The following is a 57,632-nucleotide window of genomic DNA, read 5'->3' as shown; positions in this document are numbered from 1 at the left end:
TTTTTTGAAGATGTGCTGCAACTATTTTTTCTCGAAGATCGACAGAGTATGACTTCATTTAGAGGTATTTATATTTTAATTTATTGTACCTCATAACAGACGCAAGTGCTGTACCTTGGAAGTCCTCAGCAAGCCTCAGAGATGCTTCTAAGATGTTTCAATCCCTAATAGGGATTAGTTGAAATTGCAATGTCTTGTTTAAATTGCTTGTATGGAAGTTTTAGTCTGTTTCAATCCCTAATAGGGATTAGTTGAAATTGCAATTGCTTGAGCGATCGCACCAATTAACTCCGCTTCTGTTTCAATCCCTAATAGGGATTAGTTGAAATTGCAATTTACCATGAGTTGGTTTACCTATTGTGAAAATTTGTTTCAATCCCTAATAGGGATTAGTTGAAATTGCAATTTCTGATGCCGATGGTGATGGCAGCCCCGATTATTCCGTTTCAATCCCTAATAGGGATTAGTTGAAATTGCAATCCACATCTTGTAGAGAGCCTGCCGAAATCTCAGCCCACGCAGTTTCAATCCCTAATAGGGATTAGTTGAAATTGCAATCAACCAATCAATTCTTCATTCAAGCCTCTCTGTAGGTTTCAATCCCTAATAGGGATTAGTTGAAATTGCAATCCGATATTGGTAAAATGGGGGAACGTCTTAAATTGTTTCAATCCCTAATAGGGATTAGTTGAAATTGCAATAGCGGGAGCCAGAAAGCGTTGTCCTATAAAGTTTTCAAGGTTCAGTTGCGCGGATGGAAAAATTATAACACAGCATAATGCAAATTGATTGACACAAAAACGCTGGAATCTATACATAGCAAGGTGCGCGGATGATTTTAATTTATTTTTTTGGCAAAAGCTTGTGCTGAAAGGAATACAGCCATTTTCCCGAACCGCTATTTTTGAACACCTACCCATCCGCGCGATCGCCAAAACTACCAAGATTAATTTAACACCAAATTTGCAACACCCGACCTTGTAATTCTCGCCCCATCCAAGGTGTATTACTCGAAAGTGTCTGTAAATTTTTCCTTTCCACTTTCCAGGTTTGCGAAGGGTCAAACAAAGTTAACTCGGCTTTTTGATTAGCAGTTAATGTACTTAATTCCTGTCCCAAACATTTTGCGGGATTACTACTTAAAGCTTGCCATAATTCTAAGGCTGTAAATTCTCCCGTTACCACCAGATTTTGCCACAACAAAGGTAAGGCTAGTTCTAAACCAACTGCTCCTGCTGGAGCTTCGGCAAAAGCTTGGACTTTTTCTTCATAAGTATAAGCCGCGTGGTCGATCGCGATCGCATCGATTACACCTGTGCGGACTCCTTCACGCAAAGCTTTTAAATCGCTGGGATTTCCCAAAGGCGGATCTAAATGCAAACTGGTGTCATAACTTTTAACATCTCGGCTACCCTCGATGTTAACCCTTCGGCTTCGCTCAGGGTTAATAGATGTGGTATCCAATAACAAGTGCATCCAAGTAGTGCTGGCGGTGATGGGTAAACCAGCAGCCTTAGCAGCCGCAATTAATTCCACACTCCGCGCCGTAGAGACGCGCATAATATGAACTTGCAAATTACCAGTCGCCGCCACTAATTCTAACAAAGAGGCGATCGCAGTTGTTTCGGCACTGGCGGGAACTGGTGGTAAACCAAAACGCAACGCATCTACCCCTTCACGCATCACACCATTCGAGGTAAGCTGGCGATCGCAAGGCCAAAAAGCCACAGGTTTAGCCAAAGGCTGTACATATTCCAGCACTCGCCGCACCAACCCCAAATTATCCAACGGATGACTATCAGTAAAACCCACCACTCCCGCAGCCGCTAAATCAGCCAACTCTGTCATCTGCTTTCCCGCCACATCCAAAGTAACTGCACCCCAGATGTTGAGTAACGGTGTCGGGGTGTCGGGGTGTGGGGGAGATAAGGGAGAGGGGGTAGATAAGGGAGAGAGGGGAGACAAGGGAGAGGGGGGAGACAAGGGAGAGGGGGTAGACAAGGGAGAAGAAACATAGTTTCTTCCTTGTCCACCTTGTCCACCTTGTCCACCTTGTCCCCCTTGTCCACCTTGTCCCCCTTGTCCACCTTGTCCCCCACGTCCCCCTTCCCCTCTCATCTTCTGCAACTGCGCCACCAGCGCCGGATGATCAATGGCTGGAGATGTATCAGGTAAAATACCAATTCTGGTAAAGCCACCAGATGCAGCCGCTTGCAACAAAGACGATAAAGTTTCTCTCTCTTCAAACCCTGGTTCGCCAGAGTGACTATATAAATCTACTAACCCAGTTCCTAGAATTAATCCCCGACAGTCTCTAACTTGAGTCTCATTACTAATTGCCGAAATTTGTGCAGCTACAGCTTGAATACGACCATCAACTATCAGGACATCGGCTATTTGATCAGTGCCAGAAATTGGATCAATTACTCGGACTTGTTGTAAAAGTTCATTCATAAAAATCATACGTTAGGAGTGACAAGTCAGCTAATCATGAGAACATCTCACAACTAAACATGAAGAGGGACTCTTGACTAGGTACTAGATTGTTACTCAGCACTCAGCGAGAAGTTGCGTGCGCGGGTTCCCCGCGTTGAGCAAACTTCGGTGACTCAGCACTTTCAAGCTAGGAGTTAAGAGTTATGAGTATTTAGGTTTAACTATTCACACCTAATTTATTACCTCATTTCTGACTCTTCACTCCTCCCTGTTTTATAATGCTCCAGCTGCGGTTTTATCCAGAACACCACCACCCAAATGAGCCGTGATATTCATTGCTTGTAATACCGGAAAACCATCAAGTCCGTTGGGATAGTCAATCACACTAACTGCGCCATTACCTTGGCGGAAATTCCAAAAGTTTTCTGCTGTTAAACCGAGAATATGACACAGCAGGGTTTTATTAGTTGCATCGTGAGCCACTACTAATCCTGTTGTGAGTTGATTATCTAATGCGGTTTGCACAATAGATTGCCACGCCGCAACGCTACGTTCCCACACTTGTTGTAAATTCTCACCTTCTGGCATTTGTACCTCAGCTGGTACAGTCCGCCAACGGTGTAATTCTCCCGGAAATTCTTGTTCAATTTCCTTCTCTAATTTCCCTTCCCAAAGGCCATGACTAATTTCTCGCAAACCATCTTGCAAATCTAACTGAATGCTGGGATGTTGACGCAATATAATCTCGGCTGTTTCTTTTGGACGTTGCATAGAACTACTCACAGCAAAGTCAATGGCTACATCCTTGAGAAATTCGCCTGCTTTTTGCGCTTGATTTCTGCCATTGTCATTTAAAGGAACATCAATTTGTCCTTGAAATCTGGTTTGACGGTTCCACTCAGTTTCACCATGACGCACTAACAACAACCGCACGCCTTGATGACCGGGACGCAATGAAGGTAATGCTTCCCCCATGTGCTGCGTTTGGTTCATCGATTCTAGTTGGACTGGTTCACCCAAACCGCCAGCAAAATTCAATACAGTCACACCACAGTTAGATTGCTGGATGGAGTGATAACGGCTGGGAGGAATACCCAGTGCTGTGCTAATCAAGGCGCGGTTAATTCCGTTATGCCCAACTATTAAAATAGTTTGACCTTGATGCTGTGGCAAAATATCTTGCCAAAACTGCCGTGCTTGTTCGTACAAAGCCAGAACTGGAAAATGCTCTCTTGTCCCCTCAGCATCTTGAATTTGCATTACCAATTGGTCAGGATTTTCATGCCAAATGCGATAGTCTTCAGCAAACTTCTGCTCAACATCCGCAGTTAGCATTGTCTCCCACAAAGGCAAATCAATTTCCAATAACTTATCAGAAGTTTGGACAGCAGCAGACTCTTGAGTATTGGCTAACTCGCTTTGAATAATCTCGGCGGTGAGTTTAGCTCGTTGCAGAGGACTGCAATAAATTGCCTGAAATGAAATATTGCTGAGGGCTTTGCCTACTTTACTGGCATCATTACGACCTTTTTCTGTTAGTGTTGACGCATCCGTGCGCCCTTGAATACGCCGTTCGGCATTGTAGCTACTCTGCCCATGACGCACAATGATGACACGAGTCATCGGCTTTGCCCTCCTCTATCTAAAGGATTAATTTTACTCTAAAGTGTTGGCAGAATAACCTATTTAGATAGATTAGATACTGATTCAGAATTACGCACAAAGATTATCTGTAAAGACCGGGTGTGGGGTGTAAGGGTTTTGAATCAGCATTAGCTTAAGTACACCCTTCCTAAAACCCTTGATTTTTCATCTCACTGCGTAAATCCTAATGAAGATAGCCAAAAGTTTCTGCCTGTAGGTGGGGGTATTCCATTATCAAGCCAAAATATGCTTGAAGTTGGGGGAGATTCCTAAGAAATGCCAACAGATGGAAATTAAATATGCAAACAGAAACAGACGCGAGAACTATAACAGCATCGCTTCACACAGTTGGTAACACTATTCGCTTGACAGGCTGGATTACTTTTTGGGTACAGCTAGGACTGGCTGTGGTGTCTGGGATAGCTGTATTGTTTGCTTCAACTGGGCGTGGCTTTGCTGACAAACCAAATGCAGGTCTAGGAGTCGGGATATTTTGGGCTATCTGCGGGATTGTGGCTTTATTATTTAGTGTGTATTGGGATTTTCGTTATACACGTCTGGGTAAAAGGTTAGAAAATCCGAATCATGCTTTACACCCTAGCAAAGCCGACACGATCGCCACTATCAGATTAGGCATAATGATTAGTTTAGTGGGAATACTATTAACTCTTTTAGGTGCTGGCTCAACTTTAGGCGTTTTAGTCGCTAAATCTATCTCCCAACCACCAGGGGTAGCAATTACAGACCCCAATAAAATTATTCGAGCGTTGGATGTGTTTGTCGCCGTAGCTAATATTAACGGGATTACTGCTCACTTTATCGGTGCGATCGCTTCTTTGTGGTTGTTAGAACGGGTGCATAAGCACTAGAGTAGTAAGGTAATGTTACCTGTTGTGGTGCTGCTCGAAATACAACAGTGGCTATATCTGGTTGGAGTGCGGAACGATAAACTATACCTTCATATCCACACTTAAACTGACGATGAATATCAATATCATAAATTTTGGCGGCATGATAAAAACTAATTTCACCATTTTCGATTTGATAGTATAGCTCTTGTGCCAATGTTTCTGAGTCAAGCAGTATTTGATAAAAAATCACTTGCTCAAATTCGGCGCGATTTTGCTGAAAAAAATGCTCTACTTCATCGGCAAATAATACCTGTGCGAGTTTGTGAGATAATAGGCGATCGCAAATTCCTCTTTCCCAATCTTCAGGCGTAATTAATTGATCAGCTAACCATTCCAGTGTATCTGCGGCTCTTTCTAAATGTCTTTCCCGGCGCTGCTTTTCTGCTTCTGCTTCAATTTCTGACGGTGTAATAGTAATATCTCTATAGGAATACGGTTTGATTCCTGAATCTAGTTGTGTAGACAGGGAGTAGGGAATGGGGAGTAGGGAGTAGGAAAGAAGCCTGATCTGGGTGTACTGATTTTTTTCAGAAATCAAATATGAGTCCTATAGTACAGCACGGCGGCTTGACGGATGATTTTGTGAAATAAAATCTGTTGATATACTTCCTTCAATCTCATTTCTTTTTTGAGGAATTGCATCACTTCTTCTGATTCCAGCAAAATTTTTGACAAATTACTCATTAGTATTCATACAAGTTAAAAACATACCAGCTTACATAAAAAACTGGAAGCTATTTGGGCTTTTAGCTTCCAGCCAATACTGTATCCATTATGTGTTATTACAGCAGAGATGATCCTGTTTGGTAGAACTAGGATTTAGAGCATTAAAACAAAAGTGTAGTAGTTATATGCTCTATCAGTAACAACAACTGTTAACTGTTATGTTGTCTATTTCTCTGACTATAAAAGTATGGAAGGCTCTACTAAGTTTTCCCCACCATAGAGAAACTGACTAGAGGGCATTGAAAGTAAAAGTTGCGGAAAACCAACTTTTTAACTTGTTGATGCTCAGGCTTCCTGAGAAACAAAACAACCAATAGCAACAGTTTGATTGTCTGTCTTGGTTTCAGAGTTATGTACTCTTTGGGATACTGACTGCTTCAGCAAAAACAATCAGTTAAATGTATTTCATAGTCAGATATTCAATGATTTTATCATTGTTGATGAGCTTATTGACTCATCTGCTCTATGTATAATTTAAATGATATTGATAGTTTAAATTTGCCATTTTGGCACATTTTGGTAAAAATTTTTATCCCTAATTGTTCTCTTGATACCAAGACTAAATCAGACTTTTCATACTCTAGAAGCTTGAATCTATGACAACAAAACCCACCTGGAGAAATTATCTCAAAGATGGGTTAGTTAATTGGAAACAGTATAATTAACGTGATATTTTTACATAAATTTCAATAATTAATGACATCATGTTATTTGCTGTTTGTCAAAGCTCGACATTCAGGACTGACAGCAACTGATTGAGAAAAGTAATGAGTAATGAGTAATGAGTTAGAAATTTACTTATTACTCATTACTCAATTTTAAGGAAAAATCTTGAGTGCGATCGCTTGATGTTCTGGCATTTCTTGGGCTAACGATTGCTCCATATTACCGCCACGAATTTCAGTTTTTTGCTTTACCTACTACCTCAAGGTAAGTTAAGTCTTTAATTTTGCCCAAGCAATGAGTTGCGACAGATTTATCCGCAGATGATACTTCTTGTTGTTGCGTTCTACTTGGGGAAGAATTTTCTTTGAGCAATCTGTTATAAGTGCGATAAGGAATGTAATGTAATGGATTGTAACCAGCAACACGTAGCATTAACACACATGCCCAAGAATACTTACCAGCTAGAATTGCTTCTACTATTTGGTCAAATTGTTGAGGATTGATACCTTTATTAAAGTTACTGACGCTAGTTATGTTGTGATTCATAGTGTTAATTGCACTGGGGAATTAGGTGTTACAGGTAGTCAATAATTAATCAATAGTTGTTGCAGTTGGATGTTGTAACAACTACCCTCTAAATTTATGTTTAGTTTTAGCTATAAGCCTGTGGAGAATGACTAAATATAGCCGTGAAGGCTGCTTCATTCTTGGTACTGAGGTGAGAACTGCATGTGTTCTGATGATGATGTCCATGAGCTTGACCTTGGAGGAGAAAGTTAACTGTATTTCATTTAGTAGTTAGTTACTTTTCAATCTTTGGTAATGTCATTTTAATGACTATAACAATCTGGCTTGGCTCTTGGTAGACGCAGTTTTATCCTCTGTTTGTCTTCTCAATACTTAGTTTAATCTACTGCCCTGATAATTTTACCGTATAATCTTTCGCTTCAGTTTTTCTAGCAAAGTTTGGTGAGAAGGTGATAGTTTTCCCTGAGAACATCAACGGTATTTAGCAAAAAAATTAATAGCTACTTTAGTATTTATACTACGTTTTTTTCTAAATGTCATCTTCTCAATTAAAACTTTACCAGTAAAAAATACGGATTTTTTTTGATGTCTCCATTTGTATGTTCTAAGTTTTAGTATTGTCACGGATTCGCTGTTTACTGAGGGGTTTGACCCCTCATTTATTGTTCATAAGAAACTTTTCTTTGGTTCAAATTCATATAGAAATTTACCATTAACTTGTCTAATAAACAATCACTAAATATCGTAATTCCTATAGCAATATCAAAAACAAAGTAATTTTATGTATTTGGCGTTGTTAAAAATATTTTTAACAAAATATAAATTTCATCCGGGAATCATGAATAGGAATTATCTGTGGGGACTGGGTGAAGGGGTATAGGGCTGGCAGTACAATTAGTCTGGGGCTATACAAACAAAGCTTGCCTAGCCTATCGCTTTCAAGCCATTCCCGCCTCGAACTAAAGTTCCAGGCTCATAGCCAAAGTCCACTTAAGTGGACTGGAATACATTTTTAGTTGAGTCATCTGAAGATGACTTGCGCTATGAGACTCGGAATGAATGCAGTCCTAAATCATTCGTGAACCAAAAGATCCCCGACTTCTTCAAGAAGTCGGGGATCTGAGCCTCTCGATTTTCACAAATCAAATACGATCGCTGTCGAAACGCTTTCTTAACTGAACTGTGTTAATTAATCAAGACCAATGGTTGCCATCAACTTTTGATGGGTGCTTTGTTCAACCAAAATACCTTGGTTGAGAACTAGGATATGGTCGGTGTGGCGCAGACTAGAAAGGCGATGGGAGATGATAAAAGTAGTGTGGTGCTGATTCAAATGAGCTAATTTTTGGTACAAACAAAGCTCAGATTCAGAGTCGAGACTGCTAGTAGCTTCGTCTAGAATTAAAATTTTGGGGTTACTAATTAAAGCACGAGCGATCGCAATTTTTTGTTTTTGTCCACCAGACAGCCGCAAACCTCTTTCCCCGACGGGGGTGTTGTAGCCTAAAGGTAGTTCGCGGATAAAACTGTGAGCTTCGGCTAATTTGGCGGCGGCGATCGCTTGTTCAGGATGCAAATCTGGATTATACAGAGTAATATTTTCTAAAATCGTGCCGGAAAACAAAAAGTTATCCTGGGGGACAAAACCGATTTGACTGCGTAACGATGGCAGCGATACCGTACTAATATCAATGCCATCAATTAAAATCCGCCCATTTTCGGGACGATATAAACCCGCCAGCAAATTGACTAAGGTGCTTTTACCGCAACCACTCTGACCAATTATCCCGACAGTTTGCCCTGATTTGACGTGAAAAGAGACATTTTGCAAAGTCTGACGCTGGTCATCAGGATGATAGCGGAAAAATACATTCTCAAACTGCACTTCACCGCGAATTGTCGGCATTACCTGTAAAGGTTTTTGGGAATTTTCTTCTGGCTGAGAATCTAAGACATCGTTAACTCGCTCTAGGGCTGTGAATACTGCGGGTAATTCATCCCATAACTCTACCAATGCCAACACAGGATGAATCACATTACTCATCAACATATTGAACGCCACCAATTTACCCAGTGACATATCCCCAGTGATGACTAGTTGCAACCCACACCATAAAACAACTGTTGTCGCAATGTGACTAACTAAATTCCGCAGCATTTGTAAGACATTGGCTAACTTCTGTCCCCGTAACCGCGCCTTGAGCATTTTCAGCAACTGCTTTTGCCAATATGTCTGCACTGAAGCTTCGGCGGCGGCGGTTTTGACTGTGACAATTCCCGTGATGATTTCCCCTGTGGCAGAATTTTGGCTGGCGGATGTTTGCAAAACTTCCCGCGATATCTGCTGGAGGAATGAACTTGCACCCACAATCAACATCACAACGGGGATAATTCCACTCACAACTAATAAAGTGAGTCGCAAATTGAGGTTAGCCATCACCCCAAAATAGACAAGAATCATCACCGCATCAATTGGACTAGTAATAGCGCGACGGGTAAAGAACTGTTGAATTTTGAGATTTTCGGGAATGCGGCTGAGAATGTCTTCGACTTGACGGGTGGTAAAAAACTGTAATGGTAGCTGTAAGGTATGTTTGACGAAACCACCAATTAAATTAACATCGATGCGACTGGCAAAATAATCGAGCAGATATTGTCGCTGTGCATTTAAAACAATACCCCAGACACCCAAGCATAAAAAGCCGAGTACAAAAGCATTTAATGTGGAAAAATTTTTCAGTAATAGTATTTGGTCGAGAATCACTTGGGTAAGTAAGGGAGTCGCTAACCCAAAGACTTGCATGACCAGAGAAACCAGAATAATGTATTGAATAAGTTGGCGATCGCGCTGTAATATCTGCCAATAACGACGTAAGGCAAGTTTCTCGCTGTTGCGGCTATGAAAGTTGGCGGTTGGATTTAATAAAAGTGCGTATCCTGTCCAATTGGCTTCAAAGTCTTGGCGTGATAGCCATTTTTTCCCCTTCGCTGGGTCAGCAATTAAAATGCGATCGCCTTGAATCTGCCAAACCACTATATAATGATTGCCTTGCCAGTGAGCAATCCAAGGATTAGTTTGCGACTCTAGCTTGGTTAAACTCGCCCTCACTTGTAATGTTGTGTAACCCAAGGTTTGGGCGGCTGTGGCTAAACCTGCTAAAGATGCGCCTGTACTGTCTATAGCTGCTAAGTTGCGTAAAGTATTGAGGCGGAAGCGTTTACCCCAATATTGGCTAATCATTGCTAAACAAGCCGCACCACAATCTGATGAACTTTGTTGCAAAATCAAGGGATATTTCCGCCGTGGTTTAGCTTTTGGCTGTTGGGGAAAATCAATTTCTGCGACTGGGGTAATTTCTGATTGGGAAGATTCCGGTTTGGGAAGGGGAATTTGGGTGATTGCGGAATGATCAATAACTGATACTTTTGGTTGTGGATTTTGACTAGTAAATACTTGGGCTAATTCCCACTGTTCAATCGGTAGTTGGTAAACTAACAAGTCTGTCTCCGCAATTGCATCGGGAGATGTCACATCAGGATATCCCCAACTATCACCAATTAAGAGTGAGGTTGTTCCCCCGGCTAACCAAAAACGTCCCGCATTGGCTGGTGTGGCTGTATTTAAAGATGCGCCAACGGGAATTTTGCTAGTAATTATATAAGGTAAGAATTGCCGTAAACTTGCACTGTTGAGCGATCGCAATTCTGTATAACTTTTAAAGAAAATCAGTGCTTGACGCTCGACTGCTAACTTTTGCCAGTGCTTTTGGAGATTTGGTAAGCGTTGTAACCACAGTTGTAAATCGGCAATTGTAATTTGGGCTACAAAACCCGGACTTGCACCGATGGCACGGTATGATAAAGGGCGATCGCAAAACAAATGATCTGCGCCAAATGTCTGTTCTGCTAATAACAACTGTGGAGAAACTTCCCTGCCCAAAGTCTCATCAAAACTCAACAAGCGCACTTTACCTTGACATACCAAGTAAAAAAAATCGCTGTTATCTGCTGTAGCTGTATTCTCAGTGTATCTATTTAAATTATCACCTAGTTGAAACTCTTGAATTGTCCACAACTGAATAAACTCTGCGGCTAAATCTGTATCCCCGGCAACTAAGTTCAAAAGTTTAATAATGATTGCTGCTAAAATATTAGATTGCTTTTGTTTACTAATTTTTAGTTCTCCCTGAACTCTGAACGAAGAAGCGGGGTTCATGATTGATTTGCTGGTCTTGGTGGATATTTTTTGATGTTTGACGACGTGATTTGATGATAAAAGTTATGTAAATAAATGATGATTTTTTAGGCTAGATATAGCAACACCTCAATCATTAGTGTAGTAATATTTTGCCTTTAAATACTTTTTAGTCTATTTTTAACATAGGCTATTTACTATTAGTAATTGAGCAGATACAAGTGAGAATATTTGTGATTTATTCTCGAAATATGTCAGCGATTATTCAATTTTTCCTGAGTGTTACTTACATTTTCTGTTAATTTGTGCAACACCCGGAAAATAAAATGACATTTTGTACAGGTCAGATTTGGGCAGGAAACATAATACTGTGCAAGACAGGAATATTAACAGGACTTACACACCAAAATTGTCTGTGAAGATTGGGTGTAAGGGTGTAAGGGTGTGTGGCGTGGGGTTTTAGATACATATACACACCACTTGGCTCAAGTCGGGAAACCCACCCACGCCAGTGGCTCCCCCATACCCTTGATTTTTCGTTTTTATGCGTAAGTCCTAATTAAGCCAGCTACGGTTTTTGAAATGTAACTAAAGTTACTGTTTTTTGGGCGATCGCTGGTTACTTCACCACATAAATTATTCAGCATTGGTAACTTTCAACATCCGTACTCAACACTTGGCGATCGGACTTGATTTAACTGTAATTTCTGTGGTAGCCTGCTTTTACTCTTAAATACGGCAAATCTACCGATGAACCGTAGTTTAGCGCAGTGTATGACTCACTGTGCCTCCTTCCTAGTTTGCGGAAACGAAAATATCACCTTATGCCAAAAGACTGGTTTGAATGGCACGACCTCTACAAAACAGAACCGAGGTTGCAGCAGCGTTTAGAAATTGTGCGAGAATTTATCGCCCACAGTTTAAATTTCTCTCCATCAGGAGTAATTCGCGTAGTCAGTGTCTGCGCTGGCGATGGACGAGATTTACTCGGAACTTTAGTAAATCACCCACGCGCTCAAGATGTTCACGCACGACTTGTAGAGCTAAATCCCCAACTCGTAGAACGTGGCAAAGCAACTATAGAATCATTAGGTTTAACAAAACAAATTGAGTTTATTAATGGTGATGCAACTATCGCCTCTAACTATCTAGGCGCAGTACCAGCAGACATTGTGATTGTTTGTGGCGTTTTTGGTAATCTTGCCGACGAAAATGAACTCAATCGCTTATTAGGAAATTTGAGTTTCCTGAGTAAAAAAGGTGCTTTTGTCATTTGGACTCGCGGACATTCCAACAGTATTCCCCACTCTGAAACAGTCCGTACATCTTTACAAAAAGCTGGGTTTGCAGAAGTCAACTTTAAGCTGACAGCAACCGGAGATATGGGTATAGGCATTCATCGCTATCTTGGTGAAAATGTCGCTGAACCCAAAGAGCAACAGTTTTTTGTATTTTCTGGCATTGCCAATAGAGCCAGATAAAAAATTATCTCTCCGTTATCAATTAATCTAGCCGTACAAAAAAATTATGGTCGCTACCTTTAAACCCCAATATACAAACATTTTTCATCGTGTTACGCGATTGTTAGCTCCAGGGTTGATTAGCATTGCAACCTCATTCACATTAATCAGTTGCACACAACCAACTCCAAAGGCAGAAACTTCATCTACCGCAAATAACGTATCTGATGTCAAGCCAGCAGGCATCAAAACCAAAGTCTTGCGGATGGGGTATCAGCAAGCTGGTGATTTAGTCAGGGTGACAAAAGTATTAGAAAAGCGTCTAGAACCTTTGGGGGTGACAGTGGAATGGTCACAATTTGCCCAAGGGCCACAACTGATGGAAGCGATGAATGTGGGCAAAATTGATTTGGGTTCCGTTGGTGAAACGCCTCCCATCTTTGCCCAAGCGGCTGGGGCGCAGATTGTCTATGTTGTTGGTTCACGACGCAGCGAAAATAGTGGTAGAAGCAGTGCGATCGCAGTACCACCAGATTCACCAATTAAGACTTTAAAAGATATCAAAGGACAAAAAGTCGTCTTCCAAAAAGCATCAGCATCTCACTACTTTATTCTCAGAGCTTTAGAAGATGTCGGTTTGAAATATAGCGATATTAAAGTTTTGAGTATCCCCAACGTAGAAGCCAGCAGTGCCTTTCTCGAAGGTAAAATTCCGGTTTGGGTAACAGGTGATCCACATCTAGCCAGAGCCGAAAAACTAGGTAAAGCCAGGATTTTACGAGATTCTCAAGGCCTCGACTCTCCAGGCGGATATTATATTGGTGGCAAACAATTTGCTATAGACAATCCAGAACTTTTGCGAATAGTGATTGAAGAGATTGACAAAATTCAACGCTGGGCTGAGGCGCATCCCAAAGAAACCGCCCAACTCATTGCACCCTTTCAAAAACTACCACCCGACGTGATGGATTTAGTCATTAGCCGCCGTAGTTATGGGTTAAGAGCCATCTCTCCCGATTTAATCCAAGAACAACAGCGAGTAGCTGATTACTTCTATAAAAATGGCTTACTTCCCAAACCTGTGAATATTCGAGAAGCAGTGTTAACCCCAGAGCAGTATGCTGCAATTACCCCAGCCACCATCAGCCAAAAATAGCATCTGTGCTGATGTTCTCCTTTGAGTTCTGCCAGAAATACTCTTTGCTCATCTCTACTTCCAGTCTGTACAGATAATTTCAAAAATCCAATACGAGTCTCACAGATAGCCATTTTGTGTGATTTAGCTTTTCATCCCCAAATGATTCAATAATTTGGGGATTTTATTATCTACATAAACAATGTCGCCAAGAATACATCAATTTCATCAGAGCGATCGCATCATTAATCAATAGCATTGATAAAATCTAGTGTAATTACTGAAAGCATTTATTATGATGTTAGTATGTTGTAAGTTGATTTAGAGGATTGACTCAAAAAAATCAAACGTTAAAATAGACCAGTTGATCAAAAACTCAAAAAATTACACAAACGGTGGAAGTACAGTAGAATATCAGTGAACTCACTTAAAATCACAAGTTTGGGGCTGAATAAAGCCTGAAATGACTGAAGCGTCAGATTTTACAGTAATTTAGATATTTTCCACCTGACTAAATTACGAGTTTTTCTGAACTTCAGCTTTTGACCTGATTCTGCAACAAATTCCCGTGGCTGATATGACAATCCGTTAAGTAAGGGTCAGCAATCTCATTATTTCGTAATAATTTTTACGGGTATTTTCAGTAAAAATACTGTATCGAAATACCTTTCTTTATACAATGCTTTTGTTAGTGGTTTCTACGGTTGTTATAACTTGAAATTCGGAATGTTTGACGCTGTTTAAATTCTTGGAGTAGTTGGATCATCAGATTCTACACAAAACTTTTTGCAAAAGTTGTAATTTGCGTGCTTCTATTCAGATTTTTGCGCTTATCCTCCGGGAAAGCCTACAGGGAAATGCACGAAGCAAAAAAGTATTGATGCAAGAAGTTAAAAGTAGACTTTGTGTCCACAAAAAGTTGTTGGAACACAGCCTATGCAAGTGAAACAAACTAAAAGCAAGAGAAGACGAGGCGTTGTACTAACTCCTACCGGACTACAACGTTTGCAAGAAGCAATAGTATCTTGGGAGATGGCTAGGAAAAAAGGCGATCGCCTCACCCTACAAGAACTCAGCACACAGATTAGTATTTCGACCAAAACTCTGAGTCGATTATGGTCTTTGAGTAAAGCTGTAGATCAAAAAACTCTCAAACTATGTTTTAGTGCCTTTAACCTCAAATTAAATGAAGCAGATTACGCTGTTTCGAGCGTCGATGATGAAAGCGAAATCTTAGAATTTCTGCCTAGAAATTCATACACAAAATTAGAAAACTCACCTCGTCTTTCTACTGACGAAATCACACATCATTGGACTTATCCAGATGGCCCTGTAGCTTTAGACTCACCCTTATATATCGAGCGTCCACCTATAGAAGAACTGGCTTATCGAGAAATTACTCGACCAGGCTGTGTAATTCGGATTCGCTCTCCCAGACAAATGGGAAAAACTTCTTTAGTACTACGTATTTTAGCCTTTGCCCAGAAGCAAAGATATCATACTGTTAATATCAACTGTTATCAAATCGATGATTCTTGTTTAACCGATTTAAATAAGCTTTTGCGTTGTCTTTGTTGGCAAATTGCTCAACAACTAGATATTGAGCCCAACTTAGATGAGATGTGGGATGAAGAAGTTGGCTATAAATTAGTTTGTAGTTTTTACTTGCAGAAATATCTTTTCAAACAGATAAATCATCCCATAGTGTTAGTTTTAAATGATGTTGATCGCTTTTTTGAATATCCTCATATTGCTCAGGAATTTTTTGCTTTGTTGCGTTCCTGGTGTGAAGAAGCCAGACAAAACTATGGTTGGCAGAAATTAAGATTAGTAGTGGTATATTCCACAGAACAAAATATTTCTTTAGATATTAACCGTTCACCATTTAATATCGGCCTACCTATCCGTCTGAGTGAATTTACACACTACCAAGTAGAAGAGTTAGCCAGTAGATACGAATTAAACTGGAGAGTCGGTCAAGAATCTGCGGAATTAATGTCTTTGGTTGGGGGTCATCCAGCCTTGATTCAACTAGCCTTATTTCATCTTGTCTCTGGCAAGATAACTCTCCAAGAATTAATTCAAGAAGCGATGGTGAACGGTGGTATCTACCGCCATCACTTATGGCGACACTGGTTAAAACTGCAAGCCTATCCTCATCTGATCAAGGTATATGCTGAACTTGTCGAAACCAAACTCGGTCTAGTGATTGATCCTGCGGATGCTTATAAGCTGGAAAATCTAGGATTAATTTGTTTTGATGGCGATCGCATCTTACCGCGCTGTAAACTCTACCGCGCTTACTTTCAAAAACAACTATCTGCCCTTGTCTAATACTCTTTTGATATCAAATTTCTGAATTCAGCAATTACCTAATCTCTCTCTCATTGATCAAATATCAACCTTGAAAAATAAATTTTCACATAACTAATACCATTTTGGATTTTGGATTGGGAAAGGTTTCACTGGTAAGCTTTTGGGCAATCCATTTGTCGCAATCATTCTTCAATTTGGTATAACTGTTCCCTACCTCCACAAAACAACTTTTTCAGCAAACCCTATGTAGGTAAGCATTCTCAATCAAACTCTCAATTAACCCCGAATATATTAGTGAATGCCCACCCTACATATTGCCAATCTATAAACTTGTCATAACTTGAGTTAATTCATTCGCCAAATCAATATTTGATACCTGGGATTTTTGGAATAGCACTCCAGATAAGAAATAATAATCTCCAGAGTAAAATGCCTGATGATGTTTTTTTAATTCTTCTATATGTTTTTTGACTTTTGGCTCAGAACTATAGTAACCAAAATGCAAGGGTAAAACCACAAATTTATTTACACTGTAGCTGTGTTTTCGTGCTGTTTTAATAGTACTAATAGGATTGGAATAACTAGAAACTAAAACTAAAACATTTTCATAATCTAAAGATAACAACTCGTTGGTAATTGCTGCTCCATCTATACCACCAAATAATAATGGCATATAAATATCATCATCTGGAGCAGGCAGATATGGCGGGTTAGCTACAAGATAATCGGCTTGAGGTTTATCAGCATCAAATAAACAAGAATTATGAATAATATATTTACTAGTCAAATTATATTCATCTATAGTTAAGTTTGCAGCTTTCCAGGCAGATGTATTCAGTTCATAGCCTTGAATTAATCCCTCAAATTTATTTCGCAGTAGTGAGTTAATCACTGGACTACCATCACCAGAACCAAATTCAACAATCGAAGTCGGATTTTGGCAATCTCTCAGGACAAAATTTTCTAAACAGTTGGAATAGAAATTAGATTCTTCAGGGCAGGAAAATATGTCTTTCATTTGATTGAATTAGTTCCTTAAATTACAGTTTGACTTGCATAAAAGCACAGAAAATTTGTCTGTAGTGAGTTGTTTGTCACTACAGTAGAATCAAATGTCCAAAAATTTTAAAATGCTATTTTTGGCTTGGTAATACCAATTTGAAAAATGATTGCGACAAATGGGTTACTGAAAAGCTCACCAGTAAGCAATTTCCCAATCCAAAATCCAAAATCTAAAATCCAAAATGGTATAAGTTATCTTGTTGGTAAATTTGCTTGTTCGGCTGCGCGAATAGATTTGACAACAGCTTGAGCAGCGCGATCGCCCATAAGTTTCTCTTGGTCGTATCCTAGTAATAATTCCCACGCATCATGGGGATATTGCTCGGCTAAAGCTAAAGCTACACTCTCTAACATCCATTGACCGTGGCGTTCATCTTCGCGGATGTGCAGTTCCCAATAACCCATTGCTGCATCTGACAGTTGTAGTCTTTGTGCTGCTGCTAAATAATTTCTGTAAGCTGCTGGCCCTGCTACTTCAAAATAAGTTAATGCGCCACTGTAACGGAGGAAATATCGTTTGCGTTCGGTGGTTAAAAAGTTTTGATTCGCGCAAGCTAAAACTTCCCAAGGTACTAAATCAAAGTAACCTTCTGGTTCGGTGTTCATCTCAAACTCGGCTAACATTTGAGCAAAAAATGTTGAGTGCTTGCGAGATAAGCGCCCGTTACCGTACTCTTCTAAAAATACCCGCACCAAAGTACATTGCACCTCGTTGGCTGTACCGCCTAAAATCCGCGATAAACGACTACCTTCTACTAAACCATCAAATGAAGCGATCGCCAGCAAATGACGATAGCCAATTTCACTCATTTGTTCGCGGATGTAGCGGCTTTCTGGTGATAGTGGCGGATTTAAATCTGCGGTGGCGCGTTCTATTAATGCTTGTTTGACATCTAATGTTTGTAATGCTGGTACATCAATTTGCGCTAATTCCCAAGCTTGCCAAGCAAGTTCAATTTGATGACGACAACAACTTAAATAAAGCGATCGCTCATTTGTATAGTGGCGTAAATCGTCGTACCAAAATAACTTTAGGCGATTAATCCAATATAAAATTCGTTGCAAAAATAAATGAGCGTCATTATCTACGCTGCTATTTTGATAGGCTGCTACAATTGCCGCAAAGAGTGTTTGTTCAAATTCTCTAACTTGCGTTGCTAACTGATGTAGTTGATTGTCTAAATTTTCTATTGCTAGTAATTCTAAAAATAACTGTTCAGCTTGGCGATAATTATTAGCTGTATTTACTTCACCATCGAATTTAGGTAATCTCAATAAATTGCTTTGCATGGAATCTTAGATAACTTTACTCAAGAGTGAAAATACTTCCCTCTCTAATATCTAAAGTTCCACACTTCAGCTTTATTAACCTCTTTCGTGAGTTATAAACAAATATTAACTCTAGAGACACAGAATTACAGTAAGAGATAGATAACAGATAACAGATTACAAATTCGGCAAATGAACACACACACTTGCACGGGTGAGGTATATCTGTGGGTAGGTATTTTCTGAGAACATTTTTTCTATATTCAGCTTTATATCTAGCCACTGCTTATACCACAACTCCCCAGCAAAATCATGTTAATACTGGTGCTAATCCGGGAACGTCAACTAATAGCCCAATTCCGACTAATACACGGTAATTCGTAATTAACGGGACTTAAATTTAAGTAAACAGGTGTTAAACTTACCCTTTCTATTTTGGGTGTTTAGTAGTAAATTAACACCTATAATTTTTTAGCTAACACTTATTAGCTTCCTATGAATAAATTTATTTTTATTTATTCATAGGATTTTTAAATCGACTAGTTGCCAAGATTAACTTAGTTTTTGTACAGTGATGATAGCTGTACCTCTACTATTAATCCTATAACGTCGAAGAGGTGTATTATCTCTATTGCTAGAATCTCTATCAAAGCTGCCTGAATCGACGTTGTTTCCAAGATTAGCTAAATCATCATCATTTACGTCGCCTGATTGACCACCAGATAGAAACTGTTGTTGCTCATTAGATAGCTCTAAAAGCAAATCATTTGCTATTGTTTGAGTTTGCATAATTCTTAACCTCACTTACGTATATAGGTTGATAAAACCTATGTTTTTATTTTTAATCTTTTGAAGAATTTTAAAATTATTCTTTAGTGATAATTTATTATTTTAAATATCTTTCTCTAGGAATATGAATTAAAAATTAGAAACTTTATTTAAATTATTGCTGTTTTTAAATTACCTATTATTAATTGACAATTGATAACTGTTTTATTCAAGGCAGGACTTACGCACCAAGATTGTTTATTAAGATTGGGCATAAGGGTGTAAGGGTTTTTGGCATAAGGGTTTTAGATACATACACCCCCATACCCCTGTCTCACAAGTGTAGGTTTTTAACAGAGTGATGAGTAGCGACTCTAAAAATCACGATTTAATCAGAGTTTCATCACCCTCACACCCTTACACCCTAAATCAAGGTTTTTGGGGCAGAACGTAAAAAACCTACACCTGTCAGATACCCCTGTACCCTTGCCAAAACCCTTGATTTTTCGTTTTTATGCGTAAGTCTTACAAGGTTTAAGACCTCTCCTTTTAAGGAGAAAAAATAAAAAGCTCTGGATTTTCCAATCCTTTTTGTCAAGTTAAAAATTGGATCTAGCTACAAGATATAGACAATCTTTGTGCATCAGTCCTGCTACGTTGATAAAACTCTCATCTTGGTGTTTCATCTGGGGAATTGAACTGTTCCGGTGGTAGGTGTTCTAGGGGAATTAAGGTTTCCATGACTGATTTGACAATTGGTGCAGCAACAGTAGAACCATAGGCATTTTCACCCTTCGGCTCATCAACAATTGCCAAAATTACATAGCGGGGAGATTCCACAGGCAAAACGGCGACAAAGCTGGTGATTCTTGCACCAGGGATATAGCCACCATTCGGACTAGCTTTTTGGGCTGTACCTGTTTTACCACCAATGCGATATCCAGCAATTTTAGAAGGTCTACCAGTACCTTCAGAAACAACTGTTTCCATCATTTCCACAACTTGCTGAGTAGTTTTCGCAGAAAAAATTTGCCTTGGTGTGGGAAGTGTGGGTGAATAGTGCATTTTGCCACTGCTATCAACTAGTCCGCGAACTACATGGGGTGTGACTAATTTACCGCCATTGGCTAAAGCGCCGTGCAGTTGTACTAGTTGGAGGGGGGTGAGTGAAAAACCTTGTCCGAAAGATGCGGTTGCTGGTTCAATGGGTGAAGAAATAAATCTTGGTTGAGTTTTCAGCGAACCGCTAACTCCAAAAGGCAAATCAGTTTCTAATGGTTGCCCTAAGCCTAGACGTTCTAACCAGGTGTAGTAGATTGAGGGGCGCATTTTTTGGATGATTTGCACCATCCCGATGTTGCTGGAATTTTGCAGAATTTGAGCAATATTAATGCGCCCATAAGCATTGTTTTGAGCATTTTTAATTACACGGTCAGCGACTCTAATCGACCCTGGGTCATTAAAAGTATCATTGGGTTGAATCACACCATTTTCTAATGCGATCGCTACATTTAATGGTTTAAATGTTGACCCTGGTTCGTAAAGATCCGCTACCGTCCAGTTTTTAAATAAATCAATCTTCGCTTTACCATAGTCATTCGGGTCATAAGTAGGCTGCGACACCAGTGCAAGTAAAGAACCATCTAACGCATCCATCACAATCACAGCCCCACGTTTAGCGCGGAATTTTTCTACCTGGGCTTTCAGCGCCAAGCGAGCCGCCCTTTGTAAGCGTGTATCAATTGTGAGTTGCAATTTCAAGTCATCCGCATGGAGAAAACCTTCTGGCGCTTCATCTGGCTTTAATTCCCCTCTCCCAGACTGCATTAACCGTACCTTCTGCACAGAACGTTCTAGCAGTTTTTCTTGACTATACTCCACACCAGCTTGACCACGACGCTCTAAATCTACGTAACCCACCACATCAGATGTAATATCGGCTTGCGGATATAAGCGTGAGTATTTGGGAATAAATTCTAAGCCATTTAAGCGCAGAGCAATCACGCGATCGGCAATTTCTTCAGGTAGCGCCGGCATCAAAATAATCCCACTTTTGCGACTTTGAAAAGTTTTCACTAATTCCGCCACATCTTTATCAATGATTGGGGCTATTTTTTGGGCAACATCTTCATTAGACTTATCAAACAGTTTGGGATGGGCATAAACAGTATAGACAGGGCGGTCAACTGCCAAAACATTATTATTGCGATCGATTACCAAACGACGCGGCATAAACGAACGCAAACTCACCATTTGTTGATTGCGTGCCTTCTGCGTGAGTTTTTTGCCTTGGAGAATTTGTAAATTATATAAGTTAAAAGCTAAACCTAATGCTGAGAATATTAAAATAGCCCAAACAATTAACAGCCTGACCTTACTGCTTTGTACTGGTTCTGGGGTTTTGGGTGTGAGTTTCTCCAGCCACTTTTGTCGAGAAACTTTCTGCCGCTTTGTCACGGCTGGATTGCGAGAATTTCTAAATTTTAATCTACTGGATGACTTTTGCATCGGCTTCGTCCTTTGTTATTTGTCATTTGTCTTTGAGAAATGACCAATGACTATTGCCTTTAATATCCCAATGGTGAAGAAGTTGGCTGTTGTGTGGGAGAATTTGGTTTGGTATTTGATGGCGCAGAATTAGCCGTATCAGATGCTGAGGGTAAGAAAATTGTTTTATCTGGCGTGGGTGATACTAATCCCGCACTTGGCTTTTCTGCTTCTTCCGCCATTTTGTTTTTTAACATAGCGTTGGTTGTGGTTAATTGACGCTCGTTGCGTTGGAGATTTTGCAAGCGGCGGAACTCTTGATTCCACTGTTCTTGAGAATAAACTGTCCAACCATAAACGACTAGCGCCACTGCAACTAATAAAAACGTCACCACAGACGAGTAACGATGAACAGTGTACAACCGCACCAACCAACTTGGTAAAACTTCCGCCGTCGGCACATGAGAGACTTTGGATGCAGTTAATTCTGGTGAGTTTTTGGTTGTCGGAGTTGATAAACTTTTGGCAGTCTGTCGCCGACGCTTCGGCGATACCACGGGAGATTGCCCTGAAAGTGGAGATGCACTGCTGATGACTGAACCCCGAACGGGGGAGCGCCTTTGTGGCACAGTTGGTTTAGAATTGCGCCCAAACCAAGTATTAGTTGTAGACACAGCCGATTTACGAACAGCAGCCATAAAATTTTCCGGGATAGCAAATACTGTATTTTAGTCTGTTTATTTAATTTTGCTCAGGTTAGAACAGCCTTTTTTGGGATTTGAATGAGTATAGCGTTAACTGTAGACCATGTTTAAATGTTTTTGAGATATGGCAATCCTTGGAGAGTTGCACAACAATTTGCTGTTGTCTGTCTCCATCAGTAGTTAGTCAATCAAATAGATATCATCAAAGATTCCCTAGTGGACACTTGACATTTTAAGTAGTGCATCGCAGTATGGCAATACAAGACAAAAAACAAGCAACTATCTGCGATCGCCTACTAATCAATTTGATATTGTCATCAGTCTGGGGCATCATCACTCAAATACTAATAATCAGCCTTTAGCCAGGTTTTAAATATCTCCTACACGAGTAATTCAACAATTCGCAATAAATAGGTTATCGTAGTCAAAAGGCACAAACATTTGATTGCCAGAATTGGTGAAAGAGGAGTTATGAAAACAAAAATCTTTGGTTTAGCTCTCATTTTAAGTTTGGCGGGAGTTTTAGGAGCTTGTGAAAGTGGTGGTGATAAATCTACTCCGACAAGCTCACCAGCCGCTACAGGTGAACCCTCCGATACTGGGACTAGTACTCCTACTGCGTCACCCACTGCTACTGCGTCACCCACCGCTACTACATCTCCTGCTGGTGCTAGTACAGCTTCTCCTACCCCTACTACAACACCTTAGTTCTTTACCTGAAGTTTTGTTCTCAGACAAGCACTTGGTCTTGCAGTTTAAAAAATTGCTTGAGTGCTTGGGTAGCAAAAGAGAATCAGAGTATTCTTCAGAAAGTGACTACCCAACTCAAGCTCAATTTATACATCTTTAGTTAAGCTAAAGCAACAGTCAATGGACACTGGTAATGTTGGTCAATGCCACAACCAAGTGTCCATTTTAGATTTTTGGCTCAATCAGTATGACTTAAAGGTGATGCGATGGGGAAAAAACAATCTCACAAGCCAATCATATTGGGGCTACTAAGTTTTGTCTCTAGTGTGGGTGTATGGTTAATTAGCCATTGGGGATCAGCAGTGATGGCTTTACCACCCCCAGAAGACATCCCAGAAGAAATTTTACGCACAGAAATAATTATAGATGCGCGATCGCCCATTGATGGCAAACCCATCAGTGCTGCTGAGTATGCAGAAATACAAGCACAACTCCAAAAAGTTCCGCCACCAAAATTAACCACCAGTCTGCGGCAAACAGTCTTTCTACTGCGGATACGTAATGCTTTGCTTCAGTTATTCCCTTTTTTAGATTTGTAGTTACTTGCTATCTAAATAGTATACAAACTTGATATTCTAATACTGTTGATTATACCGATACCATGAGCTTGTACTAGCGATCGCCCCATTACAGGAGATGGCAATATTACTGCATAAAACTTTGACGAGTGACTGAATTCTTATATAGATCACAAACTAACTTGAAGGGGAAACCTAAAAACTTTACAGATTCGGGTATTAGATGAGGTGCATAGTATGGATATTGTGTTTCTGACTAAATTATTAGCTCCCTGTTTACCTTACTTGCTGAAATTAGGCGGGATAGCAGCCGAAAAAACCGCAGAAAAAGCCGCAGAGAATATTGCTCCCGATATCTGGGAAAAAGCCAAGAAAGTTTGGTCGAAACTCGGCGCAAAGGTTGAATCTAAAGAGGAATTAAAGGTAGCAGCCGAGCAAGTAGCAGCAAAACCTGAAAGTTCAGCCCGTCAAGCTGTATTTCAAGAAGAACTAGAAATATTACTGCAAGAAAACCCAGATTTAGCAGAAGAGATTGCCAAACTTTTACAAGAAGAACAGTCAGCCGCAGCAGGTGTTCAAATCAATCAAACTGTCACCAGTAACGAAGGACAGGTAATTGGACAAATGACCAATAGCAAGGCAATTGGCAGAATTGACGGCAATATTCAAGGCGGAGTGAATTTTTAACCAAAAATAAATTAAGTGCGATCGCACTATGGAAAATCATTCAGATAGTAACGGAGTTTCCTTCTCTAACTCAACTAATCAGATTCAGCAGGATATTGGCAGTAATTCTGGACAAGTATTAGGTCAGATGATTGGTGGGATGGCTATCGGTCAACTCACAGTTTATCTTTCGCAAGTCCGAACTGAGTTAGAAACTCCTCAACCGCCAGCAAACAAACTCAGTGCAAATCCCTATCAAGGCTTGTTGGCATTTCGGGAAACAGATGGCGATCGCTTTTTTGGACGAGACAAGCACATTGAGCAACTATGGCAGAAATTTCGTCTTCTCCATGAAAAAGATTCTACGGTGCGGGTGCTACCTATATATGGCCCATCAGGTTCAGGAAAATCTTCACTAGCAAGGGCTGGGCTAATCCCCAAATTAGGAGCTAAACCCTTACTAGGAAGAGATCAGGCGCGATTGGTAGTACTCGTACCAGGAACTCACCCCCTTGAGTCTCTCGCCACTATGTTGGCGCGGATTGTGACTAATGATTCTACCCCAGTTAGCAAGACGCGGGAGTTTACCCAAGAACTCACCCAGCAAAACAATCATCAAGAATATGATGGCTTGCGGCGCATTGCTGATGTCTTTCCTGATATTGCTTTTTCTCCCTTAATTGTGTTAGTCGATCAGTTTGAGGAAGTTTACACGCTTTGTAAAAATCAAGCCGAACGCAACGCTTTTGTCGGAAACTTGCTGTGTGCAGCAGCAGACCTTTCAAAACGAGTATCTGTAATTTTGACCTTGCGGAGTGACTTTTTAGGCGAAACCCAACAACACCCACGTTTAAACAAACTCTTCTCTGAGCAAGGGTTTCTCGTGCCAACTATGCAGCCAGAAGATTTAGAAGCGGCTATTGCTCAACCAGCCGCACAAGCTGGATATCCGTTAAACAGTGCGGTTGTCAAACTTCTAGTAGAACAAACCCAAGGACGAGAAGCTTTACCTTTATTACAATTTGCCCTGACGCGGATTTGGGAAGGCTTGCCAAACATTGATCCAGCCGAAACTCTAGAAAATCTTGGTGGTGTAGGTGGCGCACTGGCTGGAGAAGCACAACGCCTGTATAAATCTTTGAATGCAGAAGAACAAGCGATCTCTCGACGCATTTTTCTCGCATTGGTAGAACTAGGGGAAGGTACAAAAAACACCCGTCGCCGTGCTGCTTTGTCAGAACTGATTGCTGATGAAAAAGAAGCCACAACTGTCCGAGCTATTATTAATCGTTTTGCTGCCCCTGGAGTCCGTTTCTTAGCCACCTTCTCAGATGAACAGTCTCGTGAAAAAATGATTGAAGTTGCCCACGAAGCTTTGATTAATAATTGGAAAGAACTGCAAGCATGGTTAAATGAATCTGAAGAAAATCTTCGTAAGAAACGTAAAATTGAGCAAGCTGCGGCAGAATGGGTAAAATCCCCAGAATATGTTCTTTACGGTCGTTCTCTACGCGATGCGAAAGAGTTTATGCAAGCCCAAAAAGATGATCGGGAAACTGCGCTCTCCAGTTTAGCAAAGGAATTTGTTATGGCAAGTTTGCGGAAGCAGAGAGGCGATCGTTGGAAAAATACTGGATTTTTTATCGCTCTTCCATTAATAGGAACACTGATAATTTTGCATTCTCTGATTATCTATAGAGCAGAACAAATACTCAATAGCCAGGGGTGCAAGCCTAATTCTCAGATTCAGTCTCTGGTTCAGTATATGTGGTGGACAGGTTCTAAGGACAACTTACAAAAAAGAAATTTTTGTGGGGAAAATCTGAATGGAGTTTATCTTCCAGGTGCCGATCTTTCTGATTCTAACTTACAGAATGTACGTCTTAATAATGCTAACCTTCAGGGAACTTTTCTGCTAAAAAGTCAGTTACAAGATGCTTGGCTTGTGCAGGCTAATCTCCAAGGTAGCGTTATGAAATCTGCACAACTTCAAAATTCTCACCTTTTAGGCACTGATCTTTCTGGAGCTAATCTTTCTGGAGCTAATCTTTCTGGAGCTGATCTTTCTGGAGCTGATTTCAAAAATACCACTCTGACAGATGCTGATTTTAGATATAGTAAAGGGCTTACTCAAGAACAAATCAGTCATGCTAAGGTGATTTGTCGAACTAAACTGCCTAATAATATTTCTATAAATCTCATCCCTGAGAAAATAAATCAAAAATGTGCATATTAATTATTCTCTAACCAAGGGGAAATATTGCTATTGCGTTTCTTAGTTTACTGAGGTAGAAACTTAATTTGTTTACATCTGCGTTCATCCACGTTTATCTGCGGTTAATTATTCTTGCTTGTACCTCACTAGAGTGAGAAACGCTATAATATTATTTATTATTTCCAGCATTTTTTAACTGGATTATATTGATCGTATGTGTAAGTATTGCCATTGTCGGTACATTCTACAGTAGTTTTCCCATTATCATAAAAATATTTACATCTTTTATTTCCTTGATGATCGCAAAGCCTAATTCCTGGATCATCAAACATTCCAAATTTGTCTTCATAAATCTCATCTCTACTAGTACTCTCAAAATTACTAATATCAGAAACACATTCTGACAAAGCCTTTATAGCCGCATCTCTAACAACATCATCATTACTCTGCAAAGCTTCAGTTAAAACTTGAATTGCAGTTTCTTGATATTTACCAAACTTGATTAAACCTTGGGCTACAGAGATATGTTTGGCATCTATTTTAGAAACATCCAATATTTTCTGCACTTCTATTACTTGACCTCTGATGTTTTTTGCTTCTGTCTTCCAGCAATCATCTAAAGATTTTCGTAGAGAAGAAGTTAATTTTGCTTTTACTGAACGAGGCACAAAATTTATTTCGCTAATTCTTATTTCAACATCTTCAATCTCATGATTTTTAATTGCTCTTTCTAAAACCTGCTCAATTTCCCATAATATTTCATCTAGTTTTGCTTTGAGTTTAGGAAAATCCGAGGACATTGTTCTGCTCCTTGTGATTGTGGGAATATTTCGCCAGTTTTCTATTTCTGAATTCTGAGGATTGACCAACGGTAATGCAGTGTCATACAAGCTCATCTTTAGGACTGTATTTTTCACTGCTTCTATTGCCCCATCAGCATTAGCTAATCCGTAACCTGTGGCTAAGTCTGGGCCTGCACGCGCCCGATACCCTCCCGTTCTTTGATGACCAGCACCTTCCACAACATCGCGGGCTGTGTGCTGTAGAATCTCCTTGACTTTGGCTGGAGATAATCCCGAATCAAGCTGTTTCATCAAGGCACAAACACCAGCTAACTGCGGTGCTGCGGCGGAAGTACCGCTAAATGCAGCCCAGCCATCACTAGATTTAGTTTCATCACCAACTAAAGAAAGCACCTGATCTTTCTCACTACCAGGAGGAACAGGCAACATAATATAGGCTCCATAGGGATGCTGCCCAACCAACCCACATACATCTGGAACTCTGCGCCCTGGATAAATTGGACTGATAAAACTGCTGGCGTAATTGCTTGCTTCTAACTTCCCTTGCAACAGTCCATCTAGATGTAGATAAACACCGCCTGCTGCAATCACATCTGGGTGCTGAGATGGAAAGCTCCATTGACCATTTCCCGCCGCAAAAATGACGATAATTCCGCGATGCACGGCATCGGCAATGGCAACGGCTAAGGCTTGATTAAAGGGAGAAAATTGGCGATTTTTTAAATCACAGCCCCAACTGCAAGTAATAATATCTGGTCGTAGGGCAACAGCTTTTTTAAAAGCTGCAACGGCGTTGACGTTCTTGTACTTACCTGGGTCTGTGAGAACATCGGCTTTCACCATCGTCAACTCAACATCAGGAGCTACAGCCAGTAGATTGGCTGATTCTCCAGTGCCATGACCATTCTCGTCTGTCAAAGGATCTGATGAACCGGGCGCAAGAACAACATTTACTTTGTAGTTATATTTACTAAAAAATGAATGACAAAACCACCCGGTATCAAGCATGACTACCTTGACACCGCTACCTGTAATGCCTTGTTGATGAGCTAAAGTGGCATTTAATCCTTCAGCGATGTCTTCTGGTACATGTAAATACTTTGTTGCTGTTTCTGGTGGAGACTCCGCAGGCGTTGAGGGGCGAAAGTAAAAAGCCGGTTCATTGATGGCAATTCCGTCTAACAGAGCATGGAAAATAGTTTGTGATGTATCAATTTCACCAAAGGGTTTGTCATCTCTGGCATTAATAAATGTCGCTGTGGTTTCTCCAATTACCTCTTTGATGACGGGAATTTCCACTGTCTCTAGAGTTGTCTGGAGCGATCGCTCATAAACTTCGGCATCAGCAGCTATACTAATTGATGTTTTGCCTACATCTAAAATCTCAAATCCTGCTGCCCGTAAGCGTTGCACTGCTGCATTGAGTTGGTTTGGTTCCGCATAAAATTGAGCCACGTTCTCACTAGTGACACGGCTCGAAGAGTGTAACAAAGATTCCCCACTGATTGAACGAACAATCGCTTCAGCGTAGATTTTTGACGGTAGTTGTACCTGCTGTCCTTTGCTCATTACATACACTTACTCGTAAGTAGCGGTGTAATCAATATATTACAGATATTTGCCCAACATTTGTGAGTAAATACAGTCTAATGACCATTAATTTACGTAAATAATCATCATTACTGCTACTTTTTCTATCTTGTTGCTAAAAACCCTAGTTCTCGGCACAAAATATCAAAATCTCCACCTTGCAACTTCCCCTAGCTCAACAGATATTTTCTGGGGCTGAACCTGCTCACCCCTTATCCCCTATGTCCCCATCTGATGTACGATAACGGTGGCAATAAATTGCAAATAAATGTAAAGAATAGATTATAGATATTAAAAAAGCCAGTTTAGTTAATCACTTTATTCAACATAGGTAGCTTCATGTCCATAGCCACGATCGCTCAGGAACAGGTTAACCGTATAGTTTGGAACCAGCATCACGATCCGTTTGAAATACTTGGTTCTCATGCAGTAGAACAAAATGGCAAACAAGTTTGGGCTGTACGTGCTTATCTACCAAATGCCAGCGCAGCCTGGGTAGTTGTTCCCCAAGAACGCCAAGAATACCCAATGCAACCCGTACATCATCCCCATTTTTTTGAATGTACGATTGAAACTCCAGAACTTGCCAACTACCAGTTACGCATTCAAGAAGGAGAGCATGAGCGAGTTACTTATGATCCTTACGCTTTCCGTTCTCCGCGCCTAACAGACTTTGACTTGCATTTATTTGCCGAAGGCAACCATCATCGAATTTACGAAAAACTCGGAGCGCACACCACCGAAATCGATGGAGTCAAGGGTGTTTATTTTGCGGTTTGGGCTCCCAATGCGCGTAACGTGTCTTTACTGGGAGATTTCAATCTGTGGGACGGACGCAAACATCAAATGCGTAAAGGCATCACAGGGGTTTGGGAATTATTCATTCCCGAAATCGGGGTAGGGGAACATTACAAATATGAAATCAAAAATATAGAAGGACACATTTACGAAAAATCTGACCCCTTTGCTTTTCAGCAAGAACCCCGGCCAAAAACAGCTTCTATTGTCACTAACTTAAATTCCTATCAATGGAATGACGAAGACTGGATAGAAAAGCGTCGTCACACTGATCCCTTGACTCAACCTGTTTCCGTTTATGAAGTCCACTTGGGTTCTTGGCTACATGCTTCCAGTGCCGAGCCGCCTAAATTACCCAATGGTGAAACTGAGCCTGTAGTTATTGTTTCGGAATTAAAACCGGGTGCGCGATTTTTAACTTACCGAGAATTGGCAGACCGCTTGATTCCCTACGTCAAAGATTTAGGCTATACCCATGTAGAACTATTACCCATTGCCGAGCATCCTTTTGATGGGTCTTGGGGTTATCAAGTTACTGGCTATTATGCACCTACTTCCCGGTTTGGCACTCCCGAAGATTTTATGTATTTTGTTGACCAATGTCATCAAAATGGCATTGGCGTAATTGTCGATTGGGTTCCTGGCCACTTCCCCAAAGATGGACATGGTTTAGCTTTCTTTGATGGTACTCACTTATACGAACACGCCGACCCCCGCAAAGGTGAACATAAAGAATGGGGTACGCTGGTATTTAATTACAACCGCAACGAAGTTAGAAATTTCTTAGCGGCAAATGCCCTATTTTGGTTCGACAAATATCACATCGATGGCATTCGTGTAGATGCTGTAGCTTCGATGTTATATCTTGACTATTGCCGTAAAGAAGGTGAGTGGGTCACTAATCAATACGGTGGTCGAGAAAACCTAGAAGCGGCCGATTTCTTACGTCAAGTAAATCACCTGATTTTTAGTTATTTTCCCGGTGTGCTTTCCATTGCGGAAGAATCAACCTCGTGGCCGATGGTGTCTTGGCCAACCTACACAGGTGGTTTAGGCTTTAACTTAAAGTGGAACATGGGTTGGATGCACGATATGTTGGATTACTTCAGCATGGACCCTTGGTTCCGCCAATTCCACCAAAATAACATCACCTTTAGTATGTGGTACAACCACAGCGAAAATTTTATGCTGGCGTTGTCTCACGATGAAGTGGTGCATGGTAAGAGCAACATGATTGGTAAAATGCCTGGTGATCGATGGCAGAAAATGGCGAATGTGCGTTGTTTATTTACCTATATGTTTGCTCACCCAGGCAAGAAAACCATGTTTATGAGCATGGAATTTGGACAATGGAGTGAGTGGAATGTTTGGGCTGATTTGGAATGGCAATTATTACAGTTTGAGCCACACCAACAATTAAAACAATTCTTTAAGGAACTCAACGAACTTTACCGTTCTGAACCATCTTTATACACCTTAGATTTTGCCAGAGAAGGATTTGACTGGATTGATTGTAGCGACAACCGTCACAGTGTAGTTTCCTTTATCCGCCGTGACAAAGATTCTGACAACTTTATTGTGGTGATTTGTAACTTCACACCCCAACCCCATTCTCATTACCGCATCGGTGTGCCAGAAAAAGGATTTTATACTGAGTTGTTTAATAGTGATGCCCGTCAGTATGGCGGTAGCAATATGGGCAACTTAGGCGGTAAGTGGACAGATGATTGGTCAATGCACAATCGTCCTTATTCTTTAGATTTGTGTTTACCACCTTTGGGTGTGTTGATGTTCAAGTTAGATAAGGAAAAAACGGCGGCGGCTTTAGGTGCTTAATTTTGTCGGTGGTTAAAGTTTCAACTGTTTGATTTCACAGATTGTCAGTTTGGACTGGGTGCAAGGGTCTGACAGGTGTAGGTTTTTACGTTCTGCCCCAAAAACCTTGATTTAGGGTGTAGGGGTGTATGTATCAACAACCCTTACACCCTAGACCCTTTTACCCCTTCACCCAATCTCTACGGAGAATCTTTGGGGGTAAGTCCTGGGATGACTTGTATTCAGATAGAGGAATAGTTTGAGATGTCATGGATAATACCATTTTGGATTTTAGATTTTGCGAAAAGTTGCGTGGGCGGGTTCCCCGACTTGAGCAAACTTTTCAAGACAGATTTTGGATTGGGTAAGGGTTGATCGGTAAGCTTTTGAGCCATCAATCTGTCGCAATCATTTTTTAATTTGGTATAAGTTAAATACTTCAAAGCGATCGCTCTGAGATTTAGTATCATCTCGCAAGCTAAAATCCTCTATGAGATAATCTGCTAACTTCAGAGGGGAATATATGCCAGTCAAAAAAGGAGACATTGTTCGCGCTATCCGTGAAAAGCTAGAAAACAGCGTTGAAGCCACAGCCAGTGATACTCGTTTTCCAGCTTACTTGTTTGAGACTCAAGGTGAAATTGTGGATATTAAAGGTGATTATGCCTTTGTGAAATTCGGACAAGTCCCAACACCAAATATTTGGTTACGCTTAGACCAATTAGAACAATTTAAGTAAGCATTATAAAAGGTGGGTAATGCCCACCTTTTAATTTACTCACCAGCTTTTGATCAGCTTTAAATATCCAAGAATATGGACGATAAATTTATGCTAACTGCTTTAGCTCAAAGCAAAAAAGCTTTACCAGAATGCTTACCTAACCCACCAGTAGGTTGTGTAATTGTCCATTCTAGCGAGATAGTAGCAGTAGGATATACACGTTCGCCTGGAAAACATCATGCTGAAGCTGATGCACTAACCCATATTCAAGGTCAAGATTTGCACTTTTTACAAATGTACGTTACTCTTGAGCCTTGTTCGTTTCAGGGACGCACACCCTCTTGTGCTTTGGCGATCGCTAAAGATCCGCGTATTCAGAAAATATATGTCTCGATAGTTGATCCAGATCCTCGCAATAACGGTAAAGGACTAGATATTCTCAAAGAAGCAGGGAAAGAAGTTCATGTCGGGTTATGTGCCGATGAAGTGAATGCTTTTCTTCAAAAATATTTATTAAAACGCGATGTGCGACTTATTCTTGAAACCCCTCTCCAAACCTCTCCCCGACGCGGAGAGAGGCTTTGAATCTTGCCCCCCCTTCCCTGTCTGCGACACGCTGCGCGAACGTAGGGAAGCCAAGGTTTGGGCAAGAGTTTATGGGGGTTGAAGACTTTATGTGTTCTAAGCCATTACCCCATTCTTAAAAGACAAACTTTATGCGTAAGGATTGGTGAGTAAAGTATAAAATTGCGTTCTCCAAGCTTTCTGAGTTCTGAATTATGACTCCTGAATTCTGTTGTCAGTTAAGTTGTATACTCGGCATTAATTTTCACGTAGTCGTAACTTAAATCGCAACCCCAAGCTTTACCTGTACCATGACCATTACCAACGCTAACAGCAATAATTACGGGGTTGTCTAAGCGTTGAGTTTTGATATTGCTAGGATAATCGGTGGCTGCTTGTTTTAAATATGCGCTGGCGGCGGCGCGGTCAAATTGCAGAGGTTGACCATTTTCTAGCAGTAAAAAATCTCCTAATTTAATTTGCAAGTTTTCTTGCTCAAAGGTTACACCTGCACGTCCGGCGGCGGCGGCGATGCGTCCCCAGTTGGGGTCACGACCGAAAATTGCTGATTTAACTAGGGATGAGCCCGCAATGGTTTTGGCGATTTGTCTGGCGGCGAGGTCATCATGAGTGCCAGTGACTTGCACTTCTACCAGACAAGTTGCACCTTCACCATCCCTGGCGATCGCTTTAGCTAAATGCTGGCATACTGCTGTTAACATCGCCTCTAATTTTTCGGCTTCTGCACCCATCTCGGTAATTGCTGGGGTACGGGATTGACCATTTGCCAAGGCGATTAAACTATCGTTGGTGCTGGTGTCGCCATCTACTGTAATGGAATTAAAGCTTTTATCGGCGGCTCTACTCAACATTTGCTGCCAAAGGTGGGGGGAAACAGCCGCATCACAAGTGACAAATGCCAGCATTGTTGCCATATTGGGGTGAATCATCCCCGAACCCTTGGCAATCCCACCAATGCGGACTGGGCGATCGCCTATAGTTGTTTCTAGGGCAATGGATTTTGTGACTAAATCTGTGGTGATAATTGCCCCAGCCGCCGCATCAGAACCGGTTTCTGAGAGGCTGGCTACTAGTTTGGGAATCCCACTGCGTAAGGCATCCATCTTGATGCGTTGACCAATTACACCAGTAGAAGCCAGCAAAATCAATTCGGGAGAGAGATTTAATTCCTTGGCTAATAACTCTGCACTTTCATTAGCATCACGCACACCCTGACTACCTGTGGCAGCGTTGGCTTGTCCGGCGTTACAGAGAATAGCACGGGCGCTGGTTTTAGCTTGCAAGCGTTGACGGCAATAATCTACACAGGCCGCCTTAACTTGAGATGTGGTAAACACACCAGCTGCGATCGCCTCTACATCCGATACTATCAAAGCTAAATCTGGCAATCCCGATGGTTTTAATCCTGCGGTGATTCCTGCGGCTCGATATCCTTTAGGAGCAGTCACACCACCAGTAATTTCTTGCCAGTCTGCCATTTTTCCGTTCCCCCCACAAAATTAGCGGTTTGACTGGGGATTATACCAATTAACTAGTACTGATTGCTGAGTGCTGGGTGCTGAGTAAGATTTATTTTTCTAGCTCAGGCGTTGCTGGTTGTTTCTTCCTGAACATTTAACTTTTGACTTTTGCCTTGTTGTACTAGATTATGTACTTGGATATGTCCCAAGTCCCAATTAGGCATTTGTTGATAACAATGGCTACAATGCCAGTAAATACCACTATTACTTATATGACGGAGTAAACCGTATGAACAGCAAGGGCAAATATGGTGACTCCACATACAATTCCATGTGTATGTAGTTGTATTTCCTTGGCTATGATCAGTTATAGTATGAGTTAGTAATTGTCTCGATTTATTTGATAAAATTTGCATTCTTCGTCTCCTTGATCATTTTGCCCATTTGCTAATATTGATAAGGCTCCTGATCCGGAATTTGCTATTTCTACAGATACTGAAAACTCTTGAAGGAATATTCTAATTAATTCAACACAGTCCGAGTTACTTTCAACTAGAAGAACTCTTAAAACATCTATGAATGGGAATTAGGCGGTAAAAACAGAAGCATTGTTAATAATAAAATTTCTGATATAGGATTCCTACTTGATTTTTGAACAGATACGTAGGGTGTGTTAGCGATAGCGTAACGCACCCTACATATACTTAAATTTTTTCAGAAATCAAATCGGATTCCTATATATAGCGGTTCTCATTCCAGTGAGGTAAATTTCCCTAGTCTCTAGCCTCTTTTCTCCATCTACTTGTACTGCACTCAAGCGAGAAACGCTATATGAAAATTAATGGCACACGCCTACATGGCTTTTTTCTTTAGTCTAATTATTGACATCAACTGACATAAGAATTTGCCGAATTAATTAACTTGAAAAGATTTAGATCCGGGAAGGCGGCACAGGCTTATCACATTGCCGAACATATTTCTCATTAATTCCAGCATAACATTTTCTTGAAGATTATGTTGGTGAAAGTTTTTCGGGTTTTTAGCTGAAACAGCAAGAAGCCTACAGTGTACAAATATAACGCCGTGTGCGACTTTCTCTCAAACCTAACCCCCAACCCCTTCCCTGGTAGGGAAGGGGAGCAAGATTCAAAGCCTCTCTCCGTTTCGGGGAGCCAGCGCGTTGCGGAGGTTCCCTCCGTTGTAGCGACTGGCGTGAGAGGTTTGGAGAGGGGTTTCAAGAATAAGTCGCACATCGCGTAATATAGGTAGTTCACTAAATTAATTACCAAGAATTGCCCTGAAGCATAACTGCCCATACCATTTTGGATTGGAAATGCTTTCTGCATCTGGGTTATGTCTATATATTTAAGTAGTTAAACATAATTAATTACACAAAGTCATTGCGAATGGAGCGAAGCGAAATGAAGCAATCGCAAGGGCTGGGATTGCTTCGCTTCGCTCGCAATGACTGTAATTAATTTTGCGTGGTTACTTATCTCAATCATTTGGTGAATTGATATCAGTTTTCTTGCCCATAACTGAGAAATATTTACATTAGTTAACAGTAAACTTATTTTTTTAGAGATAAGATTTACTTAATAGATAAAAAACAAAAGATTTATTTTCTTTATGGAAACTCAAGAATTTTTGAGCCGATACGCAGCAGGAGAACGGGACTTTAGTAACGTCAACTTAATTCAGGTTTGCCTGACTAACGCAAATCTGGTTGGGGTACACCTGATAGGCGCACACTTAATTAGTGCAGACTTAAGGGGGGCAGATTTAACTGATGCACATATTAGTCAGGCTAAGTTGAATCAGGCAAACCTGGCTGATGCACGAATGATTGAAGTCTGCCTAATTAGTGCAGAAATGGTGGGAGCAGACTTGAGCGGAGCAGATTTGACTAACGCCAATTTAAGTGGAGCAGACTTAAGCTATGTCAAGCTAGGTGGAGCTAAATTGAGCGGTGTAAACCTAGCTCAAACAGACCTAACCGGAGCAGATTTGAGGGGAGCGGATTTGAGTGGCGCTAACTTAAAGGGAGCAAAGCTAAGTCAGGCAGATTTAGATGGAGCAGATTTAGATGGGGCAGATTTAGACGGGGCCGATTTAGATGGGGCAAATATGCGGAGAACAGAAATGACTGGTACAAAAATGCCTGATGGAACAGTTCACTACTAAGTGACTTTATTAAAGCAACAATCAACAGTATGTCAATGCTCTAGATGGAACTGTTATTTTCATCAGCATCTGGTTTTGAAAAAGTGGCTTTATTTACCTCAATAACATTATTTAATTAGGAGAGATTTGATGTCAGTTTATATTGGGAATCTATCGTATGAAGTGGAAGATAATGATATTAGACAAGTTTTTTTAAAGTATGGTTCTATCAAGAGACTTGTAGTTTCTACTAACCAGAAAACAGGTGAAAAGAGAGGCTTTGCAGTTGTAGAAATGGCAACAGATACTGAAGAAATTGCTGCGATTCATGGGTTAAGAGGTACTGAATGGATGGGTTATAACCTGAAAGTTAATAGAGCTAAAACCATTGCAGATGTAAGTTAGGAGAAAAACTTTGCTACACTAGGGATATAACTATTGAATACACTAGAAAGTTAAATTTTCTAGTATTGTATTCCCTAATACAATGAACCCTAACCAATCTTCTGCGTCATCACCATCAGATTCTATGGCTGTTGAAAAATTGACACAGAAGCAGCAAGATAAAAGCAATAATTTATTTCCTATAGTCGGAATTGCGGCCTCTGCGGGAGGATTAGAAGCATTTACACAGCTACTGAGTCACTTACCCATCGACACTGGAATGGCATTTGTACTGATTCAGCACTTAGATCCGAATCAGAAGAGCCTGTTAACTGAGATTCTGGCAAAAACAACCCAGATGCCCGTCTGTGAAGTGCAGAATGGGATGCTTGTCGAGCCGAACCAAGTATATGTCATTCCCCCGAACCGGAAGATGACGCTGCTTAAAGGGGTGTTGCAACTCGCGCCCCGTGAGAAAATTCATGGCAAATATATGCCGGCTGATGCTTTTTTTGCTTCGCTGGCGGCAGAAATAGGAAGCAAAGCCATCAGTGTTGTCTTATCAGGAAGTGATGGAGATGGCGCACAAGGCTCAGAAGCAATTAAGGCGGCTGGCGGTATTACCTTTGCTCAGTGTGAAGAATCGGCACAATTCAGTAGTATGCCGAATACTGCGATCGCTACTGGTGATGTTGACTTTATTCTACCACCGCACAAAATTGCTGAAGAACTAGCAAAGATTGCTCGCCATCCCAATGTTACCCATCCGCTTTCTTCACAAACAGTTGAGCCACTGCCTAAAAGTGAGGCTGCTTTGCCGACAATCTTTGCAATGCTGTTCACCGCCACTGGTGTTGACTTTACGCATTATAAGCAAACAACCATAAAGCGCCGAATTGCTCGGCGGATGGTGCTGTATAACTTGGAAAGTCTAGAAGATTACGTAGAATATCTGCAAAATCATCCAGATGAAGTGCAAGCACTGTACTACGAAATCTTAATCAGTGTCACCAGTTTTTTCCGTGATCCAGACGCTTATCAGGCTTTGAAAGAGCGAGTCTTTCCGGTAATATCTCAGGGGAAATCAGTTGATGAGCCGATTCGGATCTGGATACCAGGCTGTGCAACTGGGGAGGAAGTTTATTCCATTGCTATTTCTTTAATGGAATTTTTGGAAAATGTGCTTCCCAAACCTGCTATTCAAATTTTTGCCACAGATATTAATGAGACAGCAATTGAAAAAGCCCGCTTAGGTATCTACAAACCAAGCCAAATAGTTGATGTCTCAGCAGAACGGCTAAGACGCTTCTTTAATCAAGTAGAAAGCGGCTATCAAATCAGCAAGCCGATTCGGGAACTTTGTGTTTTTGCTAAACAAAACCTGATCAGCGAACCGCCATTTTCCAATCTGGATCTTATTAGTTGTCGTAATGTCCTGATTTACTTTGAATCTGTTTTGCAAAAGCAGGTAATGCCCATTTTTCATTACAGTCTCAAGCCCACTGGGTTTTTGATGTTAGGTGTTGCCGAGAGTGCAGGAGAATTTTCCAATTTATTTACTTTAGCAGACAGAAAAAACAATATTTATACCAAAAAATTAATACCCACTCCACTTAACTTTAACTTTGCAACCAGCAACTATCCTGTAGCGAAAATAGCTGCTGATAAGACCATGAGTCATAAGACTTGGGATATTACTTACTTAAATAAACAAGCTGACCAAATTCTTTTAAATCGTTATGTCCCAGTGGGCGTAATGATTAATGACAATATGGACATTCTGCAATTTCGCGGAGAAACCAGTCCCTATCTCAGAGTGGCCCCTGGTGTTCCCAGTTTTAATTTGTTCAAAATGGCCCGAAAAGGACTGCTGGAAGAGTTGCGTACTGCGATTCATCAGGCCAAACGGCAGAATATTTCTGTGAGAAAGGAACAGATACAGATAGAAGGAAGTGAGCCATCTAGGAAAGTCAACGTTGAGGTAATTCCGTTTCAGCCTGATTCAGGGGAAACTCGTGGCTTTCTTGTTTTATTTGAAGATGTACCCGCCCTAACAAATCCACAACTAAGCATCAAACCTGAAAATGTAGAACAAGTGGGTACAGAGGAAATACTCCGACTCCAACAAGAACTGGCAACTACCAAACAAGAACTTGCTGCTACTCAAGAATATTTGCAATTAATTAGTCAGGAGCATGAAGCCACCACTCAACACCTGAAAGTAGCAAATGAAGAAATCCTCTCCAGCAATGAGGAACTACAAAGCACTAATGAAGAGTTGCAAACCGCCAAAGAAGAGGTACAAGCAACCAACGAAGAATTACATACAACTAATCAAGAACTGCAAAGTCGCAATCTTGAATTACACAATGTCAATAATGACCTGTTGAATTTACTCAGTAGTGTGAATATTCCCATTCTCATACTGACCAATGATTTACGGATTCGGCGTTTCACACCAACCGCACAGCGTTTACTGAATTTGATTCCCACAGATGTAGGAAGACCACTAAGTGATATCCGCTCTACTATTGAAGTTCCTAATTTAGAGTCGTTGATTATAGAGGTAATTGATACCTTAAATCTCAAAGAATTAGAGGCGCAAGACACTGAGGGACGTTGGTACAATCTGCGAATTCGACCTTACAGAACTACAGAAAATCAAATTGATGGCGTAGTGATGGTGTTCATGGATATTGATGCCCTCAAACGCAGTACACAGCAGCTTCAACAAGCTCTTGATTATGCTGAGGCTGTGGTAGAAACTATGCCAGAACCTTTAGTAGTTCTCAATGCTGACTTACAAGTTATCAAAAGCAATCGGGCTTTTTATCGAATGTTTCAGGTAACGCCCGCCCAGACAGAACAGCAATTAATTTTTGAGCTAGGAAATGGTCACTGGAATATTCCCCAAGTGCAATCTATCCTGGAAGAAATTCTCACTCATAACACTCAAATTGAAGGTTTTGAGGTTTGCTGTGATTTTGAAAAAATTGGGCAAAAGACTATATTGCTCAATGGCTATAAAATTTTACAACCAGGAAATCAGCAGATGATTTTGCTGGCACTTCATGACATTACACAGCAGAAGTTGTTTGAGGAAGAACGCGCCCAGTTATTGGCTCAAGAGCAGTCAGCCCGCTTAGACGCGGAGGCATCTAACCGAACAAAGGATGAGTTTTTATCTCTTTTATCCCACGAACTTCGCAACCCCCTCCACAATATTCTGGGATGGTCTGATTTACTCCAGAAGCAAAACTTTGATACTGCTCAAATGAATCGTGCAATTGACATGATCCAGCGTAGTGCTAGAGCGCAAGTCCAAATGATTGAGGATCTTCTCGATATCTCGCGGATTACCACTGGCAAACTGCATCTGAATATTTATCCAATTGATCTCCGCTTTGTGATTGAGGCAGCCCTTGAGATAGTTAGATTATCAGCAGAAGCAAAAAATCTTCAAATTGAATGCCACCTGCAACCAATGGGACAGGTACTGGGGGATGGGGCGCGATTGCAGCAGATAATCTGGAATTTGCTTTCTAATGCCATCAAGTTTACACCTGCTGAGGGACGTGTGGTGATCACACTGGAGGAAGTTAATTCCCAAGCCCAGATTCGAGTTAGTGACACAGGTATTGGCATAACTAATGATTTTCTCCCTTATGTTTTTGAGCGGTTTCGCCAAGCTGACAGTAGCAAAACTCGTGCTAATCAAGGGCTGGGGATAGGGCTGTCCCTTGTCCGTTATCTAGTCGAACTTCATGGCGGCACAGTTCAGGCAGAAAGTCCGGGTGTAGGCTTAGGAACAACTATCATCGTTAAGCTACCACTGAACAGCAATCTTGAGGAGGATGTTAGCTCTGCTGATCCAGAGGTGACAGATATTGCCGACGATGCGGAAATATCCGTTGATAACATTCCTTCCCTGGAAGGTTTGCACGTACTGGTCGTAGATGACGATGCCGATATACGTGAATTAACGAAGATGATACTAAAAGATTACGGGGCTGAAGTAACTGCTGTCACATCTGCTGATGAAGCATTCTCAATACTCACAAGCCAACCACAGATGTATGACTTGCTATTGTCTGACATTGGAATGCCGAACCAAGATGGCTATACTTTGATCCGGCGAGTGCGTTCTCTTAGTGCTGAGGCTGGGGGAGAAATTCCCGCAGTCGCAATGACAGGGTATGCCAATAATATTGACATCCAAGAATCTAGGAAAGCAGGCTTTCAAATGTACATTCCTAAACCCGTCGAGCTAACCCAATTGGTATTTATGGTTGCCAACTTAGCTAGACGAACTAACAATACTTGAATAGGACTTACGCACCAAGATTGTCTGTGGAGGTGGGGTTTAGGGGTGAAAGGGTATGGGGTGTAAGAGTTTTAGATACATACACCCCTATACCCCTACACCCTTAAACCCTTGATATTTCGTCTTACTGCGTAAGTCCTATTATTATTAAACGCCTTTAATTCCGGTATGTTCGCTTTCTCGGCACTCAGCTTTTTGATTGAAAAAGGAGAGCCACTTGAGCAGCTCTCCAGATCATCAGGGTGCATCTACTTAACACAGCATATCATTTTTGCCATGAGGAGTATCACCCATTATTTGTTTTTTTGTATAAATATTGTTAAGAATTTACCCTTAGATTACTGAGATATAAAATTTTAAATGAAAATGGTAAATTTTATTACTAGTCTGTGTCACATTTCAAAATGCACATTGGCTATTATGGTGAGCTTGGATGAGATATCATTCGTTTTTTTGGTTAAACAAGAGTTTTGGGAAAAACAACCTAGTAGTTAACTGTTATGCTGCTTGTAAATTTTTGGGTGCTGTCTGCTAGATGTCGAGTATAAAGCCAATCAATTGAATACTTTGAGCAATCCAGGACTTACGCACCAAACTTGTCTGTGGGGATTGGGTGTGGGAGTGAAAGGGTATGGGGTGTAAGGGTTTTGAATACTTACACCCTTATACCCTCATACCCCTGCACCCTGTGATAAAACCTTCTTTTTTTGTTTTTTGCGTAAGTCATACGATCAATACTGTTATCACTTCAATCAATATAGCTATGCCAAATCAAGATTTTTTATGTGAGAGAAACATAACTTTCTCATTAATAAATAAGGAGAGCAGCTGAGGCAACTCTCCGAAGCATTAGGGTGAATCTACTAACAATAGAATAGCCTTTTAATTGTGAGGGCTATTACTGAGTAGATGGTATTTTTAGTAAATATACTGTAAAGAAATTACTGAACTAAAACTGGTCAGAATGCTTGATTTGAGGGCATTGACTTTCTTTCATACTAGGCATTGAGCTTTTTCTCCACCAGTTCGTTAGTTAATTTCGGATCAGCACGTTTGCTAGTCTTTTTCAGCACTTGTCCCACAAAGAAGCCTTTGAGATTGGTGTTACCGTTGCGATATTTTTCGAGTTCTTTGGGGTTAGCCGCAATCACTTCATCAACAATGGGTTCTAGTACACTGGGGTCAGTGATTAACTCTTGACCAGCAAAGGCTTTTTCTGGAGTCACACCTTGGAGTAAATCTGGCAATTTTTCTTTAGCTTGGGCGTTGCTAATTTTGCCAGTCTCGATGCGGGTGATAACTTCAGCCAAGTTCGCTGGAGTTAAAGCAATATCAGAAATGCTGAGTTTTTGCTTGTTGAGATATGCGGCGATATCTTGCGTAATCCAGTTAGCTGCGGCTTTGGCATTTGCGCCAGATGCGATCGCTGCTTCAAAATATTCTGATACGTAACGCTCTTCTGTCAAGACTCGTGCATCATAAGCCGAAAGTCCTAGTTCAGTTTCGTAGCGATGACGCTTTTGGGCGGGGAGTTCTGGTAGTTCGCTATGCCATGATTCTAATTGACTATCGGTGACTTCAATGGGGGCTAAATCTGGTTCGGGGAAGTAGCGATAATCGCTAGAACCTTCCTTTGTCCGCATACTAATTGTGCGTTGTGAACCTTCTTCCCACAACCGTGTTTCTTGAATGATGGGTTCTCCGGCTTCGACAGCCGCAATTTGACGTTCAATCTCGTATTCAATCGCCCGTTGAATGGCGTTGAAGGAGTTCATATTTTTAATTTCTACCTTCGTCCCGAATTTTTCTTGTCCGACGGGACGCACAGAAATATTTACGTCGCAACGCAATGATCCTTCTTGCATATTCCCGTCACTCACACCGAGATAACGCATAATCCGGCGGAGTTCTTGGGCGTATTCTGCGGCTTCTTGTCCCGAACGAATATCAGGTTCCGAGACAATTTCTACTAAGGGTACACCTGCACGATTGTAGTCTACTAAAGAATAGCTGGAACCAGACAGGCGATCGCTTCCCGCATGTACCAATTTACCTGCATCTTCTTCCATGTGCAGGCGGGTAATTCCAATACGCTTCCGTACAGGATTACCCTCAGCATCTACCAACTCAATTTCGATCCAACCATGTTCCGCAATGGGTAGGTCATATTGAGAAATTTGGTAGTTTTTCGGTAAATCAGGATAAAAATACTGTTTACGGTCAAATTTGCTATATTTAGCGATTTGGCAATTCAATGCTAAACCTGCTTTTACCGCGTACTCTAGGACTTTTTCGTTAAGTACGGGCAGAACCCCAGGTAATCCCATACACACGGGGTCAATGTTAGTATTTGGATCAGCACCGAACGCCGTAGAGCTACTAGAGAAAATTTTGGTATTCGTACTGAGCTGACAATGGGTTTCTAGACCAATAATCGCTTCGTACTCAGTTTTGACTGGAGTAGCAGAAGTCATAAGATTTAAAGTTCGACCAATTTACACGTAAATTACTATTTTAGCCTCGCCTTGACAAGTTCTTACTGTATGAACTCTGAGCTTAAATGAATGTCTCGCAAACTCCAAATTTGGGTGAACCGCAATTAACCCCAGCAAATGAGAACTACAAAACATACCAACCCAACAAATTTAATTAACGCTACTTTTTGGATTTCCGACTTCCACCTTTTTGTACTAGCCCATTCTGCCAATTAAAATGAGAAAAGCTGCACAATTATCTTTGCTACTACCCTAGCTACATGATTATGGATGCACACCCAGAATTTCAACCAGGACAAATTGTGTCTTTAGCGCATAGTGACAAGAATTTGTATGCGGAAGTGATTGAAGTTGTTGTGTCCCGTCAGTTGTGTTGGGTGCGTCCTTTACTACTGGCTAACCATACTCAAGAACCACCACTAATTACAGACTTGCGAGACGCATCTGACTTGCTTTGGCCTCTCCAATTATTTCGCCCTGCATTAGACACGGAAGTAATTACCCTGTTGAGTCAGGTTTTAGTCAAAGAACCAAAAGGGGAACCAGACTTGGCGGCTAAACAACAACTGCAACAATTTATCCAGCAGATGTGGCAAAGTCGAAAGTCTGAAGTGTGAAGTATGAAGTATGAAATTTTAGACTTCATAATTGCATGATTTCAGGATATTCATCTCACGCAGAGGCGCGGAGGCGCAGAGAGGTTAATGAGTTTGTCAGCAACGCCGATATTTCACACTTCACACTTCACACTTCAGACTTTTTTAGTAACAAATACCAGCATCCTTCATTCGCTCAATGGCTTCTTCCATTCGTTCTTCAGAGATAGTTAAAGCAATACGGAAGAAGCCTTCACCAGATGCACCGTAACCACTACCTGGAGCCACCATAATGCCGCATTTGTCAAGCAGTAAATTTACAAATTCCGCAGAAGTATAGCCAGCAGGAACAGGAACCCATACATAAAGGGTAGCTTTTGGTGGTTGAATCGGCCATCCTAAAGATTGCAATCCTTTAACGATGGTGTCACGACGATTTTGATAAACAGACATCAAAGTTTGCAGTTCGGCTTCTGAAGTATTGTAAGCTGCGATCGCAGCTGTTTGAATAGCCTTAAACACTCCCGAATCAACGTTGGTTTTAACTTGCCTTAAACCCTGAATACCCAGCGCATTCCCCACAACAAAACCAACCCGCCAGCCTGTCATATTGTAAGACTTCGACAAACTGTGAAACTCAATGGCGATATCCTTCGCCCCTGGCACTTGCAACACACTCGGCGGTTTATAGCCATTGTATGCCATCTCTGAGTAAGCATTGTCATGACACAGCAAGATGTTGTACTGCTTACAAAAATCTACTAATTCTCCAAAAAATTCTAGGTTTGCAACTCCCCCAGTGGGATTATTGGGGTAATTAATCCACAACAGCTTGGCTTTTTGGGCAATTTCTTCAGGAATTGCGTTTAAATCTGGTAAAAACTGATTTTCTGCCTTCAGTGGCATTGTGAATGGTTCGCCATCAGCGAAAATTGTAGAAGTGCGATACACCGGATACCCAGGATCGGGAATGAGTGTATAGTCTCCCGCCTCCACAAAAGCTAAAAAAGTATTATGTATCGCCTCTTTAGAACCGATAGATGCTACAACCTCTGTATCTGGATTTAAATCAGTTACCCCAAACCGACGTTCCATCCATTTAGCAGCCGCTTGCCGAAATTCTTGTGTTCCTTCGTAGGGCGGATAGTTATGGGTGGCACTATTGTCAATTGCCGCGTGCATCACCTGGAGAATATGTGCTGGGGTCGGTTTATCGGGGTCGCCTATTGCCATATTAATGATATCAACTCCCTCGGCGACGAGTTTTGCTCGTTTACGGTTAATTTCAGCAAAGAGGTAGGGAGGAATTTTTTCTAGGCGTTTAGCGAAGTGCATGGCGACTTAATATTAATGCAAACATTAATGCTAACTAGCACAGTTTACGCCACACCAGGTAACTAAACAGTAAATCTCACAGAAAATTTCCCAGGCTAGGGGTTAGACATTAGAAATGAATTGCTATAACAAATGACCAATGACTGAAGATTAATATCCCCAGCTAGGAACTAGCTTGATTCTGCCAGCATCCATTTCGGCCATTAATAATTCCAAAGCTTCGTAGTCTACATCCGAAATATAACCATTTTGAGTTAATTCGGAGTTAATTTCATTTTCTATCTCTGGAGTTAATTTTTTAATATCAAGAGCCTTTTCTACCAGTTGGCGAATAGCATACTTACTCGTTCTCATATTGATTAACCCATTTTAGGTAATACTAAATTATCTGGGATGTAGCTAAGTAAAAATTGTGATCTAGATTTATAAAATTAGTGATTTAGATCACATTTATCTCGCTCACTGATTTGCCTCTAGCCCGATCTTTTTTCTTCGTCAATGAGCAGATTTTATCTCATTTTATCCGTCCAGATGAACTGGCTAAAGTATCGTTAAATTAGGCTTTTCCAGCAAATTTACCAATGAGCAATTTATTTTGTGGCTGTCTATGTTGATTGTTTGAGAAGCAATATGAAAAAAAAGTATATATGAACACATTTTACCCTGTATTTATGACAATCTTTAAAGATATACCCTTCAGTGATAAAGATTCAGCAAAGAGATGTAAGACGTATGGTCGATGTTTAAAAAAAGAGATTATGTTCAAATAAATCTCAGGTGAAAGATTTAATAACTCTAATTTAGGATGTCAATATGCAAGCAGTGCTGGAATGCCCAAAAATTGCAGTGATTCGTCTACAGGGCAAACTCAATGCCGCCAACGCATTGGAACTTGAACGAGATTTAACCACAGCATTAACGGCTAATGATGTCGCAATCTTACTTGTGGATTTGGCAGCAGTGGAGTCACTAGATAGTGCCGGCTTAATGGCGTTGGTGTCTGCGTTGAAGCTGGCGCAAAACTTGGAACGGGGCTTAAGGTTATGTTCTGTGTCTCCAGCCTTGAAAATTATCTTTGAATTAACTCAACTTGATGAGGTGTTTGAGTTTGCAGATAAGGCTGAATCAGTATCGGTTAACCCATAAATCTAGCATGTAAGTAATCTTTGTAGCAAGGGTTTGTAAAGGATGTTTTCAGTTACAAAGATAAGACTATGCTGCGACCAAATCAGTGCTAAGGTTGGAGGTGATTATCTGTAAATCATAAAAGTAGCTAGAAGATAGCACAGTGGCTGTTGCAGTAGAAAAATTAATTACATCGGATATTCTAAAACCCGCGCGTTACCTCGGTAACGAACGCCTAGCAGTACATAAGCCTTGGGAAACGGCAGTTGTCAGATGGGTATTAACCTACCCAGAAGTCTATGAAGTTGGTTCGTCCAACTTGGGGCATATCATTCTCTATAACATTTTGAATGCCCAACCGCGCCAATTATGCGATCGCGCTTACCTCCCTGGTACAGACTTAGCAGCAAAGTTAAGGGAAACAAACACCCCCTTGTTTGCTGTAGAGTCTAAGCGATCGCTACCAGAATTTGACATCTTAGGTTTTAGTCTCAGTTACGAATTGGGTGCAACCAACATCTTAGAAATGTTGGATTTAGCAGGAATTCCCCTGACATGGCAAGAACGAGCCACCGGGAATTATCCCCTCATTTTTGCTGGGGGACAAACAGCAACCTCAAACCCGGAACCCTACACCGACTTTTTTGACTTCTTCGCTTTAGGTGATGGCGAAGAACTCTTACCCGAAATCGGTATGGTTTTGGAAGAAGGCAAGCAAGCCAATTTGAGTCGCCGCGACTTATTACTCGACTTGGCACAAATACCAGGGGTGTACGTTCCCCAATTTTATGATATTGCAGCTGATGGCTCAGTCCATCCTAACCGCCCCGATTTGCCGAAACGGATAATCAGAAGAGTTGCCACACCCATACCCGCCTATTCTATTGGCTTAGTTCCCTACGTCCAAACAGTACACGATCGCCTAACAATTGAAATTCGTCGTGGCTGTACCCGTGGCTGTCGCTTTTGTCAACCAGGAATGCTTACCCGTCCGGCGCGAGATGTGGAACCAGAAAAAGTGGTAGATGCCATTGAACAGGGAATGCGGGCAACTGGTTACAATGAATTTTCTTTACTATCCCTGAGTTGTTCCGATTATTTAGCCCTACCGGCGGTGGGGATGGAAATTAAAAATCGGTTAAAAAATGAAAACATTTCCCTGTCTTTACCGAGTCAGCGTGTAGATAGATTTGATGAGAACATTGCCAACATTCTCGGTGGTACACGCCAAGGTGGCTTAACCTTTGCACCAGAAGCCGGAACCCAAAGAATGCGGGATATTGTGAATAAAGGTTTGACCAATGAAGAATTATTAAGAGGTGTGAAAACAGCTTGGGAACAAGGCTGGGATAAAATCAAACTCTATTTTATGATTGGCTTGCCGGGTGAGACAGATGCAGATGTTTTAGGCATTGCTGAAACAGTCCGTTGGCTACAAAGAGAATGTCGGGGTCAAGGCAGAAGACCGCTTAACTTTAACCTGACAATTTCCAACTTTACGCCCAAACCCCATACACCATTTCAATGGCACTCCGTCGCCACTGCGGAATTTGAACGCAAACAAAACCTACTGCGGCAAGAATTTCGCCGGATACGGGGAGTGAAAGTCAACTTCACCGATGTCCGCATTTCGGCAATGGAAGACTTTATTGGTAGAGGCGATCGCACTTTGGGTCAAGTTGTCCGCCGCGCCTGGGAATTAGGTGCAGGTATGGATTCTTGGTATGACAGTTTAGATAAAGCCTTCACCGCCTGGGGTAATGCGATCGCCCAAGCAGGTCTAGACTGGAAATACCGCCAAGTCGAAAACGGCGAATGGAATTTGTTTCATTCACAAGACAAAGATTCCCCCAACTCCCAACTCCCGACTCCCAATTCCCTAGATACCCCCCTCCCTTGGGATCATATTGATACCGGCATCGATAAAAAATGGTTGAAACAAGACTTGCAACGCGCCTTAGAAGCAGCAATTGTTCCCGATTGCTCCTTTGAAGGTTGTTCCCATTGCGGTGTCTGCGGCACAGACTTCGGCCATAATATTGTGATTGAGCCGCCACCAATACCTCAATTTGCAGGTGAGTTTGTTCCGAATACGACCAAAGTCCAAAGATTGCGTGTCTGGTTTGGGAAGCAAGGTGACATGGCTTTGCTAGGCAATCTTGATTTGCTGCGGTTACTTGACCGAGTTGTGCGCCGCGCGAGTTTGCCCGTCGCTTACACTGGTGGATTTCACCCAAACCCCCGGATTATGATTGCCAGTGCTTTACCTTTAGGTGCTACTAGCAGTGGCGAAATTGTTGATTTTGAGTTAACCACACCAGTAGACACGGAAACTTTTCAGGCAAAGTTAGCCGAGGAACTGCCCAGCGATATACCGATATATCAAGTAGCAGAGATAGATTTAAAATCTCCATCGGCAAACCAAGCCTTAGCCGCAGCCGAATACTTGATTACGGTAGCAGTTGCGAATGAAGCCACAGCTGCACAATGGCAAGAATGGATTGATGTCCTATTGGCCAAGGAAGAAATTAACCTAGAGCAAACCAATAAATCGGGTAAAACTCAAATAGTAAATCTGCGCGATCGCCTGTTGGAATTATCATTAGTAAAAATTAACAACAGTGTCGCTGAATCTATCGCTATTCTGCGTTCTCTAGGTAGTTGCCGCAATGACGGTGTTTCCTTGCGTCCTGAGCAAGTCCTATCTATGCTGGAAGTAGTTGCAAATCAAGAATTTCAACTTCGGCAAATTCACCGCAATCAGTTAATTTTGGGAGTATAATCCCTAAAAGGTAACTTGCTAGTAGTTACCCGGATGTAGCACATCGTGGGAATTGATTTTTAGCAAGGTTGCGTTAGAATGAGGTGAAGAGAAATTTTCTGGCGCTGCATTGAATTCACTAGTTCACTACCCCCTATACTCAGGGAGCAGAAGCAAAGATACTAGAGAGCAACTTCTAGGATTTTATCCCAGACAAGCTGAAGCGGATTAAAAACAGCCTCTCTTGATAGCAACTTGGGTGAACTAGTAACTTAAAAGCAGGCTCCGTCGGCAAGTCTCACGCTATATTTTTTTAAACACCTGCTGAATACCCAATCCCTAGGTGGTGCGGGTATCGCATCAAAAATCAACCACGGACGGTTGATTTATTTACTTAAACAATATGCAGCCGTTCTGGAATAAACAGGCGTGTCAACGCAATTACTCAGTCATTAACTCTTTAACTTTGAAGCTCGGCTTCACAAATTTTATTATCAGCAGTACCTTTAGTAGCTGGCAGGGGTGAGGGATATGACCAACCGCCAGAACTACGCCAGTGCTGCCAATTTTTGAGGAAATTGAATGCCAAAACAAATTATCATCGCAGAGCAGCATCAAATTGCTGCCGTATTTTCTGAAGATCAAATACAAGAACTGGTTGTAGCCACAGGCCATCACCAAATCGGTGATATCTACTTAGGTGTAGTAGAAAACGTCTTACCCGGAATTGATGCAGCTTTTGTAAATATTGGTGATCCAGAGCGCAATGGCTTTATTCATGTTACGGACTTAGGCCCATTAAGGTTAAAGCGAACAGCCGCCGCCATTACAGAGTTATTAGCACCGCAACAAAAAGTGTTGGTGCAAGTAATGAAAGAGCCAACCGGAACAAAAGGGCCGCGGCTCACTGGTAACATTACTTTGCCTGGACGCTACGTAGTACTGATGCCTTATGGTCGGGGCGTGAATTTATCCCGCCGGATTAAAAGTGAAAATGAACGCAATCGCCTCCGGGCGTTAGCAATTTTAATCAAACCGGCGGGGATGGGTTTGTTGGTACGTACAGAAGCCGAAGGCAAGCCCGAAGAAGCCATCATGGAAGACTTGGAATTGCTGCAAAAACAATGGGAAGCAATTCAACAAGAAGCACAATCAACTCGTGCGCCAGCCCTGTTAAATCGAGATGATGACTTTATTCAACGGGTATTGCGAGATATGTATGGTGCAGATGTCAACCGAATTGTGGTTGATTCCAGCACTGGCTTGAAGCGGGTAAAACAGTATTTGCAGAACTGGAGTGGCGGACAAACACCCCAAGGATTGTTGATTGATCATCACCGCGATCGCTCACCCATATTAGAGTATTTCCGCATCAATGCCGCGATTCGAGAAGCCCTCAAACCAAGAGTCGATTTACCTTCTGGTGGTTACATTATTATTGAACCTACAGAAGCCCTCACCGTAATTGATGTTAACTCTGGTTCCTTCACGCGATCGGCCACAGCCAGAGAAACAGTATTGTGGACAAACTGCGAAGCCGCCACAGAAATTGCCCGTCAATTGCGACTGCGGAATATTGCTGGGGTAATTGTGGTTGACTTCATTGATATGGAATCACGGCGTGACCAATTACACGTCCTGGAACATTTCAACAAAGCCCTGAAAGCCGATAAAGCCCGTCCCCAAATTGCCCAACTCACCGAACTCGGTTTAGTCGAACTGACTCGCAAGCGCCAAGGTCAAAACATTTACGAATTGTTTGGCGGTACTTGTCCAACCTGCGGTGGCTTAGGTCACATTGTCCATCTCCCCGGCGAAACCGAAACCCGCTTACCCACACCAGCAGAATTACCAGAACGTTTTGTACCTTTACCACAAAGAGAACCTCGTTTACCCGTAGCGCGGATTTCTGAACCGAGAGAAAGCTTTGATAGCTTTGGTGATAGTTTTGATAATGATGGCGATTTAAGTGCCTTAAATTTAGTTAATCATCCCAGCTATCACGAACTGGGTGATAACAATAAACGTGGTAACCGCACCCGTCGCCGCAGAATTGGGATTAATGGCGCAAATGGAAAAGATGAGTCACGCCTAGCACCTAATTCTCTCGGTTTTGATAGTGATACTGATCTAGACCTGGATAATGAAGTTGACTTAAGCCCAACACCAGATATTCCTGCACCCACATTAGGTAAATCAGGTTGGACAGAAAGAGTCGAACGCAATAAAGTCATCAAAACAGAACCAGTCAAACCAGTGGTAGAACCACCGGAAATTAGAACTGTAGAAATGACTATAGAAGAACAAGATGTTTTTGCATTGATGGGAATCTCCCCCTTAGTGAAATTGGATAGGGAAGTGAAAAATCCCAAATCAGTGATTATTAACATTGTTCAGCCAGGACAAGGAACAAGCACATTATCACCACCGCCTGCCGAGGTGGCTATTCCTGAAACTTTCACTCAACCCATCGCCCCACCACCTGTAGAACCAGAGGCAAAATCTTTACCCGAAGAACCAATAGAGTCAGAGGGATTTGCACCCACCCCTGAAGACACGGAAGCAAATTTGACTGCTACAGGTAGCCGCCGCCGTCGTCGTCGTTCCTCGGCTGTAGAATCTGGTTCTGAAGAAAGTTAAGCTGCTTTATGGTAGAGATTCAACAAACTGCTGTTAATTCCCTACCAAATTTAGGTGAACTGGAATGGCTGGAGTTTTCGTCCACTTTAGCGGGGATGTCTGGCTTAATTGCCGGCATCGATGAAGTCGGACGTGGTGCTTTATTTGGCCCTGTAGTTGCAGCAGCCGTCATTCTCCCAGCAGATGCTTTCACCCAATTGATTGCAGCTGGAGTTAAAGATAGTAAAAAGCTTTCCAGTTCTAAAAGAGCGAAATTAGCCGCACAAATTTGTGAATTAGCAACAGACTGGAGAATCGGCTTTGCTGCAACTGCGGAGATTGATCAAATAAATATTTTGCAGGCAACACTGTTAGCCATGAAACGGGCTGTACTCAAATTGAAAGTACAGCCTGTAATTTGCTTGGTTGATGGCAATCAAGCAATGAAAGATTTGCACATACCCCAACAAACAATAGTCAAAGGAGATGAGCGATCGCTTTCCATCGCAGCTGCTAGTATTGTTGCTAAAGTTTGGCGTGACGAGTTGATACTGCGTTTAGCCGCAAAGTATCCGCAGTACGATTTGGCAAAGAATAAAGGATACGGTAGCCCAAAACATTTACAGGCGTTGCGAGAATACGGCGCTTCATCTTTGCATCGTAAATCTTTCAGCCCTTGCCAAATTCAGCAGTAATTTGGATAATTTGGAGTATTCATTGGTAGGTGCGATCGGGCCTTTGCGCGAGATTTTTACTGACTTAACTAAGCACTTTTAATCGGAATAATCCCCTGATCAAAAACACGATTATCAGTACCAATAGCCTTAACTTCGATTCTATCGGCATACACTTCATAAGCTGCAAAACTCAAACTAGAAGCCGAATATGCTGTCCATTCAGAACGACCAACAGGGCGAGTTCCAGCACCACCGCCAGTAATTAAATAAGTAGTGCCATTAATAGATTTAGTCCGTTCATAGTGGTGTTCATGACCATTAATATAAAGTTGCACACCATATTTTTGAAACAAAGGTGTAAAAACTTTAATAAACTCTGGGTTATTACCATAAACACCAGAAGCATAAACCGGATGATGACCAAATACAACTTTCCAAGGTGCATCACTGCGGCTTAATTCTTGTTCTAACCAAGGTAGTTGTTTTTTCCAATCAGCATTACCGTTAGTATCTAAAGCAAAAAATTGGACTTGATTACGGCGAAATGTGTAGTAACGTTTTCCCTGCATATTAAAGCCAGAGTATTTAAGTTGCGGTTCACCGTTAGCTGTCCGAATGTCGTGATTACCTAAACAAGCGTAAAACTTAACACCTTTTTTGAGTAAAGGTTGATAAGGACGTTCAAAAACTGCATTGATTTTTTCGATTTCGCCATTGTTATAAATATTATCACCAGCTAAAACCACTAAGTTATAAGGGTTTCGTTTGTGATAAAAATTCATAGCTTCAGCTACAGCATATTGTCCTTTGGTACCAGTTCCGGTATCTGCCACAGACACAAAACGCAAGAGTAAATCTTTTTTTGCGGGTTTAGCTGCTATGGCGACAAAATCATCAGAAGAATTATTGTGATGAGTTAAAGCCCAACCGATAATTCCTGTACCAACTGCTCCCAAACTACCTAAAGATAAAAATTGACGGCGTTTTAGTTTCATAATCTATAAAGTGTGAAGTGTGAATGCTATATTCAGTCCTCAATATTGTTATATGACATGATGTGCGACTTAATATTCCGTAACAAACTTGTTGAGCTGTCTTTGTGATCAGTCTTTTACTGGACACAATATAATACACCTCTTGATCAAGACGGTTCTCTTTCAACAGTTAGATGTAGCTTACTCTGCACCGTGCAAAGCTATGAGGATGTAATAGTTTGATTTTAATGATTTATGGAAATCAGTAGACGAGATTTACTGAAAATAGCTTCTGCTTCTGGTTTAGGAACAGTCGGACTAGCAGCGTCAGCAGGAATTTTTAAACAAGCTTTAGCCCAAAATCAACCCACTCCAATTAAAAAAGGTGAAATGATTTATCGTCAGTTAGGCCGCACTGGGGAAAAAGTTTCGGTAATTGGTTTGGGTGGACACCATATTGGTAGACCAAAAGATGAGGAAGAAGGTATCCGGCTGATTCGTGCTGCTGTTGATCGTGGTATTAACTTTATGGACAATAGCTGGGACTATCACAATGGCGGGAGTGAAATTCGCATGGGTAAAGCACTCCGGGATGGTTATCGGCAAAAAGTGTTTTTGATGACAAAGATTGATGGTCGCACCAAAAAAGCCGCAGCCCAGCAAATTGATGATTCTTTGAAAAGATTGCAGAGCGATCGCATAGACTTATTACAGCATCATGAAATCATCCGTATGGAAGACCCAGACAGGATTTTTGCTCCTGGCGGTGCAATGGAAGCGGTTCTAGAAGCCCAAAAAGCTGGCAAAATTCGCTACATCGGCTTTACTGGCCACAAAGATCCCTTAGTTCACCTGAGAATGCTTGATGTTGCTGCTCAAAACAACTTTCGTTTTGATACAGTCCAAATGCCATTAAATGTTATGGATGCCCATTTCCGCAGTTTTGAACGCCAAGTTTTACCCAGACTAGTTAAGGATGGAATTGGTGTTTTAGGAATGAAATCAATGGGTGATCAAAACATTCTCAAAAGTAATACTGTTAAACCCATTGAATGCTTACACTATGCGATGAATTTGCCGACATCCACAGTGATTACAGGCATTGAAAGTATGAAAATCTTAGACCAAGCTTTTGAAGCCATCCGCACCTTTGAACATCTGAGTCAAGCACAAGTTCAAGAACTATTAAATCGGACTCGTCAAGCTGCTACTAAAGGTCAATATGAATTGTTTAAAACTACTAGTCAATTTGATAGTACAGCACTTAATCCTGAGTGGTTGGGTTGATGTAAGTAGGTAGGTAAGAAAATTTATCGCTAGGGTAAGGCAGTCCCGATGAAACAAGTTTCATCGCCAAGCATAAAAGTGGGACTAGCATTTTTACTCAGCACTCAGCACTTTCAAGGCAGGAGGGAAGAGGAAAAGGGGCAGGGAGCAGGGAGAATTGGGGACGATTTTCCCCAACTCCAGGTGGGTGAGCTTCGCGGTAATCTCGACTTCGCTCGATTACCGCGAAGCCGAAAGGATCTGAACTACCTCCTCCTAATAATTACTCTTTGCCCACAGGATTAATCGGTCTTCTAGTAGGAGCCAACACCATTAAGACATCAAATTGTTCTTTATCTGGTGTGGTAGAACTTGTGGCACTCAAACTATAGATTGAACCAATGATTGATTTCCAAGGACGGAAGGTTTGATCATCAAAGAAACTGGGGGCAAATCCATAAATCCAAGATAAAGTAGAGCCACCATTCAAATAAAAATAGCCGTAGTTGGGTCGGGGTAAAGTATTAGTTGCTGTTTTGAAATTATAAGTTGTAGGCAGGGGAATATAAGGCTGTGGTACTAAGTCTTTAATTGCGCCAAAACCTGTGGAAATCACAAGAGTTTTTTCGTCTACCCAATTATAAGCCAGTAAGCTTTGAGAAGATGCCCCGCCAACATCCCAACTCGTGATAGTTTGTCCTTGGATATCTTGAGTATTAACTACAACTTCTCCGTTTGAAAAAGATTTGATCAATTCATCTAATTTCTTGAGAGTGGTTTCAGCCGCATCTCGATTATTTGTTTCTAAGGCGATACCGATACCTAAATTCAAGTTAGGAATTGAGCCTAATAAACCTCCCTTAGAAGGAAACAAAAAGAAAGCATAATCACCGTCCATCCAATTGAGGATGTCTTTTTCTAAATCGAGTTTGGTATTATTCAGGACAAAACTACGGAATTGGTCGAGATACTCTTTGAGTTTTGGTTCTGTACTTAAAGCTTTTGCTATTAGTAACCATTTTTGATTGAGATTGCGACCAGTGGCAGCAGAGTAAGTAGCACCTGGTAATCTTGAGACTATCGCCTCTGGTTGTTCAGTTTGAAATTCATCTTTTTCTGATTTTGGAGTTTGGCGATAGGCTGTAGCTTGAAAACGTAATCCTTCTGGTTCTACTGTTACAAAACCATTGACACTTCCATATTCTTTTAATTCATCAAGGTTAATGGATTCACTACCAAAAATTGGAAAAGGCAGACTTGGATCTTTGGCAATGTCGTTAATTAAAGGCACAAAAGTTGCCAAATTTTCATGAATGGTAAACAAAGATTTAGCATACTGGGGATGCTTAATTGTTTCCTGAAATTGGGGATTTTGAGCAAGATTATTCTCTCCTTGGGAAGTATCAATAATTTGCTCAATGGCTTTAGCCGTAAATCCAGTTACAACATACCCTGGTAAAGCAGCGATCGCTAGTCCTTTGGGTCTTCTTTTTAACCAATCTGGATTACCCAAAATCGGTGGAATCGCCGCTAAGTTTGATTTTGTCAAAGAATTAGTCGGTTTTTGGGGTATTTTTATCGGCTTTGCCGATAATTTGGGAATTTTTTTTAAATTTGGTTCTGGTGATGCTGCTGGTTCTGGTGCTTTTGGTAATTCTGGTAATGGGGCTGTTGATTCCGTCTCTGGATTTGGTTCTGGTGCTTTTGGTGACTCTGGTAATGGGGGTATTGATTCCGTCTCTGGATTTGATTCTGGTAATTTTGGCGGTTCGGCTGGTTCTGGAACCTGGAGTTCTATAATAGTTACACCTTTATACTCACTTACCTTGACTCGTTTTGGGTCACTATTTTTCAGTAAGTCTAATAAAGGCTGGATGCGGGACTCATCTTTCAGAGGAGCCAACATAATAAAGTTATTCTCTAGAGTTGCGGTTGTACCTTCAACCTTGGGTAGAAACGCAGCCGCTACTTGTTCGCCCAACAAAGACTCAATTTCTCGCACATAGTCGAGTTTAAAAGAAGGTGGCAAATATTGAGCCAAGGCGGAATATGCTCTGTCAAATAAATAAAAACGATTTAGGTCTGCCCAAGCATCTACCTTCGTGTTAATTAAACTGACTAATGGTGTGTCTGCGGGTAAGATATTAGCGATCGCTGGGACATTCAGGGTAGTAGATGCCTCAGCCTCGCTTTTCTCAGCCACAGGAGAAGCCACTGCTAAAACTGATAATAGCGATACTGTAATAATCGGTGATACCATTGCGAATTTTAGATTTTCTATTTTAGAATTGCAACCTAGCAACTAAATGTATAAGGCATAAAATGCGATTGTGCAGGTTTCTTTTTTATATTTTTATTACTTGTAAATAAATAGATTTGGCCAAAATTTAAAATTAAGTATTAAAAAATAATCTGTTTTAACAATTAGTGGTGAAGAGTTATCAGCTATTGAGGCTGTAAGGGTTCAGCCTGGATTTCTCTCTTGTGAGAAATTCAGGGGTGTGGGAGAGGTGGGAGGATGGTGAAGAAATCTTTCCCCCCACACTCCCCACACTCCCCACACTCCCCTCTCCTGACAGGTGTAGGTTTTTTACAATTAGGAGGAGTTAAAGCAGAAGAAATCGTCAACAGGAGTAGAAGGAAAAGAACTCCAGCGATGAAGATGAATCGGAAGGTGATTGAGAA

38 protein-coding genes, 1 pseudogene and 1 CRISPR repeat array are annotated in these 57,632 nt (G+C 41.3%); of the genes and pseudogenes, 20 read left to right on the top strand and 19 right to left on the bottom strand.

Features of this window, described 5'->3' with window-relative positions:
* Positions 1 to 154: 154 nt before the first annotated feature.
* Positions 155 to 701: a CRISPR direct-repeat array (repeat unit 37 nt; unit sequence GTTTCAATCCCTAATAGGGATTAGTTGAAATTGCAAT).
* Positions 702 to 951: 250 nt separating this feature from the next.
* Positions 952 to 2,454 carry a dihydroorotase gene (locus tag H6G79_RS28620; RefSeq protein ID WP_190593291.1) on the bottom strand — a complete coding sequence of 501 codons (1,503 nt, stop codon included), beginning with the start codon at positions 2,452 to 2,454 and terminating at the stop codon, positions 952 to 954.
* 255 nt (positions 2,455 to 2,709) lie between these two features.
* Positions 2,710 to 4,059, bottom strand: coding sequence for a histidine phosphatase family protein (locus H6G79_RS28615; RefSeq protein ID WP_190593292.1), 1,350 nt, complete (start codon positions 4,057 to 4,059; stop codon positions 2,710 to 2,712).
* A gap of 320 nt (positions 4,060 to 4,379) precedes the next feature.
* On the opposite strand from H6G79_RS28615, the gene H6G79_RS28610 reads away from it, so the two are divergent.
* Positions 4,380 to 4,949, top strand: coding sequence for a DUF3611 family protein (locus H6G79_RS28610; RefSeq protein WP_190593293.1), 570 nt, complete (start codon positions 4,380 to 4,382; stop codon positions 4,947 to 4,949).
* Here the strand turns inward: H6G79_RS28610 and H6G79_RS28605 are convergent.
* The 4 genes and pseudogenes from H6G79_RS28605 to H6G79_RS28590 form a co-directional block, all read right to left on the bottom strand.
* Positions 4,897 to 5,469, bottom strand: a complete 573-nt coding sequence (locus H6G79_RS28605) for a peptidylprolyl isomerase (protein ID WP_313934611.1) — start codon at positions 5,467 to 5,469, stop codon at positions 4,897 to 4,899. The two genes, H6G79_RS28610 and H6G79_RS28605, sit on opposite strands and share 53 nt — an antisense overlap.
* A gap of 56 nt (positions 5,470 to 5,525) precedes the next feature.
* The gene (locus tag H6G79_RS28600) at positions 5,526 to 5,675 is read right to left on the bottom strand and encodes a hypothetical protein (RefSeq protein WP_190593294.1); all 150 of its coding nucleotides are present in this window, start codon (positions 5,673 to 5,675) and stop codon (positions 5,526 to 5,528) included.
* A gap of 860 nt (positions 5,676 to 6,535) precedes the next feature.
* Positions 6,536 to 6,929 (bottom strand): annotated as a pseudogene (locus tag H6G79_RS28595) (HetP family heterocyst commitment protein).
* A gap of 1,171 nt (positions 6,930 to 8,100) precedes the next feature.
* Positions 8,101 to 11,127 carry a cysteine peptidase family C39 domain-containing protein gene (locus H6G79_RS28590; protein ID WP_190593295.1) on the bottom strand — a complete coding sequence of 1,009 codons (3,027 nt, stop codon included), beginning with the start codon at positions 11,125 to 11,127 and terminating at the stop codon, positions 8,101 to 8,103.
* Between the two features lie 803 nt (positions 11,128 to 11,930).
* Between H6G79_RS28590 and H6G79_RS28585 the strand changes: the two genes are divergently transcribed.
* The 3 genes from H6G79_RS28585 (at position 11,931) to H6G79_RS28575 (ending at position 16,035) form a co-directional block, all read left to right on the top strand.
* Entirely contained in the window at positions 11,931 to 12,587 is a 657-nt protein-coding gene (locus tag H6G79_RS28585; RefSeq protein ID WP_190593296.1) for a class I SAM-dependent methyltransferase family protein, read from the top strand.
* Between the two features lie 46 nt (positions 12,588 to 12,633).
* Positions 12,634 to 13,722 (top strand): aliphatic sulfonate ABC transporter substrate-binding protein, encoded by a 1,089-nt coding sequence (locus H6G79_RS28580; protein WP_190593297.1) that lies wholly within the window; start codon positions 12,634 to 12,636, stop codon positions 13,720 to 13,722.
* Positions 13,723 to 14,637: 915 nt separating this feature from the next.
* Positions 14,638 to 16,035: an AAA-like domain-containing protein gene (locus H6G79_RS28575; protein ID WP_190593298.1), complete on the top strand. Its 1,398-nt coding sequence runs from the start codon at positions 14,638 to 14,640 to the stop codon at positions 16,033 to 16,035.
* A 304-nt stretch (positions 16,036 to 16,339) separates the two neighbouring features.
* Here the strand turns inward: H6G79_RS28575 and H6G79_RS28570 are convergent, their stop codons facing one another.
* From H6G79_RS28570 to H6G79_RS28550, 5 genes are all read right to left on the bottom strand, one after another.
* On the bottom strand, positions 16,340 to 17,035 hold the full coding sequence (locus H6G79_RS28570) for an SAM-dependent methyltransferase (protein WP_190593299.1): 696 nt from the start codon (positions 17,033 to 17,035) through the stop codon (positions 16,340 to 16,342).
* A 236-nt stretch (positions 17,036 to 17,271) separates the two neighbouring features.
* Complete coding sequence (locus tag H6G79_RS28565) at positions 17,272 to 18,369, bottom strand: iron-containing redox enzyme family protein (RefSeq protein WP_190593300.1); 1,098 nt, start codon at positions 18,367 to 18,369, stop codon at positions 17,272 to 17,274.
* Between the two features lie 531 nt (positions 18,370 to 18,900).
* Positions 18,901 to 19,137 carry a hypothetical protein gene (locus H6G79_RS28560; protein ID WP_190593301.1) on the bottom strand — a complete coding sequence of 79 codons (237 nt, stop codon included), beginning with the start codon at positions 19,135 to 19,137 and terminating at the stop codon, positions 18,901 to 18,903.
* Between the two features lie 648 nt (positions 19,138 to 19,785).
* Positions 19,786 to 21,624 (bottom strand): penicillin-binding protein 2, encoded by a 1,839-nt coding sequence (locus H6G79_RS28555; protein WP_190593302.1) that lies wholly within the window; start codon positions 21,622 to 21,624, stop codon positions 19,786 to 19,788.
* A gap of 59 nt (positions 21,625 to 21,683) precedes the next feature.
* Entirely contained in the window at positions 21,684 to 22,301 is a 618-nt protein-coding gene (locus H6G79_RS28550) for a hypothetical protein (RefSeq protein ID WP_190593303.1), read from the bottom strand.
* A 477-nt stretch (positions 22,302 to 22,778) separates the two neighbouring features.
* On the opposite strand from H6G79_RS28550, the gene H6G79_RS28545 reads away from it, so the two are divergent.
* From H6G79_RS28545 to H6G79_RS28530, 4 genes are all read left to right on the top strand, one after another.
* Positions 22,779 to 23,015, top strand: a complete 237-nt coding sequence (locus tag H6G79_RS28545; RefSeq protein WP_190593304.1) for a hypothetical protein — start codon at positions 22,779 to 22,781, stop codon at positions 23,013 to 23,015.
* Between the two features lie 248 nt (positions 23,016 to 23,263).
* Complete coding sequence (locus H6G79_RS28540) at positions 23,264 to 23,596, top strand: hypothetical protein (RefSeq protein ID WP_190593305.1); 333 nt, start codon at positions 23,264 to 23,266, stop codon at positions 23,594 to 23,596.
* A 216-nt stretch (positions 23,597 to 23,812) separates the two neighbouring features.
* Positions 23,813 to 24,262, top strand: a complete 450-nt coding sequence (locus H6G79_RS28535) for a hypothetical protein (protein WP_190593306.1) — start codon at positions 23,813 to 23,815, stop codon at positions 24,260 to 24,262.
* A 28-nt stretch (positions 24,263 to 24,290) separates the two neighbouring features.
* Entirely contained in the window at positions 24,291 to 26,477 is a 2,187-nt protein-coding gene (locus H6G79_RS28530; protein ID WP_190593307.1) for a pentapeptide repeat-containing protein, read from the top strand.
* Between the two features lie 155 nt (positions 26,478 to 26,632).
* Here H6G79_RS28530 and H6G79_RS28525 read toward each other — a convergent pair whose 3' ends face one another.
* Positions 26,633 to 28,828: a S8 family serine peptidase gene (locus tag H6G79_RS28525; protein ID WP_190593308.1), complete on the bottom strand. Its 2,196-nt coding sequence runs from the start codon at positions 28,826 to 28,828 to the stop codon at positions 26,633 to 26,635.
* A gap of 360 nt (positions 28,829 to 29,188) precedes the next feature.
* Between H6G79_RS28525 and glgB the strand changes: the two genes are divergently transcribed.
* From glgB to H6G79_RS28510, 3 genes are all read left to right on the top strand, one after another.
* Positions 29,189 to 31,483, top strand: a complete 2,295-nt coding sequence (gene glgB, locus H6G79_RS28520; protein ID WP_190593309.1) for a 1,4-alpha-glucan branching enzyme — start codon at positions 29,189 to 29,191, stop codon at positions 31,481 to 31,483.
* Positions 31,484 to 31,985: 502 nt separating this feature from the next.
* Complete coding sequence (locus H6G79_RS28515; RefSeq protein WP_190593310.1) at positions 31,986 to 32,201, top strand: NAD(P)H-quinone oxidoreductase subunit O; 216 nt, start codon at positions 31,986 to 31,988, stop codon at positions 32,199 to 32,201.
* 75 nt (positions 32,202 to 32,276) lie between these two features.
* Complete coding sequence (locus H6G79_RS28510) at positions 32,277 to 32,768, top strand: deaminase (protein WP_190593311.1); 492 nt, start codon at positions 32,277 to 32,279, stop codon at positions 32,766 to 32,768.
* 218 nt (positions 32,769 to 32,986) lie between these two features.
* On the opposite strand, the gene argJ is transcribed toward H6G79_RS28510, so the two are convergent.
* Together argJ and H6G79_RS28500 are read right to left on the bottom strand one after the other, a co-directional pair.
* On the bottom strand, positions 32,987 to 34,246 hold the full coding sequence (gene argJ / locus H6G79_RS28505) for a bifunctional ornithine acetyltransferase/N-acetylglutamate synthase (protein WP_190593312.1): 1,260 nt from the start codon (positions 34,244 to 34,246) through the stop codon (positions 32,987 to 32,989).
* 104 nt (positions 34,247 to 34,350) lie between these two features.
* Positions 34,351 to 34,644 carry a hypothetical protein gene (locus tag H6G79_RS28500; protein WP_190593327.1) on the bottom strand — a complete coding sequence of 98 codons (294 nt, stop codon included), beginning with the start codon at positions 34,642 to 34,644 and terminating at the stop codon, positions 34,351 to 34,353.
* Positions 34,645 to 35,857: 1,213 nt separating this feature from the next.
* Between H6G79_RS28500 and H6G79_RS28495 the strand changes: the two genes are divergently transcribed.
* From H6G79_RS28495 to H6G79_RS28485, 3 genes are all read left to right on the top strand, one after another.
* Entirely contained in the window at positions 35,858 to 36,412 is a 555-nt protein-coding gene (locus tag H6G79_RS28495) for a pentapeptide repeat-containing protein (RefSeq protein WP_190593313.1), read from the top strand.
* Positions 36,413 to 36,541: 129 nt separating this feature from the next.
* Positions 36,542 to 36,796, top strand: coding sequence for an RNA-binding protein (locus H6G79_RS28490; RefSeq protein WP_190593314.1), 255 nt, complete (start codon positions 36,542 to 36,544; stop codon positions 36,794 to 36,796).
* Between the two features lie 124 nt (positions 36,797 to 36,920).
* Positions 36,921 to 41,099, top strand: coding sequence for a chemotaxis protein CheB (locus tag H6G79_RS28485; protein WP_242048600.1), 4,179 nt, complete (start codon positions 36,921 to 36,923; stop codon positions 41,097 to 41,099).
* A gap of 998 nt (positions 41,100 to 42,097) precedes the next feature.
* On the opposite strand, the gene gatB is transcribed toward H6G79_RS28485, so the two are convergent.
* On the bottom strand, positions 42,098 to 43,573 hold the full coding sequence (gatB, locus tag H6G79_RS28480) for an Asp-tRNA(Asn)/Glu-tRNA(Gln) amidotransferase subunit GatB (RefSeq protein ID WP_190593316.1): 1,476 nt from the start codon (positions 43,571 to 43,573) through the stop codon (positions 42,098 to 42,100).
* Between the two features lie 287 nt (positions 43,574 to 43,860).
* On the opposite strand from gatB, the gene H6G79_RS28475 reads away from it, so the two are divergent.
* Positions 43,861 to 44,211 carry a hypothetical protein gene (locus H6G79_RS28475; protein WP_190593317.1) on the top strand — a complete coding sequence of 117 codons (351 nt, stop codon included), beginning with the start codon at positions 43,861 to 43,863 and terminating at the stop codon, positions 44,209 to 44,211.
* A gap of 144 nt (positions 44,212 to 44,355) precedes the next feature.
* On the opposite strand, the gene H6G79_RS28470 is transcribed toward H6G79_RS28475, so the two are convergent.
* On the bottom strand, positions 44,356 to 45,525 hold the full coding sequence (locus H6G79_RS28470) for a pyridoxal phosphate-dependent aminotransferase (protein WP_190593318.1): 1,170 nt from the start codon (positions 45,523 to 45,525) through the stop codon (positions 44,356 to 44,358).
* Positions 45,526 to 45,675: 150 nt separating this feature from the next.
* Complete coding sequence (locus tag H6G79_RS28465) at positions 45,676 to 45,879, bottom strand: hypothetical protein (RefSeq protein ID WP_190593319.1); 204 nt, start codon at positions 45,877 to 45,879, stop codon at positions 45,676 to 45,678.
* A gap of 459 nt (positions 45,880 to 46,338) precedes the next feature.
* Between H6G79_RS28465 and H6G79_RS28460 the strand changes: the two genes are divergently transcribed.
* The 4 genes from H6G79_RS28460 to H6G79_RS28445 all read left to right on the top strand — a co-directional run bounded on the left by H6G79_RS28460 (position 46,339) and on the right by H6G79_RS28445 (position 52,725).
* A complete protein-coding gene (locus H6G79_RS28460; RefSeq protein WP_190593320.1) occupies positions 46,339 to 46,671 on the top strand; it encodes an STAS domain-containing protein in 333 nt (110 codons plus the stop codon).
* Between the two features lie 142 nt (positions 46,672 to 46,813).
* On the top strand, positions 46,814 to 49,432 hold the full coding sequence (locus H6G79_RS28455; protein WP_190593321.1) for a TIGR03960 family B12-binding radical SAM protein: 2,619 nt from the start codon (positions 46,814 to 46,816) through the stop codon (positions 49,430 to 49,432).
* Between the two features lie 561 nt (positions 49,433 to 49,993).
* The gene (locus H6G79_RS28450; protein ID WP_190593322.1) at positions 49,994 to 52,051 is read left to right on the top strand and encodes an Rne/Rng family ribonuclease; all 2,058 of its coding nucleotides are present in this window, start codon (positions 49,994 to 49,996) and stop codon (positions 52,049 to 52,051) included.
* An 8-nt stretch (positions 52,052 to 52,059) separates the two neighbouring features.
* Positions 52,060 to 52,725 carry a ribonuclease HII gene (locus H6G79_RS28445; RefSeq protein ID WP_190593323.1) on the top strand — a complete coding sequence of 222 codons (666 nt, stop codon included), beginning with the start codon at positions 52,060 to 52,062 and terminating at the stop codon, positions 52,723 to 52,725.
* Positions 52,726 to 52,793: 68 nt separating this feature from the next.
* Here the strand turns inward: H6G79_RS28445 and H6G79_RS28440 are convergent, their stop codons facing one another.
* Positions 52,794 to 53,702 (bottom strand): metallophosphoesterase, encoded by a 909-nt coding sequence (locus H6G79_RS28440; RefSeq protein ID WP_190593324.1) that lies wholly within the window; start codon positions 53,700 to 53,702, stop codon positions 52,794 to 52,796.
* A 234-nt stretch (positions 53,703 to 53,936) separates the two neighbouring features.
* On the opposite strand from H6G79_RS28440, the gene H6G79_RS28435 reads away from it, so the two are divergent.
* Positions 53,937 to 54,968 carry an aldo/keto reductase gene (locus tag H6G79_RS28435; RefSeq protein ID WP_190593325.1) on the top strand — a complete coding sequence of 344 codons (1,032 nt, stop codon included), beginning with the start codon at positions 53,937 to 53,939 and terminating at the stop codon, positions 54,966 to 54,968.
* Between the two features lie 262 nt (positions 54,969 to 55,230).
* On the opposite strand, the gene H6G79_RS28430 is transcribed toward H6G79_RS28435, so the two are convergent.
* On the bottom strand, positions 55,231 to 57,207 hold the full coding sequence (locus tag H6G79_RS28430; protein ID WP_190593326.1) for a DUF3352 domain-containing protein: 1,977 nt from the start codon (positions 57,205 to 57,207) through the stop codon (positions 55,231 to 55,233).
* Positions 57,208 to 57,632 lie beyond the last annotated feature (425 nt).

Source organism: Anabaena sp. FACHB-83 (assembly GCF_014697485.1).
GTDB lineage: Bacteria > Cyanobacteriota > Cyanobacteriia > Cyanobacteriales > Nostocaceae > Nostoc_B.
This window is presented reverse-complemented; position numbering and strand designations above follow the sequence as displayed.

What these genes read in the sequence shown, in the direction of transcription:
- H6G79_RS28440 (WP_190593324.1), bottom strand. Translation starts at nt 53,702, where the DNA reads ATGAAACTAAAACGCCGTCAATTTTTATCTTTAGGTAGTTTGGGAGCA.
- H6G79_RS28620 (WP_190593291.1), bottom strand. Translation starts at nt 2,454, where the DNA reads ATGAATGAACTTTTACAACAAGTCCGAGTAATTGATCCAATTTCTGGC.
- H6G79_RS28590 (WP_190593295.1), bottom strand. Translation starts at nt 11,127, where the DNA reads ATGAACCCCGCTTCTTCGTTCAGAGTTCAGGGAGAACTAAAAATTAGT.
- H6G79_RS28510 (WP_190593311.1), top strand. Translation starts at nt 32,277, where the DNA reads ATGGACGATAAATTTATGCTAACTGCTTTAGCTCAAAGCAAAAAAGCT.
- H6G79_RS28495 (WP_190593313.1), top strand. Translation starts at nt 35,858, where the DNA reads ATGGAAACTCAAGAATTTTTGAGCCGATACGCAGCAGGAGAACGGGAC.
- H6G79_RS28560 (WP_190593301.1), bottom strand. Translation starts at nt 19,137, where the DNA reads ATGCAAACTCAAACAATAGCAAATGATTTGCTTTTAGAGCTATCTAAT.
- H6G79_RS28555 (WP_190593302.1), bottom strand. Translation starts at nt 21,624, where the DNA reads ATGCAAAAGTCATCCAGTAGATTAAAATTTAGAAATTCTCGCAATCCA.
- H6G79_RS28530 (WP_190593307.1), top strand. Translation starts at nt 24,291, where the DNA reads ATGGAAAATCATTCAGATAGTAACGGAGTTTCCTTCTCTAACTCAACT.
- H6G79_RS28515 (WP_190593310.1), top strand. Translation starts at nt 31,986, where the DNA reads ATGCCAGTCAAAAAAGGAGACATTGTTCGCGCTATCCGTGAAAAGCTA.
- H6G79_RS28450 (WP_190593322.1), top strand. Translation starts at nt 49,994, where the DNA reads ATGCCAAAACAAATTATCATCGCAGAGCAGCATCAAATTGCTGCCGTA.
- H6G79_RS28570 (WP_190593299.1), bottom strand. Translation starts at nt 17,035, where the DNA reads ATGAAAGACATATTTTCCTGCCCTGAAGAATCTAATTTCTATTCCAAC.
- H6G79_RS28615 (WP_190593292.1), bottom strand. Translation starts at nt 4,059, where the DNA reads ATGACTCGTGTCATCATTGTGCGTCATGGGCAGAGTAGCTACAATGCC.
- H6G79_RS28470 (WP_190593318.1), bottom strand. Translation starts at nt 45,525, where the DNA reads ATGCACTTCGCTAAACGCCTAGAAAAAATTCCTCCCTACCTCTTTGCT.
- H6G79_RS28525 (WP_190593308.1), bottom strand. Translation starts at nt 28,828, where the DNA reads ATGAGCAAAGGACAGCAGGTACAACTACCGTCAAAAATCTACGCTGAA.
- H6G79_RS28485 (WP_242048600.1), top strand. Translation starts at nt 36,921, where the DNA reads ATGGCTGTTGAAAAATTGACACAGAAGCAGCAAGATAAAAGCAATAAT.
- argJ (WP_190593312.1), bottom strand. Translation starts at nt 34,246, where the DNA reads ATGGCAGACTGGCAAGAAATTACTGGTGGTGTGACTGCTCCTAAAGGA.
- H6G79_RS28585 (WP_190593296.1), top strand. Translation starts at nt 11,931, where the DNA reads ATGCCAAAAGACTGGTTTGAATGGCACGACCTCTACAAAACAGAACCG.
- H6G79_RS28490 (WP_190593314.1), top strand. Translation starts at nt 36,542, where the DNA reads ATGTCAGTTTATATTGGGAATCTATCGTATGAAGTGGAAGATAATGAT.
- H6G79_RS28460 (WP_190593320.1), top strand. Translation starts at nt 46,339, where the DNA reads ATGCAAGCAGTGCTGGAATGCCCAAAAATTGCAGTGATTCGTCTACAG.
- gatB (WP_190593316.1), bottom strand. Translation starts at nt 43,573, where the DNA reads ATGACTTCTGCTACTCCAGTCAAAACTGAGTACGAAGCGATTATTGGT.
- H6G79_RS28565 (WP_190593300.1), bottom strand. Translation starts at nt 18,369, where the DNA reads ATGCAAAGCAATTTATTGAGATTACCTAAATTCGATGGTGAAGTAAAT.
- H6G79_RS28575 (WP_190593298.1), top strand. Translation starts at nt 14,638, where the DNA reads ATGCAAGTGAAACAAACTAAAAGCAAGAGAAGACGAGGCGTTGTACTA.
- H6G79_RS28430 (WP_190593326.1), bottom strand. Translation starts at nt 57,207, where the DNA reads ATGGTATCACCGATTATTACAGTATCGCTATTATCAGTTTTAGCAGTG.
- H6G79_RS28540 (WP_190593305.1), top strand. Translation starts at nt 23,264, where the DNA reads ATGGGGAAAAAACAATCTCACAAGCCAATCATATTGGGGCTACTAAGT.
- H6G79_RS28475 (WP_190593317.1), top strand. Translation starts at nt 43,861, where the DNA reads ATGGATGCACACCCAGAATTTCAACCAGGACAAATTGTGTCTTTAGCG.
- H6G79_RS28465 (WP_190593319.1), bottom strand. Translation starts at nt 45,879, where the DNA reads ATGAGAACGAGTAAGTATGCTATTCGCCAACTGGTAGAAAAGGCTCTT.
- H6G79_RS28435 (WP_190593325.1), top strand. Translation starts at nt 53,937, where the DNA reads ATGGAAATCAGTAGACGAGATTTACTGAAAATAGCTTCTGCTTCTGGT.
- H6G79_RS28550 (WP_190593303.1), bottom strand. Translation starts at nt 22,301, where the DNA reads ATGGCTGCTGTTCGTAAATCGGCTGTGTCTACAACTAATACTTGGTTT.
- H6G79_RS28545 (WP_190593304.1), top strand. Translation starts at nt 22,779, where the DNA reads ATGAAAACAAAAATCTTTGGTTTAGCTCTCATTTTAAGTTTGGCGGGA.
- H6G79_RS28535 (WP_190593306.1), top strand. Translation starts at nt 23,813, where the DNA reads ATGGATATTGTGTTTCTGACTAAATTATTAGCTCCCTGTTTACCTTAC.
- H6G79_RS28580 (WP_190593297.1), top strand. Translation starts at nt 12,634, where the DNA reads ATGGTCGCTACCTTTAAACCCCAATATACAAACATTTTTCATCGTGTT.
- H6G79_RS28610 (WP_190593293.1), top strand. Translation starts at nt 4,380, where the DNA reads ATGCAAACAGAAACAGACGCGAGAACTATAACAGCATCGCTTCACACA.
- H6G79_RS28445 (WP_190593323.1), top strand. Translation starts at nt 52,060, where the DNA reads ATGGTAGAGATTCAACAAACTGCTGTTAATTCCCTACCAAATTTAGGT.
- H6G79_RS28600 (WP_190593294.1), bottom strand. Translation starts at nt 5,675, where the DNA reads ATGAGTAATTTGTCAAAAATTTTGCTGGAATCAGAAGAAGTGATGCAA.
- H6G79_RS28500 (WP_190593327.1), bottom strand. Translation starts at nt 34,644, where the DNA reads ATGCAAATTTTATCAAATAAATCGAGACAATTACTAACTCATACTATA.
- glgB (WP_190593309.1), top strand. Translation starts at nt 29,189, where the DNA reads ATGTCCATAGCCACGATCGCTCAGGAACAGGTTAACCGTATAGTTTGG.